Annotated in this window: 55 protein-coding genes (1 of these 55 running past the window's edge); 18 read left to right on the top strand and 37 right to left on the bottom strand. The window is 42.3% G+C overall.

Going from position 1 to position 57,671, the window contains the following annotated elements:
* Positions 1–222 precede the first annotated feature (222 nt).
* A complete protein-coding gene (locus tag LEP1GSC192_RS12225; RefSeq protein WP_369750175.1) occupies positions 223–1,734 on the bottom strand; it encodes an aldehyde dehydrogenase family protein in 1,512 nt (503 codons plus the stop codon).
* A 375-nt stretch (positions 1,735–2,109) separates the two neighbouring features.
* Here LEP1GSC192_RS12225 and LEP1GSC192_RS12230 point away from each other — a divergent pair, with 375 nt between their 5' ends.
* The 4 genes from LEP1GSC192_RS12230 to LEP1GSC192_RS12245 all read left to right on the top strand — a co-directional run bounded on the left by LEP1GSC192_RS12230 (position 2,110) and on the right by LEP1GSC192_RS12245 (position 6,901).
* Positions 2,110–3,633: an HDOD domain-containing protein gene (locus tag LEP1GSC192_RS12230; protein WP_020770468.1), complete on the top strand. Its 1,524-nt coding sequence runs from the start codon at positions 2,110–2,112 to the stop codon at positions 3,631–3,633.
* A gap of 146 nt (positions 3,634–3,779) precedes the next feature.
* A complete protein-coding gene (locus LEP1GSC192_RS12235; protein ID WP_020770527.1) occupies positions 3,780–5,072 on the top strand; it encodes an LruC domain-containing protein in 1,293 nt (430 codons plus the stop codon).
* A 108-nt stretch (positions 5,073–5,180) separates the two neighbouring features.
* Positions 5,181–6,230 (top strand): sensor histidine kinase, encoded by a 1,050-nt coding sequence (locus tag LEP1GSC192_RS12240; RefSeq protein ID WP_020770321.1) that lies wholly within the window; start codon positions 5,181–5,183, stop codon positions 6,228–6,230.
* Entirely contained in the window at positions 6,227–6,901 is a 675-nt protein-coding gene (locus LEP1GSC192_RS12245; protein WP_020770534.1) for a response regulator transcription factor, read from the top strand. Before LEP1GSC192_RS12240 ends, LEP1GSC192_RS12245 begins: the two co-directional genes overlap by 4 nt.
* Here the strand turns inward: LEP1GSC192_RS12245 and LEP1GSC192_RS12250 are convergent.
* From LEP1GSC192_RS12250 to LEP1GSC192_RS12265, 4 genes are read right to left on the bottom strand one after another with little or no spacing between them, the layout of a single operon-like run.
* The gene (locus tag LEP1GSC192_RS12250) at positions 6,898–7,494 is read right to left on the bottom strand and encodes a DUF1554 domain-containing protein (protein ID WP_020770339.1); all 597 of its coding nucleotides are present in this window, start codon (positions 7,492–7,494) and stop codon (positions 6,898–6,900) included. The two genes, LEP1GSC192_RS12245 and LEP1GSC192_RS12250, sit on opposite strands and share 4 nt — an antisense overlap.
* Before the next feature lie 3 nt (positions 7,495–7,497).
* Complete coding sequence (locus LEP1GSC192_RS12255) at positions 7,498–8,325, bottom strand: hypothetical protein (protein WP_020770453.1); 828 nt, start codon at positions 8,323–8,325, stop codon at positions 7,498–7,500.
* Positions 8,326–8,334: 9 nt separating this feature from the next.
* Positions 8,335–9,846 carry a FecR family protein gene (locus tag LEP1GSC192_RS12260; RefSeq protein WP_020770328.1) on the bottom strand — a complete coding sequence of 504 codons (1,512 nt, stop codon included), beginning with the start codon at positions 9,844–9,846 and terminating at the stop codon, positions 8,335–8,337.
* A 3-nt stretch (positions 9,847–9,849) separates the two neighbouring features.
* On the bottom strand, positions 9,850–12,183 hold the full coding sequence (locus LEP1GSC192_RS12265) for an adenylate/guanylate cyclase domain-containing protein (protein WP_020770480.1): 2,334 nt from the start codon (positions 12,181–12,183) through the stop codon (positions 9,850–9,852).
* Between the two features lie 152 nt (positions 12,184–12,335).
* On the opposite strand from LEP1GSC192_RS12265, the gene LEP1GSC192_RS12270 reads away from it, so the two are divergent.
* Genes LEP1GSC192_RS12270 through LEP1GSC192_RS12280 form a run of 3 tightly spaced genes read left to right on the top strand, consistent with a single transcriptional unit; the run spans position 12,336 to position 15,109 of the window.
* Positions 12,336–13,355: a mechanosensitive ion channel family protein gene (locus LEP1GSC192_RS12270; RefSeq protein WP_020770504.1), complete on the top strand. Its 1,020-nt coding sequence runs from the start codon at positions 12,336–12,338 to the stop codon at positions 13,353–13,355.
* Between the two features lie 49 nt (positions 13,356–13,404).
* Positions 13,405–14,262 carry an LA_0991 family prenyltransferase-like protein gene (locus LEP1GSC192_RS12275; RefSeq protein ID WP_020770372.1) on the top strand — a complete coding sequence of 286 codons (858 nt, stop codon included), beginning with the start codon at positions 13,405–13,407 and terminating at the stop codon, positions 14,260–14,262.
* Positions 14,263–14,305: 43 nt separating this feature from the next.
* Entirely contained in the window at positions 14,306–15,109 is an 804-nt protein-coding gene (locus LEP1GSC192_RS12280) for an SDR family oxidoreductase (RefSeq protein ID WP_020770342.1), read from the top strand.
* Positions 15,110–15,282: 173 nt separating this feature from the next.
* On the opposite strand, the gene LEP1GSC192_RS12285 is transcribed toward LEP1GSC192_RS12280, so the two are convergent.
* From LEP1GSC192_RS12285 to LEP1GSC192_RS12320, 8 genes are all read right to left on the bottom strand, one after another.
* Positions 15,283–16,233: a class I SAM-dependent methyltransferase gene (locus LEP1GSC192_RS12285; RefSeq protein WP_020770502.1), complete on the bottom strand. Its 951-nt coding sequence runs from the start codon at positions 16,231–16,233 to the stop codon at positions 15,283–15,285.
* Positions 16,230–16,889 carry a D-alanyl-D-alanine dipeptidase gene (gene ddpX / locus LEP1GSC192_RS12290; protein ID WP_020770332.1) on the bottom strand — a complete coding sequence of 220 codons (660 nt, stop codon included), beginning with the start codon at positions 16,887–16,889 and terminating at the stop codon, positions 16,230–16,232. Before ddpX ends, LEP1GSC192_RS12285 begins: the two co-directional genes overlap by 4 nt.
* A 259-nt stretch (positions 16,890–17,148) precedes the next feature.
* On the bottom strand, positions 17,149–17,703 hold the full coding sequence (locus tag LEP1GSC192_RS12295; RefSeq protein ID WP_020770377.1) for a C40 family peptidase: 555 nt from the start codon (positions 17,701–17,703) through the stop codon (positions 17,149–17,151).
* Positions 17,704–17,775: 72 nt separating this feature from the next.
* Positions 17,776–18,720: an alpha/beta fold hydrolase gene (locus tag LEP1GSC192_RS12300; protein ID WP_020770311.1), complete on the bottom strand. Its 945-nt coding sequence runs from the start codon at positions 18,718–18,720 to the stop codon at positions 17,776–17,778.
* Positions 18,721–18,738: 18 nt separating this feature from the next.
* Complete coding sequence (locus tag LEP1GSC192_RS12305; RefSeq protein ID WP_020770532.1) at positions 18,739–19,539, bottom strand: SDR family oxidoreductase; 801 nt, start codon at positions 19,537–19,539, stop codon at positions 18,739–18,741.
* A complete protein-coding gene (locus LEP1GSC192_RS12310) occupies positions 19,536–20,384 on the bottom strand; it encodes a metal-dependent hydrolase (RefSeq protein ID WP_020770455.1) in 849 nt (282 codons plus the stop codon). Before LEP1GSC192_RS12310 ends, LEP1GSC192_RS12305 begins: the two co-directional genes overlap by 4 nt.
* Positions 20,385–20,428: 44 nt before the next feature.
* Positions 20,429–21,388: a M24 family metallopeptidase gene (locus LEP1GSC192_RS12315; protein WP_020770358.1), complete on the bottom strand. Its 960-nt coding sequence runs from the start codon at positions 21,386–21,388 to the stop codon at positions 20,429–20,431.
* 77 nt (positions 21,389–21,465) lie between these two features.
* Complete coding sequence (locus LEP1GSC192_RS12320; protein WP_020770432.1) at positions 21,466–22,560, bottom strand: helix-turn-helix domain-containing protein; 1,095 nt, start codon at positions 22,558–22,560, stop codon at positions 21,466–21,468.
* A 127-nt stretch (positions 22,561–22,687) separates the two neighbouring features.
* On the opposite strand from LEP1GSC192_RS12320, the gene LEP1GSC192_RS12325 reads away from it, so the two are divergent.
* Positions 22,688–23,971, top strand: coding sequence for a citrate/2-methylcitrate synthase (locus LEP1GSC192_RS12325; protein WP_036090046.1), 1,284 nt, complete (start codon positions 22,688–22,690; stop codon positions 23,969–23,971).
* Positions 23,972–24,335: 364 nt separating this feature from the next.
* Here the strand turns inward: LEP1GSC192_RS12325 and LEP1GSC192_RS12330 are convergent, their stop codons facing one another.
* From LEP1GSC192_RS12330 to dusA, 4 genes are all read right to left on the bottom strand, one after another.
* Entirely contained in the window at positions 24,336–25,319 is a 984-nt protein-coding gene (locus tag LEP1GSC192_RS12330; RefSeq protein WP_036090049.1) for a cytochrome-c peroxidase, read from the bottom strand.
* Between the two features lie 109 nt (positions 25,320–25,428).
* Positions 25,429–27,282, bottom strand: coding sequence for a 7TM-DISM domain-containing protein (locus LEP1GSC192_RS12335; RefSeq protein WP_020770521.1), 1,854 nt, complete (start codon positions 27,280–27,282; stop codon positions 25,429–25,431).
* A 116-nt stretch (positions 27,283–27,398) separates the two neighbouring features.
* A complete protein-coding gene (locus tag LEP1GSC192_RS12340; RefSeq protein WP_020770537.1) occupies positions 27,399–28,340 on the bottom strand; it encodes an MBL fold metallo-hydrolase in 942 nt (313 codons plus the stop codon).
* Positions 28,341–28,387: 47 nt separating this feature from the next.
* Positions 28,388–29,437 carry a tRNA dihydrouridine(20/20a) synthase DusA gene (dusA, locus tag LEP1GSC192_RS12345; protein WP_020770374.1) on the bottom strand — a complete coding sequence of 350 codons (1,050 nt, stop codon included), beginning with the start codon at positions 29,435–29,437 and terminating at the stop codon, positions 28,388–28,390.
* 184 nt (positions 29,438–29,621) lie between these two features.
* On the opposite strand from dusA, the gene LEP1GSC192_RS12355 reads away from it, so the two are divergent.
* The 4 genes from LEP1GSC192_RS12355 (at position 29,622) to LEP1GSC192_RS12370 (ending at position 35,203) form a co-directional block, all read left to right on the top strand.
* Positions 29,622–30,527: a hypothetical protein gene (locus LEP1GSC192_RS12355; protein ID WP_020770324.1), complete on the top strand. Its 906-nt coding sequence runs from the start codon at positions 29,622–29,624 to the stop codon at positions 30,525–30,527.
* Positions 30,524–32,464 carry a bifunctional tRNA (5-methylaminomethyl-2-thiouridine)(34)-methyltransferase MnmD/FAD-dependent 5-carboxymethylaminomethyl-2-thiouridine(34) oxidoreductase MnmC gene (gene mnmC, locus LEP1GSC192_RS12360; RefSeq protein ID WP_020770503.1) on the top strand — a complete coding sequence of 647 codons (1,941 nt, stop codon included), beginning with the start codon at positions 30,524–30,526 and terminating at the stop codon, positions 32,462–32,464. Before LEP1GSC192_RS12355 ends, mnmC begins: the two co-directional genes overlap by 4 nt.
* A gap of 15 nt (positions 32,465–32,479) precedes the next feature.
* A complete protein-coding gene (locus LEP1GSC192_RS12365) occupies positions 32,480–34,345 on the top strand; it encodes a RecQ family ATP-dependent DNA helicase (protein ID WP_020770463.1) in 1,866 nt (621 codons plus the stop codon).
* 105 nt (positions 34,346–34,450) lie between these two features.
* Positions 34,451–35,203 (top strand): hypothetical protein, encoded by a 753-nt coding sequence (locus LEP1GSC192_RS12370; protein WP_020770472.1) that lies wholly within the window; start codon positions 34,451–34,453, stop codon positions 35,201–35,203.
* On the opposite strand, the gene dinB is transcribed toward LEP1GSC192_RS12370, so the two are convergent.
* On the bottom strand, positions 35,204–36,307 hold the full coding sequence (dinB, locus tag LEP1GSC192_RS12375; RefSeq protein ID WP_020770428.1) for a DNA polymerase IV: 1,104 nt from the start codon (positions 36,305–36,307) through the stop codon (positions 35,204–35,206).
* A gap of 42 nt (positions 36,308–36,349) precedes the next feature.
* Positions 36,350–36,808: a ComF family protein gene (locus LEP1GSC192_RS20070; protein ID WP_232421018.1), complete on the bottom strand. Its 459-nt coding sequence runs from the start codon at positions 36,806–36,808 to the stop codon at positions 36,350–36,352.
* A 554-nt stretch (positions 36,809–37,362) separates the two neighbouring features.
* Here LEP1GSC192_RS20070 and LEP1GSC192_RS12385 point away from each other — a divergent pair.
* Positions 37,363–38,571: an LA_0442/LA_0875 N-terminal domain-containing protein gene (locus LEP1GSC192_RS12385; RefSeq protein ID WP_036090125.1), complete on the top strand. Its 1,209-nt coding sequence runs from the start codon at positions 37,363–37,365 to the stop codon at positions 38,569–38,571.
* 6 nt (positions 38,572–38,577) lie between these two features.
* Here LEP1GSC192_RS12385 and LEP1GSC192_RS12390 read toward each other — a convergent pair whose 3' ends face one another.
* On the bottom strand, positions 38,578–39,240 hold the full coding sequence (locus LEP1GSC192_RS12390) for a TetR/AcrR family transcriptional regulator (protein WP_020770418.1): 663 nt from the start codon (positions 39,238–39,240) through the stop codon (positions 38,578–38,580).
* Between the two features lie 150 nt (positions 39,241–39,390).
* Here LEP1GSC192_RS12390 and LEP1GSC192_RS12395 point away from each other — a divergent pair, with 150 nt between their 5' ends.
* The 5 genes from LEP1GSC192_RS12395 to LEP1GSC192_RS12415 all read left to right on the top strand — a co-directional run bounded on the left by LEP1GSC192_RS12395 (position 39,391) and on the right by LEP1GSC192_RS12415 (position 47,283).
* Entirely contained in the window at positions 39,391–40,857 is a 1,467-nt protein-coding gene (locus tag LEP1GSC192_RS12395) for an aspartate aminotransferase family protein (protein ID WP_020770501.1), read from the top strand.
* Between the two features lie 28 nt (positions 40,858–40,885).
* Positions 40,886–41,542 carry a class II aldolase/adducin family protein gene (locus LEP1GSC192_RS12400; RefSeq protein WP_008594098.1) on the top strand — a complete coding sequence of 219 codons (657 nt, stop codon included), beginning with the start codon at positions 40,886–40,888 and terminating at the stop codon, positions 41,540–41,542.
* Positions 41,539–42,195: a class II aldolase/adducin family protein gene (locus LEP1GSC192_RS12405; RefSeq protein ID WP_020770354.1), complete on the top strand. Its 657-nt coding sequence runs from the start codon at positions 41,539–41,541 to the stop codon at positions 42,193–42,195. The genes LEP1GSC192_RS12400 and LEP1GSC192_RS12405 overlap by 4 nt, the downstream gene beginning before the upstream one ends.
* An 830-nt stretch (positions 42,196–43,025) precedes the next feature.
* Positions 43,026–45,098 (top strand): glycosyl hydrolase family 5, encoded by a 2,073-nt coding sequence (locus tag LEP1GSC192_RS12410; protein WP_036090059.1) that lies wholly within the window; start codon positions 43,026–43,028, stop codon positions 45,096–45,098.
* A gap of 199 nt (positions 45,099–45,297) precedes the next feature.
* Positions 45,298–47,283: a PP2C family protein-serine/threonine phosphatase gene (locus tag LEP1GSC192_RS12415; protein ID WP_020770467.1), complete on the top strand. Its 1,986-nt coding sequence runs from the start codon at positions 45,298–45,300 to the stop codon at positions 47,281–47,283.
* Between the two features lie 13 nt (positions 47,284–47,296).
* Here LEP1GSC192_RS12415 and LEP1GSC192_RS12420 read toward each other — a convergent pair whose 3' ends face one another.
* From LEP1GSC192_RS12420 to LEP1GSC192_RS19535, 17 genes are all read right to left on the bottom strand, one after another.
* Positions 47,297–49,333: an acyltransferase family protein gene (locus tag LEP1GSC192_RS12420; protein ID WP_232421019.1), complete on the bottom strand. Its 2,037-nt coding sequence runs from the start codon at positions 49,331–49,333 to the stop codon at positions 47,297–47,299.
* Positions 49,334–49,505: 172 nt separating this feature from the next.
* The gene (gene rplQ / locus LEP1GSC192_RS12425) at positions 49,506–50,090 is read right to left on the bottom strand and encodes a 50S ribosomal protein L17 (protein WP_020770402.1); all 585 of its coding nucleotides are present in this window, start codon (positions 50,088–50,090) and stop codon (positions 49,506–49,508) included.
* Between the two features lies 1 nt (position 50,091).
* A complete protein-coding gene (locus tag LEP1GSC192_RS12430; RefSeq protein WP_008593478.1) occupies positions 50,092–51,069 on the bottom strand; it encodes a DNA-directed RNA polymerase subunit alpha in 978 nt (325 codons plus the stop codon).
* Positions 51,070–51,090: 21 nt separating this feature from the next.
* Complete coding sequence (gene rpsD / locus LEP1GSC192_RS12435; protein WP_020770429.1) at positions 51,091–51,714, bottom strand: 30S ribosomal protein S4; 624 nt, start codon at positions 51,712–51,714, stop codon at positions 51,091–51,093.
* A gap of 12 nt (positions 51,715–51,726) precedes the next feature.
* Positions 51,727–52,134, bottom strand: a complete 408-nt coding sequence (rpsK, locus tag LEP1GSC192_RS12440) for a 30S ribosomal protein S11 (protein WP_016547062.1) — start codon at positions 52,132–52,134, stop codon at positions 51,727–51,729.
* Positions 52,135–52,136: 2 nt separating this feature from the next.
* Entirely contained in the window at positions 52,137–52,514 is a 378-nt protein-coding gene (gene rpsM, locus LEP1GSC192_RS12445) for a 30S ribosomal protein S13 (protein WP_008595550.1), read from the bottom strand.
* A gap of 2 nt (positions 52,515–52,516) precedes the next feature.
* A complete protein-coding gene (gene rpmJ / locus LEP1GSC192_RS12450) occupies positions 52,517–52,630 on the bottom strand; it encodes a 50S ribosomal protein L36 (protein WP_008594142.1) in 114 nt (37 codons plus the stop codon).
* Positions 52,631–52,639: 9 nt separating this feature from the next.
* A complete protein-coding gene (gene infA, locus LEP1GSC192_RS12455; protein ID WP_008595303.1) occupies positions 52,640–52,858 on the bottom strand; it encodes a translation initiation factor IF-1 in 219 nt (72 codons plus the stop codon).
* A gap of 1 nt (position 52,859) precedes the next feature.
* Complete coding sequence (locus LEP1GSC192_RS12460) at positions 52,860–53,423, bottom strand: adenylate kinase (RefSeq protein WP_020770309.1); 564 nt, start codon at positions 53,421–53,423, stop codon at positions 52,860–52,862.
* Between the two features lie 4 nt (positions 53,424–53,427).
* Positions 53,428–54,810 carry a preprotein translocase subunit SecY gene (secY, locus tag LEP1GSC192_RS12465; protein ID WP_020770525.1) on the bottom strand — a complete coding sequence of 461 codons (1,383 nt, stop codon included), beginning with the start codon at positions 54,808–54,810 and terminating at the stop codon, positions 53,428–53,430.
* A gap of 127 nt (positions 54,811–54,937) precedes the next feature.
* The gene (rplO, locus tag LEP1GSC192_RS12470) at positions 54,938–55,459 is read right to left on the bottom strand and encodes a 50S ribosomal protein L15 (RefSeq protein WP_020770425.1); all 522 of its coding nucleotides are present in this window, start codon (positions 55,457–55,459) and stop codon (positions 54,938–54,940) included.
* A gap of 13 nt (positions 55,460–55,472) precedes the next feature.
* The gene (rpmD, locus tag LEP1GSC192_RS12475) at positions 55,473–55,652 is read right to left on the bottom strand and encodes a 50S ribosomal protein L30 (RefSeq protein ID WP_008594182.1); all 180 of its coding nucleotides are present in this window, start codon (positions 55,650–55,652) and stop codon (positions 55,473–55,475) included.
* A gap of 5 nt (positions 55,653–55,657) precedes the next feature.
* A complete protein-coding gene (gene rpsE, locus LEP1GSC192_RS12480) occupies positions 55,658–56,173 on the bottom strand; it encodes a 30S ribosomal protein S5 (protein WP_020770439.1) in 516 nt (171 codons plus the stop codon).
* A gap of 2 nt (positions 56,174–56,175) precedes the next feature.
* Complete coding sequence (rplR, locus tag LEP1GSC192_RS12485) at positions 56,176–56,538, bottom strand: 50S ribosomal protein L18 (RefSeq protein WP_020770360.1); 363 nt, start codon at positions 56,536–56,538, stop codon at positions 56,176–56,178.
* Positions 56,539–56,542: 4 nt separating this feature from the next.
* On the bottom strand, positions 56,543–57,082 hold the full coding sequence (gene rplF / locus LEP1GSC192_RS12490) for a 50S ribosomal protein L6 (protein WP_020770319.1): 540 nt from the start codon (positions 57,080–57,082) through the stop codon (positions 56,543–56,545).
* Positions 57,083–57,107: 25 nt separating this feature from the next.
* Positions 57,108–57,506, bottom strand: coding sequence for a 30S ribosomal protein S8 (rpsH, locus tag LEP1GSC192_RS12495; protein WP_020770500.1), 399 nt, complete (start codon positions 57,504–57,506; stop codon positions 57,108–57,110).
* 18 nt (positions 57,507–57,524) lie between these two features.
* Positions 57,525–57,671, bottom strand: partial view of a type Z 30S ribosomal protein S14 gene (locus LEP1GSC192_RS19535; protein WP_010513640.1) — the 3' portion only. The gene runs 39 nt beyond the window's last position; only the last 147 of its 186 coding nucleotides appear in the window; its start codon lies beyond the right edge, outside the window — the gene reads right to left on this strand; its stop codon occupies positions 57,525–57,527.

Consider the following 57,671-nt stretch of genomic DNA (forward strand, 5'->3'; position numbering starts at 1 on the left):
CGAAGCTAAATTTCAAATCAAACAAACTGCACCATAATCGCTCACCGGCTCCCTATGGGTCGCTGCGGCAGGGATACGAAGGGCTTTAGTCCTGGCGAAGCCAGGATGAGCGCGAATGCGCGAACCCGTAGTAGCCCGGTCCGAACGAAGTGAGGAACCGCCCCTAAAAACAAAAAAGCCCTCCGAAGAGGGCTTTCAAATCGAAGAAAGTAGAGGAAGTTCTTAAACGAAGAACTTCTTGGTGAATTGAAGCATTTTATCCACGAAGCCGGTATAAGGTGGATACAACATTTCAATCGAAGAGAATGGGGCTTGTTTAAAGACGGACTTCTCGTGAGAGAATGTTCTGAATCCCCACCAGCCGTGGTAACTACCGTGTCCGGAGTGATTGATCCCTCCGAACGGTAAATTCGGGTTCGCCAAATGTACGATAACGTCATTCACCGCAGCTCCTCCGGAAGATGTTTCCTTGAGGACTTTGTTGATATACTTGTTATTACTTCCGAACACATAGAGTGCAAGCGGCTTCGGTTTGGAAAGAACCTTCTCCACTGCTTCATCCAGGTTTTTGTATGTTAGGATTGGAAGCACCGGTCCAAAGATCTCATCTTCCATGATCCTTGCATTTGCTGGAACATCGGCAATCAGTGTAGGCTCTATATAGTTTTGAGAAGAATCTGTTTCTCCTCCCATTACTACCTTTCCACCTTTTTCAACCGCTTCGTGAATATAACCGGAAACTCTTTGGAAATTCCTTTGGTTCACTAAACGACAGAAATCTTTGTTGTTCTTAATGTCCGCAGAACTTTCTCCATAGAAAGATTTTACAGCGGCCTTCGCTTGTTTTACGAATTCTTCCGTTTGTCCTTCCGGTAGAAGTAGATAGTCAGGCGCCACACAGGTTTGTCCTGCGTTCATGATCTTTCCCCAAACCAGTTTTTGAGCCGCCTTTTTCAGGTTCGCTCCCGGTACGATGATCGCCGGAGATTTTCCTCCCAACTCCAATGTCACTGTAGAAAGATTTTTTGCCGCAGCAGCCATTACGATCTTTCCTACATGTGTACTTCCCGTGAAGAAGATGTGATCGAATGGTAACTCCATTAGAGCTGTCGAAACCGTATGATCTCCTTCGAATACGGCTACTTCTCCCTCTTGAAAGGTTTCTTTTACTAGTTTCGTAAGTAGTTTAGAAGTTTCGGGTGTAAATTCGGAAGGTTTGATGATCGCAGTGTTTCCGGCTGCAAGTGCGGCAGTCAACGGTGCAATCGCAAGATAGAACGGATAGTTCCATGGAGAAATGATCAGCGTTACTCCCTTTGGTTCGTAAGAAATAGAACTTCTCGCACCGAAAAGTGACACTGGGGTTTTTACTCTTTCCGGTTTCATCCAGGTTTTAACATGTCGGATCGCATCTTTTAATTCTGCGATAGAAGGCATGATCTCCGTTAGATCCGTTTCGTGAGGAGCTTTTCTAAAATCCTTTTGTAAAGCCTGTTTGATCTCCGGGGTCAGTCTTTCCACTGCCGCCAGTAATTTTTTCAATAATACGATTCGATCCTTCGCCTTGGAAACTTTCAGAACCTTATGAAAATGACGTTTTTGAGCATCGAATACTCTTTGCATCTCCTTAGGGTTCGGAGCAGGAAAAGAAGCCGTTCCGCTGGAGGCGGAAGAGACTGAGCTCGCCGGTTGTGTAGCTGTGCTGGACATGAGGGGTCTCCTAAGTTCTAACATTCTGCCGGAAATCCGGACTGGTAGAGAACCAAGATTTAATTTCATCAAATTCAGGATTTTGGCGCAACCTTTTTATTGAATGATCATTCCGTAACTTTTTTGGAAAAAGTCTCCTCTCCAGACCAAAGTCGCTTTTTATTCAACCTGTTATGCCAAGAATTTTCCTACTCGATCGAGTGATGGTTTAGTCCAAAAGGACTAATTACCATTGACGTTTTTGGAAATTTATTTCCGACAAGAATGGAAAGATAAATTTTCCGATCGGTATTTTTTTCCAAGTTTAATCCGTATAATTCGCTTAGTAGAATCTTATTTTTCATTTTTAAGTTTCGCTAATTCTTGACAAAGACCACTAACGTTTTTCAGAGTTATGATATGAGCCAAGGGAAAACCCTAGAACTTTTCCATCACAAAGACCACGGTATATTCAGCAATTTGAAAGACCTGGATCATCCCATTTCGGAGAATATCCCGTTTCATTTTAAATTTTTTAATCTTACGGAGAGTGTAGACAGCGTTCTCTCCAAAACCTTGGATCGTTATCTTTTACATTTGGATATCATATTCGTGAGGGACTCTGTTCTTGCTGCCTTAAAAGAAACCATCACGAACACCATCAAAGCAAATATCAAAAGGATCTATTTTAGAGAACTGCAAGCAGATATCCAAAATCCGAGCGTGTATCGTAGTAAGATCACAGGGTTTAAAAAAACTTATCTGGATAATAAGGAGAAATACGAAGATCTTCTCTTTAAAAACAATTACGTTGTTTTAGTTTCCTTCATTCATAATAAGGATACCATCCGCATCCGAGTGATGAATAACGTAAAACTCAGTCCGGAAGAAGTGGATCGTATCAATGAGAGGATCGAAAAAGCAAAAACGTATAACGATCTTGCGGAAGCTTTTTTAGAAAAAGGGGACGAGACGGAAGGAGCAGGTCTCGGGCTCATCATGACCTTAATGATGTTAAAAAACGACGGCTTGGGCGCGAGTTCCTATAAGGTAGAAAGCCAAGGCAATAATACATCCGTAATCATAGATATTCCGATCCAGATCCAAAAAGAGAACGTTCAGATCCAAAAGGCGGAAGAGATCATTAAGGAAGTAGACCAACTTCCTACCTTCCCGAAAGCAATCCAAGACATCCAAGCAGCTATCGATAAACCGAATTCTAGCATCAGTCAGATTGCCGAGATGGTAAAGAAGGACGTGGCTCTTTCTGCAAACATTCTGAAATTATCCAACTCGGCGGCTTTCCGCAGAGGGAACAAAGTTGAGTCCTTGGATAGAGCGATCCAACTGATCGGTTTGAAAGAATTGCAGGTTTTGTTATATTCTCTCGGAACAAAACAGATCCTGGAGAACAAGTTCCCTGCCTTCTTAACGATCTGGGAAAAATCCAATCAATGTGCATATTACTGTAAATTGATCGCCCAAAGATTGAATCTTCCTAAGGAAGCTATGAGTAATTTGATGTCGGCGGCGCTTCTTCATGATATAGGCGAGATCATTCTTCTATCCTTGGAAGAAGAACGGATGGGTAAGATCCAAAATTATTCCGCATCCAAAGAAATCGCATCTTCTCTTTCTATGGAAGAAGCCGCATTCGGTATTACCCATACTAAGATTGGAGCGCTCATCGCGGAAAAATGGAATTTCCCAGAACTATACTCTAAAACGATGGAATATCATCATAGGCCTCAATTGGCGGAAGAACAGTACAAAGAGATCATTTTCCCTATTTATCTGGGAGATATGATGATCAAGATCAACAACGAAGAAGCCAAGTTCTCCGAGATCCCTGATGAAGTATTAAAACATTGTAAATTTTTCTCTTCCGGGGATTTCCATTCTTTCCGGACCAAAGCTTTAGAAAGTTTCCAAGCGACTCTTTAATTCGCCGGAATTCCGGCAATTAGAGATCTCATTCGAACAAAGTACCAAAAATAGTATTAGCCGAAGGTTCCGGAAATCTATACCTTCGGGTGTATTGCGTATTGATGAGAGATAAGCATAATCATGACATCCCTACGGGTGCATATATGACAAAAAAAATCCTAACCTGCTTTTTAGCCTCTCTCAGTATCTCTTTCGTGTCCTGCACGTCTTCCAGCGATCCGAACTACGCTTGGTTGATGAGTCTGGTAGCAGGGGCAACTCCAGTGGAGGCTCCTTCCGGGCCTACCGATTTCGGGATCGATATCAATGACGAGACCGCTCCGGTAGATTTCGTATTCGATACCACTCGCACAATCACCGTTAACGTTCAAGTCATAGATCCTGTGGCTCCTGTGAACGGGTCCATGGTGCAAGTTACAGTGCCTTCCGCCGTTCCCGGTGCTCCTAGTAATAAATCGGTTTTTAAAGCTTATACGAATCCCAGCGGAGAAGTTACGGGTAGTTTTACGGTAGATGGTGATACTAAAACAGTTCATCTAACCGTAGAAGCGTACGGCAAGTTTTACGAAGCAGACATTTCCATCGCGACGGTAAGTAAAGTAGATAGAAGGATCTCTATCAGCTTCACAGCGACCGGCCAACAGATCATCGATTCCGATGGAGACGGTGTCCAAGATTTCGAGGACGTATTTCCGAACGATCCGACAAGAGTGAGTTCGATCCGTGTTCCTGCGGAAGATTATTACACCACATCCTATGAGGACTTATTTCCGAAACAAGGAGATGCGGACTTCAACGACTATGTGATCCGTTCTTATTTCGAAGAAGATCTGAATAAATTCGGCGAGGTAGTACGAGTGAGGGGTTATTTCACTCATGTTGCGAAAGGCGCCGGATACAATCATACTCTCCGTTTCGGTTTACCTGGAGCAAGTGTGGCAAGTTATTCACTTCTCCGCTATGCTGCAGACGGGACTACCTTGGAAGAAAACTTAAGCGGAACTCCGACATCGATTGCTGATCTGGAAATTTTAGGAAATAGCTCTACTACAATTTCCAAGTCGAACGCATCCAGAACGGATACCGTTTTCATAAAAGGAAAAACGGCAAAATTGGAAGTTATTCTGTCCGAACCGATCTCTAAACTGGCGCTTGGACCTGCTCCTTACGATACGTTCATAAGAGTCGTCAATACCGGTAAAGATATACATGCTGCAGGAAGGTACTTCGATGCGGAAGGTAAGGACATCTATAGGGATGCTTCCGGTTTCCCTTGGGTACTTCTTGTACCTGGAAACTTCCAATGGCCTTACGAAGCTACGGATATTCGAAATTCGTATCCTACTTTTAAAACTTGGTATGAATCTCTTGGAACCACTAATTCGGATTGGTTCCGAACTCCGAATACTTCGGATGTGTTTCCGGCTACGCCCTAATTTGGGACTCCTGAAAGAGTAAAAGCAACCTCCCCCTTCCCTCATTCGGCCGAGGGGAGGGGTTTTTTTCTTTTCGATCCATAAGCCGGACTATATCCTGAACTTTAAGTGGCTTCAGGACTTCTCAAACGAAAAGAAACCAAACAATCTGGCTCTTACTCCGGTAAGGAGCAGGCTTCTAAATTCCTTTCCTTGGTAGAGGAGATCTCTCCTATCGTTGCCTTGGATGAAAACAATATTGTCCGATTTGCAAACGCATCCTTTCGAAAAGAATTCAAACTCAGATTCGCAAGCACAGTAGGCAAAAATCTATTCAATCTATTAAAGTTGGATTCAAAGGAAGAAGCCAACCTAAGAGAAAATCTTCACAAGGCTCTCAAAACAAAATTACAGAACCAGGAATTCAGAAAAGGAAAGAAGTCTTACGGATATTCTATCTTCAGATTCAAAGACAGCCTTGGAATGATCTTAAAAGATATCACCGAGAATAAAAAGTTAGAGAAGAAGATCGCCACTCTCCACACACAGGTATTAGCTTCCCAAGAAGAAGAAAGATCCAGACTCGCAAGAGAACTTCATGATGGAGTTGGACAACTTATACTCGCTGCAAAATTACATTTCCAAGCGTATCAAAAATCTGAGAAGGAGCATCCTGAATCTTTCGGCTCCGGTCTAGGACTCATCGATCGAGCTAGCCAAGAACTCCGCGAAATTTACACAAATTTGCAACCTACTTCCTTAAAAGAACTAGGGCTGGAGGCCGCTTTGAAATCTCTAGCGAATCAAATTTTTCCGATACAAAAAATTAAAGTGAAATCAGAGTTCAAGGTTCCCGAAAAAATTCCACAGGAAATACAGAACCAAGTTTTCAGAATTTTACAGGAAATTTGCGCTAATATTCTGAAACATTCCCAAGCGAATAAAGTGGAGTTGAAGATCTTTTCGGAGAATGATACTTTGGTAGTTTCTGCAAAAGATAACGGAAAAGGATTTAAAGAAAAAGAAGCCAGAATAAAATCTACCGGATACGGATTGGAAAATATTCGGAGAAGAACCGAGGACCTAAACGGTACTCTTTTTTTAGAAACGGAGCCCAATAAAGGCACTCAATACGTGCTAAGGATCCCGTTAAAAAAACGTTCCAAGGAGAAAGTATGAACGCCCAACCCTCCGTTTGCAAACTCTATCTTGTAGACGACCACGCGATCTTAAGAGAAGGTCTTAGGCTGATCATTTCCGGACAAAACGATCTGGAGATCATCGGCGAAAACGGGAACGCCGAACAGGCATTAGATGAGATAGGCAAATTAGAGCCTGATATTCTCATCACGGATATCTCCATGCCGGGAGTTAGCGGTATCGACCTCGTTAAGGGAGTCAAAAGATATTATCCCAAAGTCCAGGTCATCATTCTATCCCGACATGATAACGAAGAATACATCCAGAAACTGGTGGACCTTGGCATCAACGGTTATGTCCTAAAAGACGACGCAGGAGAAGATCTACTCAGAGCGATAGATGCGGTCCGCAGAAAGGAAACATATTTAAGCCCAAGGATCGCAACTCGTGTACTTTCCAATATCGGCCGCAAAAAGACCGGAGAACTCCAGGAAGAAGGTCCGTCAGTATTCTCGGTTCTTTCCGACAGAGAAAGACAGATCTTAAAATTGATCTCAGAAGGAAATTCCAACGAGAAAATAGGGAAACTTCTTCATATCTCGCCTGCAACCGTAAAGGTGCATAGGGCAAACATCATGAAGAAGTTGGACTTACACAAAGTGGCGGACCTGGTAGTTTACGCCATCCGGGCAGGGATCGTAGAGAGTTAATTTCTAACGCAAAGTAGGCTTTTAGGCTGATCGCATCCATCCGAGAAGCCTTGGTTGAATCCCCCAATGGTATTGTCTGCGGGGGCTCCGTATTCTCCGAATTGCCCAGCGGTACCATCGCCCCAATTAAGACAGGTATCTCCTACTCCAAAAGTCATACTGATACCCGTCCAATAGTTTCCTGCTCCAGGAATTCCGGTCGCACTATCCATCGGGACCACAGGGATCGCGGAACTGTTCGTATGAAATATGAGAGTCTGTCCAGGATCCATCGCATAATAATTCGTATTTGCAAGTAGAGGCCAGCCCGCTCCTCCCGGTACCCGAGTCGAAGCCGCGATCAATGCAACGTATTCCAAAGCGGAACCGGGTAATTCGGGGACTTCTGAAGTTTTTGCACTTTGACAGATAAGATCCGCACCTCCAACTCCGCCCAAGTTTCCCGTATTGGGGGAAGTCGTAACGAACAGATAACGTGTTTTTCCAAGAATCCCTAAGAGGATGAGTTCATCTCCTCCGGGAAACGGCTTGGAACAAGCGGAGCTAAAAAAACCGGAAAGAAAAATGAGTAAAGTGGTAATTCGAAGAGCCATTGATCAGAAGCTCCTTGTATATTGGACTTCCCATCTGTTCTGAGAGAATCCGGTATTTGCAAAAGTATTTTGATTTCCGCCTCGATCAGGGCTCACCTTGAACTGCACCGAATCTCCTTGTGGAAGTTTATTTTCCAACCAAAGAGAAAGTGCTACGCTTAGGACAGCAACTCCCCCGATAAGGGCCTGATTGTTTTGGTGCATTTCATATTCTTTCTTATCGTTCTCTCTTGCCTGCCAAAGATAAAGAGTAAAGGAAGAAGGTAGATTTAAACTTAAGACCGCAATATTCATCGGATCGTTTAACGGCTTTGAGGCGAGAATATTCCCGGCCTCTCGTTCCGAATTTCCAAGATAGGCAAGAGCCCCGAACCAGGCCCAAATACTGTAGGACTTCCAACGTTCTCCTTTGGAATAATATCCAGTGCCCGGGATCCAAACAAACTTGGAGGTTTTGTTTCCTTTACTAGCCTCTTCTTTTTCCGCCAAAGCGACCGCTTTCGGACGGTCTTGTTCAACTTTAAAATTGGTCCATGGAGTATAAGAAGCAGGCTTTCCGAATCTATTGAGTGCAGCGATCCTGTACTCGTAGGTACCTGCTTCTAAGGAGAATTCTATTTCGTTCTCGGAAACCTTCTTTTCTAAAAATAATTCCTGAGAAGGTTCCGCTTTTCTTACTTCCACCAAATAACCGCGGCTTCCTTTTACTTCTTTCCATTCTATATAATAAACGAAACTTTTTTTCTCGGCAAAAACCCCCGAGGATATGGAAAAGAATATTAGAATAAACTGAAATACAATACCGAAATTTTTTCCGCGGAATAAGAACATGCCTTCTCCTTAAGGGCGAGCGCCACTGGATTTTGTTTCCGGGGCTTCCAATTCTTCCCTAAGTAATATTTTAAAATCCGCTTCCGATCTGAGGTTGGGATCGGAATCCGATTCGATCGTCCAACGAAATGTTCCTACATCCAGTTTTTCCAAATCTTTGAACACCAACCGATCCCCTTTTGTCTTTTTTTCATAGATCAACTCGTCACCTGAGCCTCTCTTATAAAAAAGACGAAATTTCCATTCGCTTTGTTTCTGTTTGGCGGAGAATTTCCATCGGAAAGAGATACTTTCCTTACCGGTCATATCCACCACTGCACCGTTTTTCGGGAAATCTACGGAAAGATCCGCATTTGACTGAGTCTCCGGAATAGCTGCTATCTCTTGTTTTGTTTCTGCAACCTGGAGCACAGGAAGTGAAATGGAAAATTTACGTACTTCCGAAAATGTTTCCGTTCCGGGAAGATTGGTATAAGATTGTACTCTCCAATAATAAGTCCCGGGATCCAAGGTGAGTGAAAAATTCGTACGGAATACTTGGGTCTCGGACAAGGCTCCGAAATTAGGATCGTTAGAGATCTGCAATTTATATCCGCTTGCTATCTTTTGTTTTGCCCAGGAGAATGCCACGGTCCTATCTTCCTGAGAAAGATCTTTTTTAGGATAATGTAATTCTACCGGAAAGTTCGGGAGAACTCTGAACTTTCGGACTTCGGATATTTTTTTGCCGTCCTTAGAGTTGACCCTCCAATAATAGATCCCTTCCGGGAATTTTTGTTTATAATAAGGCTCCTTGGAAGGCCTTTTCGAAATATATACGGTGAAGTCCCGTCTAGGAGAAATTTCTAATATACCATCTTCTCCTCCTTCCCAACGAAACTCAACCGTTTGCTCCAATTCCGCAGGAAAATATCGATAAGAATCTTCGGGGCTAACAAGGCTCCAATTTTGGTTGAGTTTATTTCCATTTAAGGAGCTTTCTCTTTCACCTAATGTTTGTTTGACGTTTCCGTCTTCAGACCATTCTACCTGGCCTCTTTCCACGTCTACTCGAGTGCCGTTCTCGTTTTTGGTGATTTGGAATTTGGAGCCAAGTTCCGCTTCTAAACCTACCGTTCCTGCGATCACGGAGAGTACTTTTTTTCCGCTCTCTACCAATATATTTCCTTCGGTTAGATCCAGGTTCTCCTTATTCTCCTTTAATTGGAGAACCACCATGGACTGAGGATCTAATTCTATCCGAGTGCCTGATTTTAAAAATACTACCGCCTCGGAAGCCTCGTCCGTTCGGATGGAATCCCTATCGTATACGGGCATTCCTTGCTCCAGATCTTCCCATAACATTCTGTCCGGAAATTTTCTTTGTGCGGTTTTATAACGGAAAGAGACAGTTCCCATGATTTCCTTTCCCGTACCACCACTGGACTTGGACTCAAAATATAGAAGGTATAAAGATAAGAAAAGTATAATGAAGCAGCCAATGCCTACCTGCCATTCTCTCTTGTAAATTCTCCAATCCATATCTTAATCCGCAATCGCCTTGGAAGGAGAATCAGGCTCCGGTATCCCGCAAATCTTACGGAGTTCTTCTATATTTTTAGGACAGTCCGGATCTTCCAACCAGCCCAATACGGCATAGAGTCGTTGGGGTTTTTCTTTTCCTCGGATCCAAACCGGAGGAAGTGATTCGAATTTATAGTGATCTTTTACTTTTTCATACGATGTTTCAGAGACTAATATATCCGTCCCGAAATCTTTGGTTAAATATTCTATACGAGAAGCGAGATTGACGGCGTCGCCGATGACCGTGAACTCCAATTTTTTTTCCGAGCCGATCTGCCCTACCACCACCGGCCCCGTATTGATCCCGCATCCGAATCTTGCCTGGGGTCTTCCTATCTCGTTACCGATCCGATTGAACTCCAACAATGCGTTTCTCATCAGAAGTGCCGAGTTTATCGCGTTCCTTGCATCATTCTCATCCGTATACAATGCGCCCCAGTGGGCCATGATCGCGTCCCCGATGAACTTATCTACGATCCCTTCCGTAAGATAGATACATTCCACCATTTCTGTGAAGTATGCGTTTAGGAAGTCGACCACCTCGCTAGGTTTTAATTTTTCGGACATCCCAGTGAAGTTCCTTAAATCGGAGAAAAATACGGTAACATCTTTGGTAACCCCGCCTAAGGGCATATCTCCCGCCAATGCCCTTTCTGCGATTTCCTTATTCACAAATTTTCCGAAAGTGTCTTTGATCTTCTCTCTTTCTTCCAAGCCATGGGCCATCTTGAGGAATGAATTTGTTAGAACTCCGACCTCGTCTCTGGTTACCGGTTTGATCCCAACTTTATAATTTCCTCGTTCAATCTGCCTAGTCGCACTCAGTAGATTGATCAAAGGAACAGTTAGAGTTCGGGAGAATAGAAATACCACTAAGAATGCGAGGCTTAAGACGGAGATCAGAATATAAAAATTCTGCCTTCTGATCTTATACACCGCTTCGAATGCTTTGTCAGCTTCGATGGAAGATACAACTGCGAGGTTACCGTCTTCCAATTGTTGGAAAGATCCTAAGGTTTCCTTTCCTTCGAAGATAGAAGTTTGGGATCCGTTATCCGCGGGACTTCTTAATAAAAATTGAACCAAAGGATTTTTAGAATAATCTTTTGCGGAAACCGTTTCGGATTCTTCCGTATGAGCGACTAATCTTCCTCTGGAGTCCACAACCCAGATCGCAAATAGTTCGGTCTGTAAAGCGGATCTCGCTGATTCCCAAAGATCTTGGGGAGAAATTAAGAAGAAACCATACCCTTTTCCCGAAACGTCTTTTTCGATAAATAGAACCGCAGGGAAACCGAATTTAGAACTGATATTTTCCAACCGAGTGGCCTCGAATTCGGAAGCGAAATATTTCTCCTTATCTTCTTTCGGGATCGAGACCCATAAACCGCGGATCTCATCTTCTTCTTTTCTAAGATCTCGGACGAACCTTGGATTAAAAACAAGCGTAGATTCTCCTTGTTCGTATTTTCCCCAGGCTAGAATTTTAGGATGAGTGGAAAAAAATCCCGAGATGAAAGCAGGCGGAGCGATCTTCTTAGAATCAGATCCCTTGGAAGGACGAATATTCCATTTATCCGTAAACTCGGATGATTTGGCGGAAAGTTCTTTGATCCGAAGACCGACCTGAAGTCCTGTCAATCTCGCCAAACTCAAGTTATACTCTTGAATAAGTGATACGGTATAATTTCGGAACAGAGTGGTAGCGAGTCCGATCATTAATCCCATACTCACCACTACGATCGCGGTAACGATCGCAAGAAGTTTCACTCGAATAGTGATCCTAGATGCCTTAAAATCCTCCCCATGGTTTTTAGGCGGTTCTTGTTTTTCTTTTTGCGGTTTTTCGGAAGTTATATTAGGAGAATATGGTGTATATACTTTGGTAGATTCTTCCTTTTTGCCGGAAAGTATCTCTTGGATCAATTTTACGAATGCATCGGATTCGTTTTCGGAATAACAAACCAGTACGGAGCCCAAATGAGACCTAAGAAAACGATCCAGTTTTCGGGCTGAGTCCGGTGAAGAACGGAACTTTGTCCCATCCATCGTAGAGAGACGGATCTTATCCTCTTGGAGTTTTTTTACAAGATCTCTGAAGACTTGGCTATTTTTCCAAGCGCTCGCCTCCGATTTCGTTCCCCAAAAAACTACCTCTTGGATGCCTTTTGTATGGATCTCGTCCATCCATTCGGAAAGATTTGATCTTTCTTCCGGAAATCGTCTAGCGTAGGCGGACATAGTGCCCGTGAGAGGAACTTCTAAAATTTGATTTTTCGCGATTCCCTCTTGCATGGGGATAGGAGTCTCTGAAATCTCTCTAGTTTGTCATTACAAAATCCGATTTTATCTCCCTCTAGATTTGCCCTCGGTTTGCCACATAATTCGGTACTTCCATTTTTTCTTTTCTATAAAATACTTCCTCTTAATCTGGGAGAATGATTTGGATGGACGCGATTTTAGAAACGAATTGGTTGCTCGGAGTAATTTCGGTTATTTCCGGAATTCTTTTGGGTTATCTTTTCGGCGGATTCATCGTTCCAAGGCTTGCAAAAACTCTTACTAAAGACCAGTTAGACACCGGTCATCCTCTATATACCGCACTTCTTTCACTAGTTCGATTTTCCTTTTTTATTTTTGGATTATATACCGCTCTTCGATTCTTAAAATTAGAATCTTCTACGGATGAAAAAATTTCTCTTTATCTGAAGGTTTTCGGCATCTTAGCATTCACGTTTTCTTTTGCAAGAGTAGGTTCCGGAGCTTTTACTTTATATTCTTCAAAGGCAGAAGGACTTCTCCCCTCGGCATCCATACTGAATAATATTGTTCGGATGCTAATCTTACTCACAGGAGGTTTGGTCGCATTACAAACGCTCGGGATCTCCGTTACTCCTGCTTTAACTGCATTAGGGGTGGGAGGTCTTGCATTTGCGTTAGGTTTGCAGGAAACTCTTTCCAATTTGTTTGCAGGACTTGGGGTTTTACTCGGTAAAAAAGTATCCGTAGGAGATTATATTTCTTTAGAAACCGGAGAAGAAGGCATAGTAGAAGATATCAACTGGAGAACTACTTCTCTCAAAAAAAGGAACGGAAGCAGGATCATTATTCCGAATGCAAAGATGTCCAAGACCACGTACACGAACTATAGCCTTACAAATACAGGACTTTGGACCGAACTAGAGATAGGTATTCCTAAGGAAGGAAATTTGGATAAGTTGGAATCGATTCTTATACAAGCTGCGAACTTTTCATTAGCGCAAATCTATGGGAAAGGAGGTTATAACGAATCCAAAATTTCGTTTCGTTATGTTTCTTTCGGACCGTCTAATATCGATTTGGTGATTTACATTCCGCTAAAGAACGTAGATGACTCCGGGCAAATTAAATCCGTTTTTATAAAATCCTTGCATTCCCAATTTAGATCAGAAGGAATCGATAACATATCCGCGAAAGCAATAAAATAATCCGAAACAGACTAATTGATTCGCGGAAATTTGTCGTAATAGAGATCGTATGCGAAAGGTTTTAGAAAACAAACTTTGGTTTTATGTTCATGTACTTAGTTTGGATATATGTCTTGGCGTTTTGGGTTCCGGCGCCTTAGCCACTGTAGTAACCGGTGCCAAGATGAAAACGGTATGGTGGCTCCTTCTTCCGTTAAGCGTTTGGGTCATCTATACCTTGGACCATTTACTGGATGGAAAGAAGGTGGGAGAAAATTCCATCAACCCGCGTCATAAATTCCACTACGATCATTCTAGAATTTTAACGATACTTTGTGCTATCGCAACAATTATCGCCGCAGTTCTTGCATTTCTGTTATTGAGAGAGATTGTTTTATTAGGTGGAGTCTTATTAGCAACCTTAGCAGTGCTTCATTTAGGAATTGCTCGATGGGGAAAAATACGTTTCGGAAAAGAATTCTCCGTGGCATTGATCTATACCCTAGGAGTTTGGTTCGGTCCCTTATTACTTGTAGGGTTTCGTTCCTGGACCGTTCCCCTACTTCTATTCTTATTCTTCTTAGGTACGACTCTAAATCTAGTCATGAACTCTCTCATGGAAGCGGAGTTGGACGCCAAGGAAGGCCAGGTCTATCTATTGGGAGTTCTTTCTCCCAAACTTGCTAAGGAATGGGTATTACGATTGTCCTTGCTCGGATTTCTGGGCGCCTTAGTATTGGCCGGCGGAATACGGAAATGGGCGCCGGGTACATCGGTTTCGGCCTCTTTAGTGATCGCCCTAATTTGTGCCGTTCCCGGAGGGATCCTGCGTTACGCGGACCAATTCCAAGATTCTCAAAAGTATAGGATTTTAGGAGAAGGGGTTTATATCTTGGGCTTGGTCCCTTGGTTTTTAAATTCCTTTTAGATCCGAACAACCGCCTAAGAAATTTAATATCGGAGATAAAAATATGGGAGACTTTTTCAAAGACAAAGTCGTTTGGATTACAGGAGCTTCTTCCGGAATCGGTGAATCTTTAGTAAAGGAAGCCGCGAGAAGAGGAGCGACTTTGGTTCTTTCTTCCAGAAGAGAAAAAGAATTAAAAAGGGTCCGCAAGGAGAACGGACTAACGAATTCAAACAGCATGATCCTTCCTTTGGACCTGGAGGATTATAAAAAATTAGGAAAGGCCCCGGCTCAAGTCATCAAAACTTTCGGAAAGATTGATGTGCTTATCAACAACGGCGGGATCAGCCAACGTTCCTTGGCTCATGAAACTTCCCTTGAGACTTATGAAACCTTGATGAAGGTTAATTATTTCGGAAATATTGCCCTTACACTTGCGGTACTTCCGCACATGAGAGCGAGAAAACAAGGATGGATTTCCACGATCGCGAGTGTTGCAGGACTCATAGGAGTTCCATTGAGAACCGGATATTCTTCCACCAAATTTGCGTTAACCGGTTTTTACGAGGCTCTTAGAGCCGAAAATACGAAAGAGAATCTGAAAGTTACCTTGGTATATCCGGGCTTCGTGAAGACCAATATTTCGCATAACGCACTCAAAGGAGACGGAACTCCTCAGAAAAAAATGGACAAAGTGATCGAGAATGGGATCGATGCGGACGAATGTGCAAAAAGGATCCTGGATGCGATCGAGAACGAGGACCTACAAGTGATCATTGCTGGTGGAAAAGAGAAATTCGGTCTATTTTTAAGACATTATTTTCCTAAGTTTTTCGCGAAATTTTTGTCTAAGACGGCAGTCACCTGATTTTGTAGGAATTCCTACAGGGGCCAAGGCTCGCCCCCACCCTGCATTTGGGATTGGGGGGAGTGGCTCGTGGGAATCGTTTGCTCTATATCATAAAACTGTAAAATCTTCAATCACAATTTATGGGCAATTTTGTAGGAGTTCCAACAAACCCGAATTCAATTTGCAGTGGCCTACTTTCTCATCTTCCAGACAAACCGGATCTTCTCATTCCGAAAATCTTCCGGATGAGTTTGTTTCGTAATATCCTGAATATCTTCCCAAAGAAGTTCATCCGTATCCAATTTGAATTTTCTAAAATTCGTGGAGAAAAAAAGGATCGCACCAGGTGCGGAAAAATCCCTATAGATAGAATTCAATAAGAAAGAATAATCTCTTTGCACATCGAATATATCCTTCATCTTTTTACTATTAGAGAATGTAGGAGGATCTACCACGATAAGAGCGTATTGAGTTCTTTTAGGATTGGTTCTTTCTCTCTTCAGCCATTCCGTAATATCTTCTCTGATAAACTCATGTTCTTCGGGAGAAAATCCGTTTAGTTCAAAGTTTTCCTTGGACCAATCCAGATATTTTTGGGAGAGATCCACACTTGTGATTTTTTTCGCGCCGCCGTTAGCCGCATAAACGGAGAACGCACCGGTATAAGAATATAAATTTAATATATTCTTCCCGGAGGCCTCTTTTCTGAAAAGATCGCGAGTCGTTCTGTGATCCAAAAAAAGGCCCGTATCCAAATAATCGCTTAAATTGACCTTGAACTTCAATCCGCCTTCATTTACGTGGATGGATTTTTCTTGAGTGTCGAACTTTTCATATTGGAGATTGCCCTTTTTTCGTTCTCTGGTTTTCCAAAACAAATTTTCAGGAGCAAGTTGAAGAATTTCGATTATAAAATTGCGGATGGAATTTCGTTCCGATTCTCTCTCATCTTCTGACATCGGATAGGAATTCAAGTATTCGGAAACTAGGCAGTAATTTTCGTATAAGTCGATTGAGATCGGGACCTGAGGAATATCGCGATCATAGACCCGAAAACAAGTGATCCCCCTTCTCCTCGCCCATTTTTTCCAATGTTTGGACATCCTGGTCAAACGATTGGAGAACATTTCTAAATGTTTCATTTCTCCCAAAGTTTCGGATCCACCTCTACTAAGGGATAAACTTTTGCATCCCCGTCGTTATAATGCCACCATTCGGAACTGATCTGTTTAAATCCATGCTTTGTCAGAATTCCAACAAGAACCTCCAGATTTTTAGAAACAACCGGTTCCAAGTCTTTGCGAAAGGGAGAAGCTTTGTATGTGAATTCGTCGTAAGCGCTTGGCATTTCCAATTCTCTTCCTTCTGAATCGATAAGCGTAAGATCAACTGCTCCACCTCGATTATGAACGGAGCCTCCTTTAGTAGGATTTCCTACGTATCTTGGATTTGGAACTTTCTCCCATAAGATCTTTTGTGCATACGGAGGGCGATAGCCGTCCCAGATCTTAATCCTGTATCCATAACTTTGGAATTCGGAGTTGGCAGCCTTCAATTTTTCTGCAGTCTCTTTTCTAAGTAAACAAGTTTGGAAAGGATAGATAACTGAGCCCGTAAAATTATCCGAAGTAGAATAACGTAGATCGATCTCTATATTCGGATCTATATCTTTTATGTTCACTAATCCTTTTTCGATCCTTAAGGAAGGTTTAACTTCTTCTAAATTTGGGACAGGAGATTTTTGGCAATAGAAGAAGTTAAGCAGAAGTAAGATCGGACCGAAACTGCGGCCTCTCATGCAGGAGTTGATTTCGGTTCTTCTGCTCTGATTGTCAAGGACTTCAGGAGCGAAGCGACTATAGTCCGTTTGAAAAGACAAATTATCGACCAATAACAAAGTCGCGGGCTTCAGGAGCGAAGCGACTATAGTCCGTTTCATAAAGCAAATTATCGACCAATGACAAAGTCACGGGCTTCAGGAGCGAAGCGACTATAATCCGTTTGAAAAGGCAAATTATGGACCAATAATAAAGCCGCGGGCTTCAGGAGCGAAGCGACTATAGTCTTCCGGCAAATACGAATCTAGTTTTGTAATAGTTCTCATCCAAAGAATTGACGGTTACACCCTTGACTACGGATGCATGCACAAACTTTCTATCTTTGAGATAGACTCCAACGTGGCTGATCTTCTCGCCGTATATATTAAAAAATACTAAATCTCCCTCTTGCAGATCGGATTCGGGTATTTTTTTAACCTGTTTGGAAATGCTTTCGGAAGACCCTGTGATCGTTTTGGAATACGCTTTTTGCACCAACTTGGCGGCAAGACTGGAGCAGTCTATCCCGGACTCGTTTTTGCTGTTGTCTTTATGAGGAGTGCCGATCCAACGTTGGGCTTCCTTAAACAATTCCAAATTACTTTTGGGATCGATCTCTAATTTCCAAGTTTCGGAAAAGTAATTTTGGACTTCCTTCTCAGAAAATGATTTTGCCTGGTCTGCGACGAGGACCAAAGCGAAAAAAGGTATGATCAAAAAAGAAAGCGATCCTAAATTTGGAAGAACTTTCTCTTTCCATAAAACTAGAATTTTTTGGACTCCGTTCAAGATCATGCTTATCTGACCCTTTTCGAGCGGATCCGGTTTCTTTTTTTCTAGTTCGAAGCAATTACAATTTTGCGTTTCTCAGCCGATCTCCCACACAAATTCTCTGATTTTTTCACTGACCACATCAGGGATCGTTCTTTGGATCCAGTGATTGCTATCGTACGTATATTCTCGATAGGAATCGCAAATCCTTTCATGAAGTCTATATAACTCCGGTCGGATCGCAAAATCTTTGAGCGGAATTAGAACTTGGACCGGCACCTTGATATGTTTCGGCTCCGGATACGTTTCCCCTCTAAGCAACTCTCTATACAAATTCACATTGGAGACGGTGGTCGCTACAATCTCTTCCTTGGATTTATTTCTAAGGATATCATTCTTAGGAACGCCTCCGGAATTCATCGTATACTTCCAGAAAAATTTACTGAAAGTCCTCCAGATCCATTCAGGAACGAAAGGAATTTGGAAATATAGAATGTACCAAGATCTTTTAAGTTGAGAAAGTGCCTTGTACAAAGAGATCGGATTTCCGGAAAAAGCCATTTGAAAAGCGCTCCTCTTCCCTAATACCGGATGCGGTCCGCCCATAGCAGTATAGGATTTTATCCAAACCGATCTTTGCTCGTCAGCAACAAATGCCCAACTGATCAAAGATCCCCAGTCATGAGCGACAAGATGTACAGGTTTATCGTTTCCGATGAACCGGATCACTGCTTCCAGATCTTCGAATATTCTACGAACATTATATGCTTTTTGTTTTTTAGGCTTATCCGATTTTCCGGAACCTCTGAGATCGAGAGCGGCTACATTATAATCCTCTTTTAAGGATTCCATCTGGTAGGACCAGACCCTATGATCGTCCGGATATCCATGAACGAATAAGACGGTCGGCCTGTTCGGTCTTTCTTTGGCTGTATGATTGTATTTTACATACAAAGAAACATCACCGTTCTGAACGAAGGTTTCCGTCCAAACTTCCGCCTTTTCCTTTTTTACTCCATTTTCCAGTTGGGTAGCCGCCATATTTTCGCCTCTTACTATTTAAGAAAATTTTTGTCCGAGTCTTTCCATTCCTCTTAAAAAACCGGGAGACAGTCTCGTCAAAAAGCGCAGTAACTTCGCGGTAAAACCCGGGAAGACATGCATCTTCTTTTTTTCAATCCCTCTCACTATGGCTCGAACCACCATCTGTGGACTGTCTACGATCAAAGGAGGAACTACTTTAGGTTTATCCGTTCCGAATTGCTGAGAATGTAGTATGTTCGTATTTGCGAAAAAAGGATACACGTTAGTCGTATATATCCCCTGGTGTCTATAACCGGAATCCAACGCTTCACCCAAGGCCCTGATCCCGAATTTGGATACGGAATAATATATCAATTCACCCGGGGCAGTGATCCCGGCACAGGAAGATAGATTTACGATCTGTCCGTATTTTCTTTCCAACATTGCAGGTAAAAATAAACGAGAAAGATAGATTGGAGCGTATAAGTTCACGTCCAAGATCAATTTCCATTTGTCCATGGGAACATCCAGTAATCTTCCGCCGAAAGCCAAACCTGCGTTATTGACTAATATATCTATCTTAGGTTGGATCTTGATCGCTGCTTTATAAGCTTTTTCGCAACCTGATTCGCTGCTTAAATCCGCAGCAAAACTTCCGAGTATTTTACCGGGTACAGGTTTGGAATTTTCCAAATAGAATTCAGGTTTTGTTTCAGGCGCTTTCATATCCGTAAGCACTAGATTGGCGCCTTTCTTTAACAGTTGTTTGGTTAATTCTTTCCCAAAACCACCGCTTGCTCCGGTGATTAAAATGTTTTTCCCGCTTAATCTGCTCATGCAATTTCCTTGTATTTATGCTCTGGGGATTCGAAGATCACTCTACTTAATTCCAGATTATCTTCTTGTTCCGGATGAAACCCGGGACGGAAGTATCTGAAGAATGCACCCGCCGCATGAAAGAAGACCTTTTCGTCTATAAAGATAAAACGGAAAGCATCTTTTCTGGTTTTCCATTTAAAAGTAAGTCCCTCTTGCCAGAGAAGGATTTCCGCACCTATAAATGTTGCCGCCCAGAACACGATAGTCACTCCGAGGAAAGTGATCATTCTTCTGAAATAATTTCCGCTGATATCCAAGAATACATCGTAAGCCGCGGATTTGTGTTCTATCTCTTCCGCTGCATGCCATTCCCAAAGGCGTTTCATTTCGGATTCCGCTTGGTCTAAGGCCTTGATCTGCAAGCCTATTGTCGCTACCAGAGAAGTATAATGTTCTGCCCCGGCTGTTGCCGCCAAACAAGACTTAGCTGACATGATCTTTTCCACGTAATTTACGAAGAAAGAATTCACAAAATCGGTGAATGTTTTGATCTTAAATCCTTGGTCTTCCAGTATTTTCCAGGTCTTTTTATGTTCTCCCGCATGTTGCGCTTCTTGGCCCATAAATGCTTTTGCGTTCCTAAGGACTCTTGGATCCTTAATATTTGGGAGAAATTTTTGTATACTTCTAATAAAAAATCTTTCTCCGTCCGGGAAAAACAATGTCCAGGTATTCAGAATATGGGTTTTATACGCTGAACCGTCCATCCAATGTTTACTGGTCCCGTTTTCGCTAAATTCGAATTTAGGTTTTCTGACTGGATAAAAATGAAAATCCTTATCCTGTAAAATTTCGCTGCTCATAATAAGCCTTCTAATCAAATATTAAAATTATTGAATGTATTTCACTAAGCCGGGACTTTTTGTTTTTGTTTTTTAACTGCAGGCTTAGAAGGGGACTTTGGTTTTTTCTTTTCCTTCCAAAGGCGAACATGAGGAAGATCCTCATCCAGCCAATACGCAGTCGAATCGGTAACCACTAAGATCTCCTCCCATTTTGCTCCGAACGATTCAGACTCTTTTGTGCCGTTATAGATTTTGCCTATATGCGGTTCTACCGCCCAGAGCCCGGGTTCCGCTCTGAAGTCGGAACCTTCTCCCCATAATGGCGAGTGCCCAGAAACTCCTGGGATCAGATCTTTGATCATTTGTGGAAATAAATAGGCGAATGTTTGGAACGGAAATCCGTTCACTCTTCCGCCTGGGAGATTATAAGCCGGGAGTCTTCCCACCTTATGCCCTAAAACTCCCTGGGGATAAATGGAATGGCAGTTAACGTATCCGGAAGCACGGATCCTTGCATCCACTTCCAAATAGATTTCGGATAAGGTTCTTTCTTCCAAGACCCTTCTTAAAATTAATTCTCTGTATTCTTCTAAATTTGCGAGCGCCTTATCGTGTTCCGGATTTTTACCGAAAGAAAATGCGTATCCAACGTCTGCGGCTCTTCCTGCAAACGTAGGAGCTACGTCCAGGATCACAGCCATACCTTCTTCCAATCTGCGGTTGGAAGGTTGGAACTTTCCGCCAAAATGGGGAAGTAAACCTTCTCCATTTCTTAAATAATTCAGAGAGAGTGGACGTTTGAATCCTCTGAATGCGGTCCGATCTCCGAACCATGCAAACCCATAATGGAAGAAGGATGTGCCACCTGCATTTCGGATATAATCGTCTATCTTACGGGCCGCTTCCTTTTCGGTGATCCCCGGATACAATTCCTTGCGTACGGATTCCACCGCTTCGTAAGCCAAGGCTTGCACTTTGCGGTAAGATTCTAGTTCTTCTCTAGGATATGTTTCACGGGACATAGGTCTCTTCTCCTTCCTTGCGGAATCCGACAGGAAGGTTTTATCCTAACCGATATGCGAAAAACAATCGTCCGAACTTATAGTTTGCTACCCTTTTTTCTCCATTCCAAAGGAGTCATTCCGGTGATTTTCAAGAACTGGGCGTTAAATGTGGACTTTGTATTAAAGCCTACATCATAAGCGATAGAGAGAACAGTGCGGTCCAAATCCTCTAATAGCAGTGCTTTAGCCTCTTCTACCCGAAATGAATTCAAGAATTCGTTGAAGTTTTTGCCGTAGGTTTCGTTTAAAATGCGGGAAAGTTGGTGGGGAGAGACCAATAGTTTTTCGGCAAAGTCCTGGATTTTCAGACTTTCTTCTTTGTATATTTTATCGACCTCGACCAATTCCTTGATGCGGGAATGAAGATGGTCCAGATCCAATCCGTTCAGTTGGGTCCTTTCGTATCTTTTCTGTTGGATCTCCGACTTCAAAGAAATGAAAAAATTCGGATACCTTGCGGAGAATAAAAACACAAGAACGATACCGAGAGTTTGGAAGCTAGAACCTGCCGCTAACAGAAATTGGTTCTTCAAAAAATATCCGAACCAACAAAGTTGTATCGTGGTAAACACTACGATCAGGATCGTATAAACCAAAGAAGAAAGCGGAATCTCAGTTTCCTTAGAAGCCTTTCTGAACAATACCCAAAGAAAGATGGAATACACCGTCTGGTGGATGGAACCGAAGATTGTGACCCCAGTCAGAATATCCACCTTGGAACCGAACATCGCATTTCGGATATACTCTTTGATCTCTTCTGCAGGCAGAATGATATAAGCTGTTAACTCGCCTAGCAAGAGTAGAATGGCCGGGATAAAATGTTTTCCGATCCGGATCTCTCTGTCCAAGGCAAATTGGACCATATTTCTTGAGACCAAAAGTAAAGTAGGACCCACGGCCCAGACTGCTGGGAAGAATGCCGGCCAAAACCATATATGATCCGCGGCCCATGGTAGCAAACCTAAGCCCAATCGACTCTCTACCAAGGCAAGAATGATAGCGAGATAGAAGATCCCGCCGGGTATCGCATTTTCCCTTTTTTTAGCGAGTTCCATCGCCGCGAGAAGTAGACAAAGTGCGGTCCCAAATTGGATCCAAAAATGAAGAAAAAAACCGGGCAGATGCTCCAAAACAAAATTCCTTCGAAACTTCGGGTGAGTAAATCTAAGGCGAAAGTTTTGTCCAGCCGAAAGGGAAAATTGCAGTCGGCGCCAAGGAAGGTTTGACTATTGCACCCTTCCCTTGTTTCCTATCGGTATGAGCGATTTCGTAGAGTTGAAATTCGGAGACCAAGTCCACCGCCTTCCTGTAATCACCGGAACGGACGGAAATAAAGGAATCGATATTAGGGATTTGCATACTAAGACGGGACTAACATCTTACGATCCAGGTTTTTTTAATACAGCGTACGCCCAGAGTAAAATTTCCAGAAGAGATCCTCTCACCGGAGATTTACAATACAGAGGCTATGATGTCGCGGAATTAGTGCATTATTCCACTTTTGTAGAGACTAGCTACCTGCTGATTTACGGAGATCTTCCTAACGAAAAGCAGCTGAAAGAATTCTCCATGAAACTTTCCAAACATAGTTTGATCCACGAAGACATGATCAATCTATTCGACGGTTTCCCGGGAAGAGCTCACCCTCTTGCGGTACTTTCCGTAATGGTTTCTTCCTTATCCAGCTATTACCAGGACGAATACGAAGAATATCTGGATAGAGGTATCGACCAAGCAGCCAGACTTTTGGCGAAGATCAGAACGATCTCCGCATTCTCCTACAAAAAAATGATAGGGCAACCTTTCGTTTATCCGTTGGATCGTCATCCGTATTGTACGAATTTCTTATATATGCTTTTTTCCATTCCGTCGGTCAAATATCAACCTTCGGAAGAACATGATAGGATCCTGAACCAGCTTTGGATCTTGTACGCGGATCATGAACAGAATGTTTCCAATACCACCGTCCAGTTGATCGGTTCCACTCAGGCAAATATATTCGCATCCGTTTCCTCGGCGATCAACGCGCTTTGGGGCTCCAGAGAAGGCGGAAGACAAGTAGCAGCGGTAGAGCTTATCGAAGATATTATCAAATCCAAACTTTCCGTTCCGGAATTTTTCGAAAGATTCAAAAAGGGAGAATCCCAACTTCACTCCACCTGCTTCGGTCACGATGCATACAAGGTAAAGAGCAAACGTTCTACCATCGCCCAAAAACTATTCTCCGAATTTTATAAGCAGAAGAAATTGGATCCGATCGCAGAGATCGCTCTACAAGTGGATGATTTCGTAAGTAAAGATCCTTTTTATCTGGAAAAAAATCTGTATCCGAACTTGGAGTTCTATAGTGCGATCCTATTCCATAGTTTAGGAATTCCTAAAGAACTTTTTACAGCAATGCAGGCGATCGGTAAACTTCCGGGTTGGCTGGCTCACTGGAGAGAACAAAGGATCGGCGTGAACTCATCTCATAAGGTACGTCCTCGCCAGATCTTTACCGGAGAAACTCACAGAAAGTACAAACAGATCCTGGAAAGATAATCCTCCTTTTCAAAACCTCAGTCGCAATCGAATTGATCGCATACTAAAACTGCACAAACGATTGCACTTAGGTTTTGCGGATCTCCCGGATCGTTTAATTTTGCGCAAACTGCCAAGTACACCCCCGGGTGAGATCATCCTCTCTCGACTCCTTCTTCATTTTTTGATCGTTGCCCAAATAAGAGCATTGAAAAAGAAGAAGTGCGCAAACCCAGAAACTTCTCATATAACATCCAAAAGGCGATTGATCTTATAGCCGAAATCTCTTTTAACTCTGTGTCTCCAAAAACAAAAAAAAACCGTCTCCTTTCGGAGCCGGTCTGAATAGGTTTCAATTCTGTAAGTTCGTTGATCTAAGATCTAATTAATTAGACCGATTTTTATCCGATAATGCCTTCAGGAAAGATACTATAGAATCCACCTCTTCGGAGGAAAGCTCTTTTCCGAGCTGCAAATATGCCATTTTTTTCACCGCTTCCGGTAGGGTTGCCACCTTTCCATCATGGAAATAAGGAGCGGTTAAGGCAATATTTCTAAGAGACGGAACTTTGAAGAAATACTTTTCAGCATCGTTCTTAGTAATAGCAGATCTTCCGACGTCAGTCGTATTCTCGTACGGGTTCACCTGTCCTAGTTTGCGGAAGCTATTTCCGCCCAACAGAGGACCGTTATGGCATTGGATACATCCGGCGCTTAAGAAAGTCTCTAATCCCTTCTGTTCTTCCGAAGTTAAAGCCCTATGATTTCCAGCCTGGAACTCATCGAAACGGTCTCTGGTAATCAAGGTTCTTTCAAAAGCAGCAATCGCCTCTGCCAAATTGTCATAAGTGATTTTTTTATCCTGATCCGGGAATGCTTTTGCAAACAGGTCCACATATTCAGGAATTTCGGAGAGTTTTTTCTCCACAGCTGCTTCGGAAGGCATAGCCATTTCCACCGGGTTTAAGATCGGGCCTTTTGCTTGCGCCTTTAGGTCTGCCGCTCTTCCGTCCCAAAATTGGACGAAATGAAATCCGGCATTCAGAGAAGTCGGAGAATTCCGATCTCCGTTTTTCCCGAGAGCTCCCGGAGAAGTCGGAAGATTATCCACTCCTGCCGACTTACCCAGAGTTCCATGGCAGGAGCTACAGGATTGTGAATCGTTGATAGAAAGACGTTTTTCGAAATAAAGTTTTTCGCCTAAAGCAATCCTAGCCGGAGTATCCTTTTCCGAACCAGGCATTTTTTCCGGAAGGATCCCGAAGGAGGTCTTCGCGTCTTGCATGAGCTGTTTTGTTTTCTCGGATGGGCCGCATGCCGAGACAAGAGCCAAAATTAGGCCCAAGTACAGTGTTCGTGTTTTCTTCATTTTTCATCACCACAGATTAGAATCATTCTAATCTTGTGTAGGATCTCGCGTAGAGAATTAGAGACAACTCTTTTTCGAAAGAATCCAATCACTTCTCAGAAAAATTCAGTTACGGATGCAATCTAAGCTCGAATTCGAATTTACCAGGCTCACTCAATAGGAAAAATCTTGCTCCTAATTTTTCCGCCCTTACTTTTAGGTCCGCTTCTAAAATGGAAGAAGGTTCTTCTTTGGTTTCCGCAACTCCAGTGGTCTGTACCCTAAGTAATATAGAATCTCCTTCTTTTCCCCAAAAAATTTTAGATTCTCCGGACCTTCTCGCCCCTATCTTTACGGCATCGGAGAAGATCCTCTGGACCTGAAGGCATTCGTCTATCCTCAAAAACTGAGACACTTTTTGGATCTCTGAATGAGAGAATAACGGGTTTTTCTGAACGAACTTTCTCATCTCTTCTTCCACTAATTCCTCTTTTCCACCCTGGTGGTGCATTAGGTCCAAAATATCCCGGACCCCGGAAAGAGTTTGGTTTAGTTCGTTTTTGAGTTTAGAAAGGGATTTATCCGAACTTTCTTTGGACTCCAATTGATCGATCAGAGAATGAAATCCTTTGTCCACGGATTGGTCCACCAAGGCGGCATACTTTGCCTTTTCCTCGGCGTTCAATCTGAGTTGTTCGTTATATTTGGATTGTAATTCCGCGAATGTCTCCGCCTTCTCCAGATCTTTAGTAAATCTTAATGATATAATATAAGAATTGAATGCTATAAATCCGACGAGTGCAGCCGGGAAACTATAAGGGATGAGAAAGTAAACTTCGTACAATCCCCAGATGACATCGTTCACCATAGAAATTGCTAGTATCATACCCGAAAGAAACACGGTCCTCGCTCTATCTTCCTTCTGCCACCAAGCATATCCTAATGCGGCTAACAGCACCAAAGTATAAAATGGAGGCACATGCATGAAGAAGGAATATAGATAAATAAGTTCTTCTTCTCCTAATACGAACACGGATAGGACGAAAATGAGCATGGTACTCATTAATATCGCCATCCATCTGGCTCCGAACTGTTTCGGATACATCGTTTTCAGGATCAAATACACGGAAGGCACCAGACTCGCTTCGCAGAAATATTCCATTCTGATCCGAAGATCCAAACTCAACTCAGGTGTAAGAAAATATTGAAGTCCGGAAGTCACGAAGGAATAGAATGCGACTAAAAAGCAGAATAACGCGAAAAATAGCGGCACCAAGTCCTTTCTATATGAAGCGAAGAAAATGAGATGATACAAACCTACTGAAAAAATAATGGCGACTAAAAGTGTCTCCCAGATAAAATCCTGTACCACTTTTGACTTCAGATTATCCAGATCTCCGATCAGAAACGGATTGCGGATCCCGCCTTTTAGGAAATTTCCCCTATAATTCGAAACGTTTACGATTAGTTCCGTATCCAGGGAATCTAATGGATAGATCTGAGTATTCGGATGAACCAAAAACTCCGTATCCGCCCGGCCGGTCCCATTAATCCCATTGGCAAAGATCAATCGTTTTCCGAAATATACGGAATAGACTCCCGGGATCCTAGGAACATAAATCCCTAAATTTTTTTCTTCCGGAGATTTATGGATCTTTAATCTATAGGAACCATGTCCTTGCCAGGTAAATTCTGACGAATAATCCCTCCAAATCCCCGGGACCGGAAAGTATTGGCCGCTCTCCACATAACCCGTATTAGGTGAGTAAAGATTTCCCCAACTGAATTCCCAATCTCCTTTGAGGGGATAAATTTCTCCCCAAGGACTGACTGTACTCATATCTATACTTCCTTTGTACAGTAAAGGAACCTTTTCGGAAGTTTTGGGAGAGCAAGCGGTTAAAAGAAAGAAGGCACAAAGAAGGATTACTAAGTTTCTTTTTTTTTCGAATTCATCCGAAGTTAAGCCCACAAGTATATTCAAAAAACCCGGAACGGGGAAATCAAATGAAAAACTTCACCTAAGAGATACTAGACTATTTTGGAGCTTCATTACTGAAATTTAGAAGAATTACAAATAGATACTTAAGGGATGGGAATTTATTTTTTATTCTTTCGAGATCTTTCTATTTTAAATGCAATCCCTTGCGCATTGATCTGAGAATCAAATCCGATAAATCTTTCTTCTTTCTCACCAAAGGGTAGGTGTCGGATACGGATTTGGTCTTCTAAATAAGAACGAACTCTACCCTCGCAGAATGCAACCAAGGATTCTCCCTCCAAACTTGTCTTTTCCGCGGAGAGTAAGATGTTTTTCATAACGTTAAGACCTTCTTTCATTTGAGAAGCGCCCAAAGAGATATCTTCCCAGACTCCGAAGTGAGTGAGGTAAGCCTTATCCGCACCCGTTGCGAGGATCTTGTCTATGGAAAGAATCGCTTCTTCCGGATCAAAGTCTGTCGGAGTTGTGGATGGGAATAACAAAGAATCCCGTCCTTTTCTAAATAATGTATAGCCTATTCCGAAAGTATCTCCTGTAAAAATCCCGTTCGTTAAAGGATCATAAATACAGAAATGATGGTTTGCATGTCCTCTTGTATGCAAAAATCTGAATGTTCTTTTTTGCCAGGCCAGTTCCTCTCCGTCACTCATAGTACGTACACGATCACTAGGCACGGGAAGTATTTCCCCGTACAACTTGAAATAATTCTCTTCTCCGTATACCTGAATGGAACTTTTGATCAAACGAGTCGGATCTATTATATGGGGCGCCGCTTTCGGATGGGCCAGTACCGTCGCATTGGGACAAAGCGAAACAAGTTTTCCCGTTCCTCCCGCATGATCCAAGTGAACATGGGTGATGATAATATAATCCACGGACTCAGGAGTAAGCCCTTCTTCTTTTAAAGCTTCCAATAAAAGTGGGACCGCGTAATTCGTATTATTTTCTACGAATGTAGCCCTGTCTCCATCGACGATCAGATAAGCGCAGGCGAGTCCCGCTTCTACATATCCGCAATCTATGGTTCGAATCGTGTCCAAAAGTTTCTCCGCAAATATTCTGCAGTTTTTAGACGAGTGTTCTCCGATTAAACCACCGGTTGAACTGCCTCTCTAACCTCGATTTTCGGATTTCCTAATTTACGATCAAGATATTCGGCGGAGATGGACTCCAAAGCTTCTAAAAGTAATTTAGGTCCCGGGTTGGAATGCATTTTTTCCGTGAGGATCCTACGATAGGAGCGAGCGCCTCTGATCTCATGAAAAGCACCAAGTAAATGTCTTAAGATACGGCTCGGTTTTTCACCTTCTGCAGTTTGCGAAGAAACATATTCCTGCATGGACTCGAAGATCTCTCTGCGACTTACGTGTAAAGTTTCCACCCCGAAAAATTCGCAATCCACGTCGGAAAATAAAAAAGGATTTTCGTATGCAGCCCTTCCGATCATAACTCCGTCCACTTTGTCCAAATGAGAGCGTATCTCCGGAATGGATCTGACACCTCCGTTCAATTCTATGACAAGATCCGGAAAATTTTTTTTAATAGAATATACGTCCTCGTAACGTAACGGAGGAACAGTTCTGTTTTGAGCGGGACTTAGGCCCTCCAATATTGCGATTCTTGCATGTATTGTGATCCGTCTTGCGCCTGCTGCGCTTACTGTTTTCACGAATTCATGCAAATCTTCTAATGTTTCTTTTCCTCGAACACCGATACGACATTTGACTGTGACAGGGATAGAGGTTTTAGAATCCATTTCCGAGATACAATCAGCTACACGATCCGGGTCCTTCATTAAACAGGCTCCGAAATTTCCTTCTTGTACTTTATCGCTCGGACAACCAACGTTCAGATTGATCTCGGAGTATCCGTATTCTTCCCCAATTCTCGCACATTCCGCGAGTTGAGAAGGGTTGTCTCCGCCTAATTGCAAAGAAAGTGGGGATTCTTCAGGAGAAAAACGTAAAAATCTGTGTTTATCTCCTCTCAGAATGGCACCGGTGGTCACCATTTCAGTATAGAATAGGGAATGTTTAGTGATCAGTCTTAAGAAAAAACGAAAATGCCTGTCCGTCCAGTCCATCATCGGGGCTACGGAAACAGGATAAAGGATCGGCTGTTTTTTTTCGAAAGACATATACTTCGACTAATACGATCCTCGGTTTTCGACGTGAGCAGTCAAGCCCCATGAAATGGACTTGGTTTGATTTCCGACCAATTCATTTTGGTTCTGGACGATGGATTCTAAGAGACTAAATCCGGTTTTGAAGCCCAAGATCATAATCTTCTGCCTATTTCTAATTCTATCATCCTGTAAAAGTATGAGTGGGATTTTAGACTCGATCATTATTAATGCGGGTGCTGAATATACTGCCTTGGATTTTTTTACCCACCCCGCAAGTGTACAAGGGATCCCGGTTAGTAAGTTTACTGCTCCGGGTTCAGACACGGATTCAAGCGTGGTCAGTCGGGATTCCACTACGACTCGTGCTTTCTATTCTATCGGCTCCGTGCCGAGCAGGATCCCAGGTACAAGGGATATCAAAGGATTTTTTTCCCTTTTAAGCGGGCTTGCCTGGTCCTTCAACCTAACTTCCCCCAGAACGTATAGAGGAAACCTGATCAATTATCCGGACGATGGAAGACATTACCTGGCATTCGACGAATATGTTTCCAACCAACTATTCCCCCTTCCCCCTCAGTTAGGAAGAAATATGGAATACACCTACGAAGATTATCAGATGTATTTCACACTTTATCTAGGTTATTATGAAGGGAAGAATGTAAACTTCGGTCTTGGCCCCATATACGGCCTTGCTGTCTATCGAATGGATATTATAGAAAGAGAACAAAGGATTTCCAGTGTCAAAAATCAACTTCAAGAATTAAAAGGTCTTCGTTTATTATTTGAATATAATATAGGACAATATTTTCCGGATACGATCCTATATAACGCCTACGTGTTTTTGGAGATCACAAGTTTTGGTGATTTGGACGGGAAAGGACTCAATATCAGAAACCAGGTGGCAACTGCGAACGGATTGCCTGCGCCATCTCTTTATATGAACATGACTACCTACAGGATGGGAGTCAGAAAAGAAATACAACTATCCAAAGAACCTCATAAAAAAGAAGAAGGACCGGCCTACCCTCCTTTACGAAATCTACCTTCAGCAGGTCTTCCCCCTAAAGAAGATACTAAAACGGATACGGAAAATCCCGGATGATAGACTGGAAAGAAAACGGCACTCCCGTTTCCAGAGAATTCGACGATATATATTTTTCTCCGGAAAACGGGTTGGAAGAAACCAAACATGTTTTCTTGAAAGGTAACAGATTAGAGGAAAGATTTTCTTCTTCTCAGACACATCACGCTTTTTCCATTTTAGAATTAGGATATGGAACAGGTTTAAATTTTTTCGCAGCCTGGCAGCTCTGGAGAAATTGCAAAAATAAATCCAACTGCCGAGTTCTAAGATTTACTTCATTCGAAAAATATCCGTTAGAGTCGGATGATATCCGCAGAGCAATCTCCGCCTTTCCCGAACTTTCGGATCTGCTGGAATTATTTTTACGAAAATATAAAGTACTAATACCGGGCTGTAATACTTTTCTATTCGAAACGGAAAATCTGATATTGGACTTATGGATAGGAGATGCAGTCCAATATCTTCCGGAGGTTTCCGGAAAGTTCGACGCATTTTTCCTAGACGGATTTGCACCTTCTAAAAATCCGGAACTCTGGGGAGAAAATATCGCCCTTCAGATCAAAAAACTTTCCAATAAAAACGCAAGTTTAGCAACATTCACAGTGGCGAGACCCGTTAAAGATAGTTTAAGTAAAGCAGGCTTCACTCTTTCTAAGATCCCAGGTTATGGCAGAAAAAGAGAAATGCTGATCGGAGTTTACCGATCTGATCCGGAACCCGACCTAAATCCGCTCCCATTTTTCGGAAGAAATTATTCTTCTTATAAAATCCCACAAAAAGTATCCGTGCTTGGCGGCGGACTCGCAGGAGCGAGCATTGCGAGAGCGCTTGCCTGGAGAGGAATTCAAGTAGAAGTCTGGGACGACCACAATGCGTTACGCGCATCTTCCGTCCCGATGGCAGTCTCACATCCTCATATCACCAAAGGGGAAACTCCTACAAGTTTATGGACTTTACGTTGTCTCGGAAATTCCATTCGTCGTTATTCCGATCTGCTTCCTAACGGTTCCTACCGAATCTCAGGCACGGTACAACTTTCCGGAGAAGATCTTCCTTGGGACAGATTGGAAGAAGGAGTAAGATCACATTCCTTATCTAAAGAATTGGCGGATCTAAGACCGGAATTGGATAAAGATTATCCCGAAAATACAAAAGGTATCTTTTATCCTTCCGGCTTCTGGACGGATACTCCTCTTCTCAACGAAAAACTTTTAGGCCATCCGAATATTGTTCTAAAACGAGGAAAAGTAAGTTCGATCTCTTACGAAAACGAAGAATGGAGTTTATTCTCCGAGAATAAAAAGATCTTAAATAAAACGGAGGTTTTAATCTTAGCAAATTCTTTCGGGATAGAAAGTGTATTACAAAGTTTATGGGGAGAATCTCCCTTCTCCATTAGTTCCGTACGAGGACAATTGGAAATATTAGAAGATTCGAATATAGAATCCGAAAATGATCCGATCCGAGTGGGAGATAAGTATCTCACACCTTCTAAAAACGGGATCCGGGTCAATGGCTCCACATTTAATGAATTCGATTTAGATCCGGATCCAAGAAGTAAGGACGCGGAAGAAATTTTAGGATACTCCCAAAAGACATTCTTAGGGTTAGATTGGGATCATATCAAGGTTCGCTCCGAATTCGTAGGGATCCGATCCCAAACACCGGACCGATTTCCGATCTTGGGCCCGGTCCATTCGCCGGAACTTTTTCGAAAAACATACTCAGGTATAGGGTTGCCTAAAAATCGAAAGAAAGAATTCCCTTTTTTAGAACCGCAAAAAAACCTGTATGTGTTCGGCGGTTTGGGATCCAGGGGAGTTCTATCTTCCCTATTGGGAGGGGAAATTTTGGCGGAGATTCTTTTAAACGAACCGTTATCCATCGAAAATAGCTTGTACTCCGCGCTACATCCCTCAAGATTTCTATACCGTAAGATCCGAAATCAAGAATAAGGAAGAAGTTTCAACTTGTCCGCAAATACTGGAACAGTCTCCTCTTCGATAGAGGATTGGAAAAAGATCCTACATACCCATTTCGGATTTTCCCAATTCAGGCAAGGCCAATGGGAGGCAGTCCAAGCATTATTGGAAAAAAAGGATGTGCTCGCCATTCTTCCTACAGGCGCCGGAAAATCACTCATCTATCAATTACCTTCCTTCGCAGAGTCAGACTCCCTTACCGTAGTAATTTCTCCGTTGATCGCCCTTATGAAAGATCAAGTGGACGGTTTAAAAGCGAGAGGTATACAAGCAGCCTATTGTAATTCCACTCAAGACGATCTGGAACAAGTCAGGGTTTTATCTTCCGCAGCAACCGGAAAAATTAGAATATTATATATTTCTCCCGAACGAGCTGTCTCTCGCTCTTTCTTAAATCTGCTGCCGAAACTTCCGGTAAGTTTAATGGCGGTGGATGAGGCGCATTGTGTTTCCCAATGGGGACATGATTTTCGTCCAGAATACAGAAAACTGCATACATTACGTTCCTATTTGCAAGGAGCAACTCCATGGGTGGCACTGACCGCGACCGCAACAGACCGGGTTAAAAAAGATATCTCGGACAGTTTAGGATTAAAAGACCCATTACATGTGCAAGGCACCTATGCCAGAGAAAATCTAAAATTTTCGGTAGTATATCCCGACTCGGAAAGAGAAAAGGAGAATCTACTTTTAGAAATATTAGAAAAAGGGAATTTTCATAAATCGACTTCAGGTAAGGTGATAATCTATTGTTCCACTCGTGCTAAGGTGGATGAAATTTTTGAACTTCTCCGCAAATCCGGATACAAAGTGGGAAAGTACCACGCAGGAAGGACCGACTCCAGCAGAGAAAAAGCCCAAGAAGGTTATTCATCCGGAAAAACGAATATACTCGTAGCTACAAACGCTTTCGGAATGGGATTGGATAGTCCGAATGTAAGACTGGTCCTACACTACCAGGTACCTTCTTCTTTGGAGAGTTATTACCAAGAAGCGGGAAGAGCTGGACGAGACGGTAAAAATTCGGATTGTGTATTATTTTTTCTCCCAGGCGACTTGAGCGTCCAAAGTTTTCTTTTATCCAAAGAAGCAAACTACAAGGGAGGAGAAACCTTACTCTCTCATGTTAAATCTTACGTAAGTTCACCCGATTGCAGACAAAAGATCTTATGCGAATATTTCGGAGAAAAAATCTCCAACTGCGGGTCCTGCGACACCTGCGCGGACTCTACAACTTCTCATACCGCTAGACTAGCTTATACGGAAAGAGAAAGATTAAAAGCGGAAAAGAAGAAGGAAAAAGAATCCCATATCTTCGATCCAGACGAGATCGAATCGGTAGAAGGACTCTTGTCGGAATATCCCGCAAAGTTCGGAAAAAAGATCATCGCAGGCACCTTAAGAGGAGCGAAATCCAAGGATATACTTCGCAGAAGATTGGATAAGTCCAAATATTATTCTTCTTTAAAGCACGTGCCGGAAGAATCCATTCTCAAACTTTTAGAAGATTGGCAGAGGACCAAAAAACTTTCGGTTAAGGGAGATAAATATCCTAAAATTTACCTGACTGCATTCGGAAAACCTAAAATATCAAACGAAGATCCGGAAAAACCCCGTAAAAAAGCCCAACTTACGGGCGACAAACTCATTCTAAACGAACTAAAAAATTTCCGAGACCGGATTGCAAGGCGCAATAAATGGAAAAAGTTTATGGTTCTCCAAAATCCTGTACTTGCCAGGATCGCCTCCCAAAAACCCGAAAATATGGACGATCTAATGGCGATCAAAGGAATGGGGGAAGCGAAAGTTAGACAATATGGAAGAGAAATTTTAGCTATTTTAGAGAAGTTTTGATCTTCATATCTCTTTTTATTCTAAAAATCGCCTTGCATACAACGTAACGATTTTCTAATCTGTCCAGCCAATCCGGTCCTTCTGATTTTATAACAGGAAAACATTATGTTTCTCATCCGTCTTATCTTTCCGTATTTTAAGGTTTCTAAAACCAAGGCCTTGAACGAAATTAATACTTGGCTCCAAAGTAAAGAGATAAAGGACTCACTTCCGGCTACCGATTATATTCCTTTCATGGATAATCTAGCTTTCCAACAATACAAAGATAGGATCTCAAAAAAAATGGGAGTTCCTGAATCCGAATTGGAAGTTTACAGATCTACTGAAAGGACGAAACTTATTTACAGACCTTTTTTTATCCTCTTCTTCATAGGGATGTTCTATCTTGGCATCAACTTATTTCTAGAGATCCGGCCTTATCTAGGAAAATCCAGATTGGAAAAACCGTTTATAGAGAACCTCCTTCCCTCCGGAAAAATGGAATTAGTGGAGATGGAAGGATCCTTCTGTAGATACATGATCAATACCTCATCCGAAATTTCGGAGGATTATTTGTATATAGGTTGGTATCTGTTCAGCATAGGTTCTATCTGTACTTTTTTGGGGTCTATTATGGATTCCAAACATCACGGGATCTTGAAAATCGCCTTACCTTTTGTGGGATTGTTCATTTTAAGTATAGCTTGGAAAATATTCGATAATTCTAAATTAGCTAGTCTCGCCGCAGGAAGATCAATGTTACATTACAACGAGGAAAAAGATTCCGACAAAAAATGTAGGCAAGAATGGGCGAATCTAAGACAGGGAATCGCAAATTTGGTACCGTCCGGGATAGAATCAGGAGATGGTCCTAAATAATCAGAAAAGAGAAGGAAATAGGTCCTCTTCCTCCTCGGACTTGATCCGGGAATGGTTAGAATTATTTTCCGGATGAGAGAGACTTAACCCTAAAAGACGGATCGGAAAAACCGCTTTACCGGATCCTAATATAAATTCTTCCAAAAGTTTGGATCCGATGCGATACAATTCGTTTTTATCGAGATAGGAATAATCCTCCGTAATACTTCGGGTCTTTTGCGTGAAGTCAGAAAATTTCACTTTGAGGGTGATCGTTTTTCCTGGAAAAGGTTTTTGAAGAAGTCTTCTTTCCAATTCTTCCGCTATGTCCGCAAGTTCTCTGAATATTTCCGGACTATTTTCCAAGTCTTTTGGAAATGTGGATTCCGCGCCTAAGGATTTTCTTTCTCGATAAGGTTGTACCGGCCTATCATCCAAACCTCTACAGACCGCATAGAACCAGCGCCCCGATTTCCCGAAATTTCGGTCCAACGTCTCCAGACTTTTTTCTTTCAGGTCCTTACCATTTTTGATCCCAAGTGCATGCATTTTTCTTAATGTAACTTTTCCGATACCGGGAAATACGGATACATCCAACGATTCTATGAATTTTTCCGCTTGTTCCGGACGAACGATCGTCATACCGTTAGGTTTGTTTTGATCGGTAGCGATCTTGGCTAAAAACTTATTGATGGAAACTCCTGCTGAAGCGGTTAACTGAGTCTCTTCAAAAATCCTTTCTCTGATCTCTTTTGCAACCTGACTTGCATAGGGTATATTTTTCTTATTTTCGGTGACGTCCAAGAATGCCTCGTCCAAGGACAGCATTTCCACTAGGTCGGTGAATTCTAAGAAGATCTCTTTAATCTTAGAGGATACTCTACGATATGCCTCGAAACGAGGAGTCACAAAGATACCCGAGGGACAAAGTCTAGCCGCTTGGGAGCAAGGCATAGCGGACTTAACTCCGAATTTTCTAGCCTCGTAACTTGCGGCACAGACAACTCCTCTCGAATCGGGAGGACCTCCCACAATGATAGGCTTGCCCCGATAATCCGGATTGTCCCTTTGTTCTACGGAAGCATAAAATGCATCCATATCCACATGCAGAATTTTACGAACCATCTCTTGTTATCTATACTAAACGGATATATAGATTAGTCAAGTTTAATCCGACGTCCTAAGATACGTTAAAACATAGACCGACTTCGTACCATTCTTCCTTAGTATCCTGCTCGCTTCGTTCACGCTCGCTCCGGTAGTAAAAACATCGTCCAATAAGAGAATTTTAGAAGGACAACGATCCTTCCAATCCGATTTGATTTCCCAGGCGGAATACGCATGAAAGAATCTTTCCGAAAAAGTTTTACCCGCCTGTCTTTCCGGGCTTTTCTTCAACAATGGTTCTATTAAAGGGATTTTTAATATTCTTTTTGCCTCTTCATACAATCTGGCGCTAGGTAAGAATGGCCTAAGGGACGGATTGAAAATTTTGTTACCTGAATAGCTGGGAAGAAGTATGCAGGCATCCAAGTCTAATGCCCTAAGTCCTCTTAAAACCTTTCGTATTCCTAAAGAAAGAAAAATAGAAACTGGATATTCGTTGTTTGCCTTAAGTTTATTCAATATTTCCGCCAAAAGATCGTTTCTATCACGGAGGCTGAACGCCTTAGCAAAGAATATATTTCTGGAATCGCAGAAACCGCAGATTTCGGATGAATTAGTCAAAGGACAAGAGCATACATTACATCTGAAAGAGGGTTTAGAATTCCGAGAAGTCCGAACACAACTTTTGCAAATACCGATCCGCAAAGAGAAAAAATCTTCTCTGTCGCAAACCCCACAATGCAAGGGGAAAAAGAAATCCAAGAGCCGAAAAAAGATTAAATATCCCATAAAATGAACGGGTTTATAATCCGTATTTTGGCGCGTACATTTTTCCCTATTTGTGGTAATCTCCAAGACCGAACAGTTCCCTTATTTCCCCCACCCCCATTCAATAATAATCGAAGAATTAGCGCATCTTTTATCTCTAACCATTTAATAAGTTATTGCTCACCCAACTAAGATTTGCTCTAATAGCCAGCGTTATGGGAAGCTCTAACATAAGAATTTACTTATTCATCCTTTTATTAGCTTTGCCCATGGCCGCACTGCTTGCAGAACATCAGACTATCTATATGAGAAACGGTCAAATCTTGCGAGGAGACGTGATCCAACAAACCGCCACCACGATGCAGATCAAAATGGAAGACGGAAAGATCAAACAACTCAACAAGAAAGATATCCAAAGAGTTAGTTACAAAGAGCCAACCGTCCAAGAAAAGAAAGAGTCGGAAGAAAAATTAAAACAACAAACTACAGTTGTGGAAGAACCTCCTCCCCCAGCCCCTGAACCGAGCAAAAAACCGGAAATAGACAAAACAACTAGCCCTTATACGATCGATCAAGCAGACAGAAAGGATCTAGAGATCTACTTCGGAGCAGGGATGGGTTCTTATCGTCCTCCTACTGAAAATTATACGGGTCGTATGAGTGCAAAGATCAACACCCTAAACGGCATTCCTACTCAAGTAGACGATTCCGCCTATGAACGTGGCCTTGCTTATAGTATGGGGGCGATCTATTATTGGAAAAAATTCGGATTCGGATTAACTGCAAATCACTTCGGCGGGAAAACGTCGGAAAGAATTACTGTATATGGAGGAAATTCCTTCCTTCAGGAAAATAAAGGAACGTTTCCTGAAAAACAAAATTCTTTAAAGTTAGACATTTCTTACTTAGCCTTCAGCAATCAAAAATTTGATATAAGACCTAGTTTTGGATATTCGCAGTTTTGGGGTAAAACTGAGGATAATAACAGTACCTCTAGCGATTATTTTGCGAACTTGTTACTTTCTGTGACCAAATTTAATTATAATTTTCTGGAGATCTTGAAAGGACCTTCGATAGGGGTAAAAACAACAATTCGTTTGGGGGAGAAATGGGAGGATAGGATCGAACTTCATTATTTATCTCTGACCGGTATTCAGTACGCGGCCGCAGTTGGAACGGCAAGCTCTATAGATGGTTCTTTTTTTGATTATTACCGATCCGATCTGATTACGACTTGGACTGCAAAAGGATTCAATTTTTCGAATAAGCTATTCTATCGCTGGACTCCTACAATTTCTTTCTGGGTAGGGATCCAATTATTCGAATGGAAGTATACGGTAAATTCAATGGAACAAAGATTTCAAGGACTAGGAGATGCGACATCTCCACCTCCAATAGACATAGTCTTCCTCAGTAATTTTTTGATAGATGCAACCGCAAAATCCACACCGGCTACTAATAGAGCGTCTTCTTTGGAGTTCGGAGTGATGTATAGAATGAATTTCGCACGATAGCTAAGATTACTTCTTTTCCAACGCCCTTCGAATAAAAGACATCATTCCTTTTACGACCTTCTCATCGTTATCGAAATCTTTTCCCAAATATACTTTCATTCTTTCGCGATAATACTCGGTTGCATAAGAAAATTGGAGTATCATAAAAAGATTATCAATGCAAAAGGCGAAAATTTTCTCGTCTACCTCTTTCCCGATAGATCCGGACTTTTTCGCATCCGCCAATAAAGAAGTATAAACTTTAGCGGAAACACTTTCCATATCCGAGGAAAGTCCTCGGATCAATTCGGAATTCCCTTCGGCAGTGATCTCATTGTATAAACGAATGATATCTCTATTCTCTCTGGAATGTTTTTGGATAATTCTTAATATTCTTTCTATCTTACCGAAAAGGTCGCTATCTTCGCTAAGGACTTCTTCCAAGGTTTTTTCCAGCTGATGTATCCCGTAACCTACAGCTGTAAGAAAAAAATCCTCTTTTGTATCGAAGTATTTGTACAAAGAGCCAACGGAGATACCGGCCTTCTTTGCGATAATATTCGTGTTCGCATTATTGAACCCTCGGTTCGCAAATTCTGCAATCGCTACGGAAAGTATCCTGGTCCTTTTTTCTTCCGGGATCTTATCAAAAGTATCCCTATTGTATTTTGATGAGATAAATTCGGTCACTGTACTTCCCTATATTTACTACCTAAGCGGTTCTTAAGCTCCGGAATACGGAAAAAATCCTCGAAAGCTTCTTTTCTGTATTTTCTAGTTGACAGTGAGTGAGTATTCACTCACTGTCAACCTATATTCCGCAAAAAAAGGAAAAAGGATATGTCTACCGGCTTCGCAATTTCTCAATACCCAGACGTAAAGGGGGTTTATAAACAACTTCATGACCTGATTCGCCAGCCAATTCGCTCCATTAAGAAGAATGAAATGGAGAAATACCTTCAGGAATATTTCGAAAAAAAATGCTCAAAGTCCAAGACCATGATCGCGGAAGCGTCGGAGTATATCCCCGGCGGCGTGCAGCATAATCTTGCTTTCAACTACCCCTTCCCTCTTGTTTTTACTAAAGCTTCCGGAGCACATTTATACGACTTGGACGGGAACAAATACATAGACTTCCTACAAGCCGGCGGTCCTACCGTGTTAGGAAGTAATCCAACGAATATTCGCAAAAAAGTGGTACAACTTCTAGAAACCACAGGACCTGTGACCGGCTTATTCCATGAATACGAGTTAAGACTTGCGGAGAAGATCGTGGAGCACATGCCTTCTGTGCAGATGTTCCGTATGTTAGGATCTGGAACGGAGGCTTGTATGGCATCTATCCGTGTCGCTAGACTTGCCACTAAAAAGAAAAATATCGTGAAGATGGGAGGCGCGTATCACGGTTGGAGTGATCAGCTTGCTTACGGACTCCGTCTTCCGGGTACCAGACATTTTGAATCGCACGGAATTCCGAAACATGTTTTCAAATATACCCAAGAATTCTATCCGAACGACCTAAACGCATTGGAAAGAACCTTAAAAAGAAACCGCTGGAGAGGTGGTACTGCTGCAGTTATCCTGGAGCCGATCGGACCGGAAAGTGGAACTCGCCCTATAGATATGGACTTCAATAAAGGAGTCAGGGAACTTTGCGACAAATATGGAGCATTACTAATTTTTGATGAAGTTGTTACCGCATTCCGTATCGGTCTAAGCGGGGCGCAAGGTTACTACGGAGTTACTCCCGATCTAACCGTATTCGGTAAAGTGGTAGCCGGTGGTTATCCTTCCGCAGGAGGATTAGGTGGGAAGAAGGAATACATGAAGTATCTTTCTGCAGGACTCCAAACCGGTGTCAAAAAGGCTTTGATCGGCGGAACTATGGCAGCGAACCCTCTCAGCTCTGCTGCAGGTTATTATACTCTTTTAGAAATCGAAAAACAAAAGGCCTGTGAAAAAGCAGGAAGAGCGGGAGATAGGATCACTGCAGGTTTACAAAAACTAATTAAGAAGTATAATCTACCTTTCGTAGCATTCAATCAAGGTTCTATCTGCCACTTGGAAACCGTCGGAACCATGCTTTTAGAGATCGATATCAAAAAATTCTGGAAGATCAAATCCACGATCAAAGAAGCTCACACTCGCAAAAAAGCGATGGAAGAAATGGGAGCGGCTTACATGGCGGAAGGTATCGTTACTTTAGCAGGAAGCCGATTGTATACGAGCGCAGCCGACACGGACGCGGTCATCGACGACGCTTTAAAAAGATTCGAAAGAGTTTTCCAAAAAGTCGAAGGTGTATAACCCTAGGTCCGCTGAATAGGAGAAGAACATGGAAATAGATAAGGCCAAAAAAATCGTTCGAGATACCGGGATCCGACTTCTTAAGTCGGGTCTGATCGCAAGGACTTGGGGAAATATCAGCCAACGTATCGATGAAAATTATTTTGCGATCACTCCAACCGGCAGAACTTATGAAGATCTAACTCCTGAGGAGATCGTACAGGTAAACATCGACGACCTAACTCATATCGGAAAGATCAAACCTTCCTATGAAAAAGGACTCCACTCCGCAGCTTACAAACTCCGTTCGAACATTGGTGCAGTTATCCACACTCACCAGCTACAGGCAGCGGTGGTTGCAGCCGCTAGAAAGGATGTCCCTGTGTTAAATCCGCAGATGAAAAAGATCATCGGAGGTCCGGTGCTTTGTACCGACTATTCTCTTCCTGGAACCAAAAAATTGATCAAGATGGCAATCCATGCATTGGATAAATCCGGAAGTAAAGCGGTACTATTAGCAAACCACGGAACCCTTTGTGTTGGAAAAGACATGGAAGATGCATTCCAAGTCGCACTCGAATTAGAACGAGTCTGCCAGCTATTTATAGAGAAAGAATTCTTAAAAGTTTCCGGTTACAAAAAAGGAGACAGGGATTCCATTCGTTCTTGGTATCTCAAAAACTACGGATTGGTAAAAACAGCATGAAAGCGCCTGATAGCCCGATGGATCTTCAAAAATTTCTGCCTCAATTAGTGAAGGAAGGAATTTTAGCGAAGAACGGATGCGCCAGTGTTAAGATCGGAAAAAGTATCTGGATCACTCCAAAAAAATCGGATCTAAATACGATCGGCAAAAAAGCGAAGAATGCGCTTCTGGAAATTCCTTTGGAAGAAAATCAGATCTTTCCGAAAGATATCCCGGACGAAGCTCCACAACATCTTTCTCTCTATTTAGCAAGACCTGAATTCAACGTTATCGTTCATTCCACTCAGGAAAACGTGATGACATGTTCGATGGCGGGAGAGACCGTTCGCCCTTTCTTGGACGATATGGCTCAAATTGTAGGGCCAAACGCAAAAGTTGTGCCTAACGCAAACGATGAAAAAGGGCTAAAAAAGATCATCTCCGCTATAGGAAGAAGGAACGCAGTGTATCTCCAAAACGCCGGAGCTCTATGCGCCCATAAAAGTTTGGATGATGTGCATGCTGTATGTATGGTTCTGGAAAAAGCAAGTAAAGCTTTCGTAGAATCTCGTATTTTAGGGGGTGGAAAACCTGTGCCTTGGTTGGAAGCGGAAGCAATCCGATTTGTATATCAAAGAAAATACTCGAAACAAGCGGAGAAAAACCGAGGATAGAAAGCTCTTTTGTGGACTCGCGCTAAGAGCAATCTACAGTAGGTTTGGTTTAGCTTGCGGGCGGCCCCGCCCTATTTGGGTGGGGGCCGGAGCGTAGCGGTGGAGAAATTTACACTCCGCATCTCCCCTATCATAAAACTCGATCTTCCGCAACTAAAATTTGCCATTCTAAGTTTGTTGGAATTCCAACAAACGAAACCAAAAATTATTCTTTTCAAGCAGATCCAATTCTTCTGCAAACTCGTTCTTTAAAAATCCGTTCGTCTTAATAGAGTCTTTAACCGCTTGTTTACCTCTTCCAAAATTGTATTCTTCATTGCATAGTGACCGATTAAAAATTTAGATAATACCTAAAGAATACCTAGCAGAAAGGATTCTTTACAAATTCTTCTTTCCGTTATTTTTCATTTAGTATTCACAACATGCAACACGGGATCTATCGACTATCTTGAATTTGTAACCGCCTCAAAGAGGAAATTTTCGCATACGATCTCAGTCGATTAATCATTCGGAGAGACTTTTTCTAAGTGTATATTTTTTTCTACACTTGGCGCATGACCCTTCAGATCAAACAATCCGAATGTCGGTCTTAAAATCATTATTCTGATACATGAAGGTTGACTAATCTAACGAATTTTCACTCGTATTTTCTTTTTATTCTTATTAAGTGAAATATAAGTATCCGCAGATTTCCTTAATTATAAAACAATTTCAAAAAACTTAATTTTAACATAGTTATTTAGTAAGAGGAAAAATATGCAAAGTCTATAAATTTCCATATTATCAAATATGACTTGGAGATCTGGAAGGCATTACTATCTTGTTTGCTCATGAAGAGAATACGAAAATACATAATTTGCCTCGGTGCTATCAGCATTTTTGCCTGCACTCCGGAAAAAAACATCTCTCCGGAGTTACTCGGATTACTTGGGAATCAACCTAATCCGAATTCCGGATCCGAATATTCCGTTTTGGAATCAAATACGAACGTTTTCGCTAACCATAATCTGGACTATATAAACAACGAATTAGAGCGGAAGATCTTAGTTGGAGATAAAACTTATAATGGAACCGTTGATAAAATTTTCCTAGACGGTTTCGGAAGAGAAGTATCCTTCCGAGGATTTAATATTTCTGGAAATGTAAAACTTGCTCAACACGGATTTAAACCGTTTGCTAACGATTCGGATGCGGAAACTGCTTTTAACCGATTAGGCAAGACAACCGGGGCCAATATGATCCGTTTCACGATCGCGTGGGAAGGAACACATCCTTCCGTAAATACGATCAATTATCCATATTTGGACTCAATCATTTCTCAAATGAGAAAAGCGATCTCTAAAAGGATGTATATTCTTTTGGATTACCACCAAGATCTTTACTCAAGACACCTTTTTAATAAAAATTCATGGCATACCGGAAACGGAGCACCTTCCTGGATTATTTCCGGAAGTTCTTATCCTTCCGAATATTGCGGCATTATATGCGCTAACTGGAGCCAGAATAATCTTACAAACGAGGCAGTCCGTAGAGGTTTCCGTAACTTCTGGAATAATGCATCCATTTCAACTTCTTCCGGTACAAGATACGTTCAAACCGAGTATCTCTGGCAAATAGGAAAGACGGCGGCCTATATTAAAGAGAAATTGAGTCCCGAAGAATTCGATTATATAGTCGGATTAGATCCGTTTAATGAGCCTGTCGACGGAGGAATGGAGGGTTTAAGTCCAGCTCAATGGGATAATCAAAAACTCTGGCCTTTTTATAGAAAGGTAAGGGAAACACTTACCCAAAATGGATGGCAGAATAAACTGGTATTCGCAGAACCTTTGGTATTTTGGAACACCAACGTAGGCATAGTAGCTCCGGCAACCGGAGGTGGACATTTAACAACCCTTCCAGGAGAAGGATTCGCATTTAACTCTCACTTTTACGATGCAGGAAGAATGGGAACGGATCTGACCGGGATAGACAATGCCACGTATTTCAAATACCTGGATGAGATCCGAAAAGAAGCTAGATTCTTGAATATTCCATCTTTCTTAAGTGAATTCGGAATGTGGTTAAAAGGTGTAGGTGCAAAAGACACTCCTAGAATGATCAATGCAGTCTACCAAGCGATGGAAATTTCCGACAAAGCCCAAAATACTAAAACTAGATTCGCGGACTTCTACAATCCGATCGTATCAGGAACCCAATGGCATTGGGATTATTATTACGATAAACATCATGAGTATATGAACGGAAACAGTTCTAAATTGATCACCACTAAAGACGCTTGGAATAACGAAGACTTCTCCGTGGTCGGAAATTATGGAACAACTTTCAATATGGATTACCATGTGGTCCAAAGAGCTTATGTAAGAAAACTCCAAGGTAGAGTGATAAGCTCTCATTATAATGCCATCGGCTACGATACATGGAATAATGTATTCGCCTGGGCCGCGATCAAAACCGTCCAAAACGGAACAAAATATTTCGGAGATAAAAGGTTCATCTTAGTCGTTTGGAAAGGAAGGAATTCCGATGCTCCTACGGAAATTTATCTGCCTCCGCATTTTAATAAAAACGACGTCGTTCTAATAACGGAAAAACGAATCTACAACAAGCAGATCCCGGGAGCCCTAGTACAAGAATCGAACGAAGCGATCTTAACGGACGACAGAAGTAGAGAAAACGGATCCGGAAATCTAGCATTAGTTTGGGATGATGTCGATCCGGAAGAAGATCCTAACGAGACCATACATTATGCACTTTTGGTGGATGGATTAGGCTCTACGTTCAATATCCAGACGTTGCAAACTCTGCAAGCAGGCCTGAATATTCGACTCCAAAACGAAAAGAAAAGTCCTATCTACTTTACGGGCAAAATGACTTACGGCGGTTATCCTGCCGAACAGTAAAAGAAAGTTTTAAATTGCGAGTTTGTTTTTAAAGGAGCCACTTACTTTTCTCTTATTTTTTTCGTCTTACGTATTTGGAAGCAGGATTATATTTTTACAAGTATTCTACATTCTATAAAAAATTTGTAGATGATACCTTCTAAAATATATTCACTAATCCAAATACAAGAGGCGATTTCCAAAAAGAGGCCGATTAGGGATGGAAGAAAAAAAGGAACTCATTACGGAGAGGATTATAGCCTCCGGTCCACTTACAATCAATCGGATCCGATTTGGACTAGCTGGACTTTTCCTGCTTTCCCTCGCTGCCGCTTGGACCCAAAGCTCCATGGTCCAAAATATCGTGTATCTGATCGGGATTGGGTCCATGCTCGGATATGCTGTCTATAACCATTATTGTTATAAAAAGTTCGGTAAGATACCTTCTATGGTCGGTAAGGTTTGTGTGCTCGCCGATATCACCATCTTATCCATAGTCATGTTCGTAGCTTCCTGGACTGATAGGAATATGGCATCCGGAGTGATCCGTCAGATCATTCTATATGCGATCAACATGATCTTCATAGTATATTCAGTACTATTATTATCACCAACAGTCGCAAAACTCTCAGGGATCTTCAGCGTAGTCGGACAAGGACTCGTGATCTTAAATACGATCTTCAGAGGAGTAGAATTCACCGAGGATGAACTCAAAGTTATTTCTCCAGGTTATGCTTCCATTTCGGAACAGTCCTTAAAGTTAGTATTTTTAGCGGTGGTATCCTATATCACCAGAAGTGTGATCCTGATCTTTCGTAGGATCGGCGCGGTAGAAGAGGAATATGCGAACACTTTAGAACAAAAGGTGGATGAAAGAACAACGGAAGTCACAAGAAGAATGGAGGAGATCCAGGCTCTAAAAGTCCAACAAGACGGAGATTATTATCTCACCTCTCTCTTGAGTAAACCTCTCATGACAAATTGGAATACCTCTCAAGATGTCAGCACTATCTTCTATATAGAACAAAAGAAAAAGTTCACTTTTAAGAATAGGGAATCCGAGCTGGGAGGAGATATTTGTATCAGCGGCAATCTTCTGTTCGGAGCTGAAAAAGAAAAATGGACCTTCTTCTTAAATGGAGATGCAATGGGGAAATCTCTCCAAGGTGCGGGAGGAGCGATCGTACTTGGGACTGCTGTGAATAATATTCTTACCCGTTCCGCAAGCCATGGAAAGACCATAGATATCAATCCTGAAGCTTGGATGCTACAAACTCATAGAGAGCTGGACGAAATATTTAGGACATTCGACGGAACTATGATGGCTTCCGCAATTTTCGGATTGATCCATGACAAAACGGGAAGGCTGTTAATACTGAATGCAGAACATCCTTGGCCGGTATTATTCAGAGATGATAGATCCTCTTTCATCGCTCCGGAACTTTCCGCATGGAAATTAGGATCTCCGTTCGGAGGGAATATTAAAATTCATGAATCTAATCTACAACCTGGAGATGTTCTATTTCTAGGATCTGACGGAAGGGATGATATCAATATCAGTTCAGACGGTGTCAACTGGAAGATGAACGAGGACGAAAACCTATTTGTCCGTATCGTAGAAGATTCCAAAGGAGATCTGGACACGATCGCAGGAAAATTACACGGAGTGGGAGCGATTGCGGACGACCTTTCTCTCATTCGTATCGGCTATAAGGAACTGATAGATCCGGAACATCCTAAGTATAACGACGCCGTAGCAAAGTACAACCAAGCGAAACAACATTTGGCGAAAAAAGAAGTACCGATCGCTCTCGAACTCCTAGAATTATCTTGGAACTTAGCTCCAAATTTTAAAGAATCCGCAAGATTGATCGGACAGATCTATTACGACAAAAAGGAATTTTCAAAAGCTTCTAAATGGCTCGAACGTTATTTGAACTTAGATCCTGATTCTCATAATATCTGGTTCCTATTATCCTTATGTTATAAACATATGAAGGAATTCCAACGTGCAGCGGACGCAGCGGAGAAGGTCCGACAAACTCAACCTCATCGATTAGCAAACCTGATCAATCTTTCGGACAATTATAGACTTCTGAATAAATTCGAAGACGCAAGATCCGTTCTGGAAAAAGCGAAAGAGTTAGATGGGGAAAGCGCACTCGTGGGCAAACTAGACGAGTTTCTGAAATCGAAAGGGTATTGAAAAATTTTCAGTCTCAATCGAAATGGTATTTTTCAGCCAGCCAATAAGAGCCTTTCAAAGAGATATGATTACTATCTCTATAAAGGAGAGTCTCTCCTGAAAAAGCACTACACCATTGATCATCGCAGAAATACTTCCAAGGCTCCCATAATTTAACACTTGGAAATTCTCTTAAAACATCCTTCACCAATTCATGATATTCACTATTGCGCTTGTCGAAGTCTTTTCTTGGTATTCTACATAGCGGTTTTTCATCATCTATATGCAGATTAAAAGGGCGTAATGGAACACATTTTTTTGGATTAAAACCGATTTCCGGAACGTCGGTAATAAAAACTACTTCTTTGCCGGACGAAGTCAACCTTCGTAAAGTATCTCGCATCGCCTCGCGAAATGCTTCCTTCGGATCAGCAATATCGGGTCTATGAGAATATTTGATATGTCCTTTAGCATTCTTTTCCTCCGTTCCGTATCCTGTTCCGTATAAGTATCTTGGCCCACGGCTATTAAGTAATATTTTCTTAACTTTAGGATTTTTCTCAAATTTAATTATTGCCGATGACAGATCTCCGCAAGGTCTTTCAGAATCGACTTCTGCACCAATAAAAGGAGGGCAAAGCGACCATCCTATTTGTAAGAAATTATGTTCACTTGCTGAGAATCGTCGCATCAATCCGTGAGCGAGCGCATTTGCGTGACTGTCTCCGATCAAAACAATATCCGGGTCCTTCGTACTATCACGGATCAAACAAAACATTACGTCCTTCCCTGAATCCGGCTTATATTTTGCCTGGCAAAAAGGATCCGACTCTATCCAATATTCAAACGTCTTTGCATTTTCTTCATATTCGAGAACTCTTTCTTTAAATCCTTTATTTATCCTAATAATATATCCAGCGGCAGCAACAAATAGCAGAGTTACCAAAAGCCCAGCTGTAACTCCCCGATGTTCACGGAAACGAATATTCTTTTCTACGAAGTGCCAGGTCAAAACCGAAAACATAAAAGATAAAAGAATAGCAAAGATCCGTATCCATACAGGAGAATCACCTCCTTCTAAAATCGCCGCAAACGAAAGTAATGGCCAATGCCATAAATATAAAGGAAAACTAATATTTCCGATGAAGATTAAAAATTTACTGCTCAAAACCTTTTGATTCCAAAAAGCGTTAGGGCCTGAGTAAATCATCAACGCCGAACCAATAACTGGACCCAATGCGAAATACCCTGGGAAAGGGGTATCTTTATCGAAAAAAAAGACCGATAGAATGATAAAAATAAGACCAAGAGTCGATAGTATATTTAGAACAGATTCTTTCCGAATTTTATCTTCAAAAATCCTATAGACTTCCGAATTCAAATTTCTTAGAAAAGAGGCTATCTTATCGTTCTCTCCGAAATATGGGGAATCAAACCATGCAATAGTAGAACCAAACAATAATTCCCAAAATCTAGTCTGAGGCCAATAAAATGTATAAAGCGGATTCAATCGAAATTCATATATATTCGCACAAAAAGAAAAGAACGCAGCAAGAAGAATGATCCCCAATAGTCTAAATCGAAATTTATAGGCAAAAAAAAGGAGAAGCGGCCATACTATATAAAATTGCTCTTCAATTCCCAATGACCATAAGTGCAATAGAGGTTTGAGTTCCGAATTGGTATCAAAATAGTCAGTAAACTCTCTCAATAGCGAAAAATTTGATACGAATAATGCACCTGAATAAACATGCTTACCTAATAATTCGTATTCCTTAGCCAAAAGTGTGAAGTAGCCGAATGCAATGCAGAAGATTAAGACAACAAGCAAGGCGGGTAATATTCTGCGAATTCTTCTCGAATAAAAATCCGTAAAAGTAAAAGTACCATTCTTTAAATTTTTCAGGATTATCCCAGATATTAGATAACCGGAAATTACAAAAAAGACATCCACCCCAACAAACCCTCCAGTAATCACGGAAGGAAAAGTATGAAAAATAACGACAGCCAAAATAGCAATGGCACGCAAGCCATCTATATCAGGTCGGTAAGATAAGGTTTGTTTATGCACTATTATCAACTAAGAGCGAAAAGCTGCTAATCCAGGAAACTATATCCACTATACTCGGGCGCCTTGCAAATTCAATCCATTAGATTGCGATAGCCTGGATAAGAAAAAACCCCGATGTCGTTTCCAACACCGGGGCCCACATATCTCCCATCTCTTCGGGGATTAATATATATTATTTTTTCTTCTTAGGAGCGGCTTTCTTAACCGCTTTTTTTGGAGCTGCTGGTTTTTTAACCGGTTTAGCTTTAGGAGCAGCTACCTTCTTAGGAGCTTTTTCCTTTTTAGCCGGAGCAGGAGCTGCCGCTTTCTCTTTTTTAGCCTCGGAAATAGCCTCTCTCTTATCTTTGATCTCTTTGATGAGGGAGGAACGATCCTTTCTATTAGTGAGTTCCAAAATCCCTACTTCAGAATTGTCGGAAGCTCTGTTGATCTTTTTTAGGATCCTGGTGTATCCACCGTTAGTGCTTGCATAACGAACCGCGATATCTTCAAAAAGTTTCGTAACGATATTACGATCTTTCACTCTTTTCAGGACTTCACGTTTATTGTGAAGTGCAACCGCCGGAGCGATATCAGTCGCAAGGTTTCTTTTCGCTCTAGTGATGATCTTTTCCGCGTGAGAACGAACCACTTTCAATTTTGCTTGAGTGGATTCGATTCTCTCGTATTTGAAAAGACTAGTGATCATGTTATTGATCAGCGCATCTCTATGACCTTTTTCGCGGTTGAGATGTTTTACTTTATTTCTTTTGTTCATATTAGAAATCTCTCATTCCGAACGAAAGTCCCAAACCTGCGAGTTTAGACTTCAGTTCCGCGAGACCTTGCTCGCTATAATGTTTGGATTTGGACATCTCTTCTTCGGATCTTTTCACCAGATCTCCAACGAAGTCGATTTCCAGACTGCGAAGAACGTTCAGGGAACGTACGGAAAGTTCGAGTTCTTCCACATGTTTGGAAAGGGAAGCTTTCAACTTCTCGTCCGCTTCGTCTAACTCGTCTTCTTCTTCCTCTAATTCTTCTTCGAAGTTGATGAATACCGTAAGGTGTTCTTTTAGGATTTTAGCCGCTTGCGCAACTGCATCCTCAGGAGAAATGGATCCGTCGGTCCAAACTTCCAGAGTCAGTTTTTCGTAATCGGATCTCTGAGCCACACGGGTCTCGGAAATTTCGAAAATTACTTTTTGAACTGGAGAGAAGATAGAATCGATTGGGATCGTTCCAAGAACTTCAATATCCTTCTTTTTATCTTCTGCCGGAACGTATCCTCTTCCTCTTTGGATTTCGAGATCCAATACAAGGTTCGCGTCTTCGTTTAAAGTCGCGATATGAAGATCCGGGTTCATAATCTCGATGGAGGAATCCACAGCCAGGTCTCCGGCTCTGAAATATCCAGCACCTTTCAATTCCAAATGGATAACTTTGCTTTGATCCTTGTCCTCAGGCTCGTACTTGATACGAACTTGTTTGAGGTTTAGGATGATACGAGTAACGTCTTCAGCGACTCCTTCGATATAAGAGAACTCATGGTTCACCCCTTCGATACGAAGAGCGGAAATTGCCGCTCCTTCGATAGAAGACATGAGAGTTCTACGAAGAGAATTTCCGATCGTGGTCGCAAAACCGCGCTCGAAAGGTTCCGCTACGAATTTTCCGTAGTTCGGAGTGTTCGCTTCCGTAGTAAATTCGATCTTTTTGGGACGTTTAAATCCTTTGAGTAAACTTTTTAGAGACACTTGGAAACCCTTCCCAATAAATTACTTGGAGTACAACTCCACGATCACCTGTTCTTTCACTGGAATGTCGACATGATGACGTTCCGGTAAAGACAGAATTTCTCCCGAGAACTGAATGAAATCGGAAGACACCCAAGAAGGAATATTATTCAGAGACTGAGCCAGTTGGATATTTTGGGTAATAAAACCGGAAGTTCTGAATTTAGGTTTGATCTCGATCTTATCGCCTACTTTCAAACGGAAAGACGGAATATCAACTTTCTCGCCGTTCACCAGAATATGGTTGTGAGCGATAAAGTTTCTCGCCTGACGTCTAGTCACTGCGAAACCTAAACGATATACAACGTTATCCAATCTTCTTTCCAAAAGTTGGAGAAGAATTTCACCGGTTACGCCGTGAGCATGAGATGCCTCTTCATAAAGGCTACGGAATTGCTTTTCTAAAAGTCCGTAAGCTCTTTTCAACTTCTGCTTTTCACGAAGCTGAGAACCGTACTCGGAAACTTTCGGTTTCCTTTTTGGTTGCATACCAGGAGGTCCCTTTTTATGGAACTTATCTCTATTGAAAGTAAAACTGGATTTGAGGTAGAGGTTCACTCCCTCTCTCCTCATTAGTTTAACGACAGGTCCTCTATATCTTGCCATATTATTCCTACCTTAAACCCTTCTTCTCTTACGGGGACGACAGCCGTTATGCGGTAAAGGTGTAACGTCCTTGATCATTTTAATGGAAAGTCCTCTAGCAACCAAGGATCGGATTGCGGATTCGCGTCCGATACCTGGACCGGAAACCAGAACATCTACTTCGGCTAAACCGGTAGAGTCGATCGCCTTCTCGGCAGCATTCCCCGCTGCGATCTGAGCCGCATACGGAGTGGATTTTTTGGATCCACGGAAACCCATAGCACCGGCAGTAGACCAAGCCAGGGTATTTCCTGCCAAGTCGGTGATGGTGATGATGGTATTGTTAAAAGAAGCGGTGATATAGACCTTTCCGCGAGGAACGACCTTCTTCTCCTTCTTCTTAACCTTTTTCTCTTTTTTGCCTTTTTTATCTTCAGCCATGATTACTTAGTCACCTTCTTCTTATTGGCAACGGTCTTTTTGACACCCTTACGAGTACGGGCGTTCGTTCTGGTTCTTTGACCACGAACCGGAAGACCTCTTCTATGACGCAGGCCTCTGTAACATCCGATATCCATCAACCTTTTGATATTGAGTTGGTTTTCGGAGCGAAGATCCCCTTCTACCTTGATACTTTCTTCGATTGCCTTTCTTAGAGCGGCTTCTTGAGCGTCGGAAAGATCCTTCACTCTGATAGCCTCATCTACTCCCGCTTTCGCGAGAAGTTTGCGAGAAGTGGATCGGCCGATTCCGTAAATATACGTTAGACCAACAACGATTCTTTTTTCTCTTGGAAGATCAATACCTGCGATACGAGCCATGATTATGCTTGCCTTTGCTTGTGTTTCGGGTTGGTGCAGATCACTCGGATCACACCTTTTCTTCTGATAACTTTGCAGCTAGTGCAGATTTTTTTTACGGAAGTTCTTACTTTCATAACGTGTTCCTATTTTTTGCGGTAGGTAATCCTACCCTTGGTCAAATCGTAAGGAGAAAGTTCCACGGTGACTTTGTCGCCTGGAAGGATCCTGATATAATGCATTCTCATTTTACCGGAAATATGAGCCAAAACCTTATGACCATTTTCCAGCTCAACGCGGAACATTGCGTTTGGGAGAGGTTCCAAAACGGTACCGTCCACGGTGATTGCATCTTCTTTCGCCAAGTTAAGCTAACTCCTTCTCGATGAGTTTTGTGACTGTATCCAAGTTTCCCACTCCGTTTACACGGGAGAGATTTCCTTTTGCAGCATAGTAGTCCAATAACGGAAGAGTCTTTTTGTTATAAGTTTCCAATCGACTCTTGATCGTTGTCTCGTTGTCGTCGGAACGACCTTCGATTTCAGCACGTTTTAATAAACGTTGTAGAAGTTCCTCATCAGGAACTTCCAAATTGATCGCTCTCTTGATCTTTAAACCTTCCGAGTTTAGGATCTTATCCAAAGCTTCCGCTTGTTCGACGGTTCTTGGAAATCCATCCAGTAAGAATCCGTTTTTACAATCGGGCTCTACGAGACGATCTTTGATAATACCGATAACCACTGAATCCGGGACTAAATCTCCGGCATCCATGTATTTCTTAGCTTCCAATCCCATTTGGGTCCCGTTTTTAACGGCAGCTCTCAGAATATCTCCTGTAGAGATCTGAGGAATTCCCAAAGTATCACAAAGGATCTTCGCCTGGGTGCCTTTACCTGCACCCGGTGGGCCCATGAAAATGATAGAATTCATTTTCTTAAGACCTTCCCTTGATCTTAGTTTTTTTCAAAAAACCGTCGTAGTTTCTCATCAGCAATTGGGACTCTAATTGTTTCAGAGTTTCCAATGCCACCCCTACCATGATCAGTAGTGAGGTTCCGCCGAAAGTGTATACCAAGGATCCACCGCCGGAGTTAGTCCCTAAATTTAAGAAACGAATAATGATATAAGGAGCTAATGCAAGTCCAGCTAAGAAAACAGCGCCTGGAAGAGTGATCCTATTTAGGACCTTTTCAATGTATTCTTTAGTATGAGAACCTGGACGAATCCCAGGAATAAATCCGTTATACTTACGAAGATTCTCCGCAAGTTCTCCCGGATTGAATTGGATTGCAGTGTAGAAATATGCAAAGAAGACGATAAGCGCAATATACACAAAGAAATAAAACGCAGCGTGATACCAAGTCTGCGAGAATGGATTCAGATAATCCAATAATAAAACCCAGCCCGCCCAATTAGGAAGCTCGGAGATCTGCTGAATGATTGTTTGCGGAAAAAGTAATAAAGAAGAAGCGAATATGATCGGCATAACACTCGCGCCATTCACTTTAAAAGGAATGCTCTGAGATTTAGCCTGGACCATCTTTCTTCCCACCATTTGTTTACCGTACTGTAAAGGAACCTTACGTACACCTTGAGTCAGAAGAACGGTTAACGCGATGAGTACAATGAATAGAAGAAGAAGGATGATAATATTCAGTCCGTCTACGAAGTTCTCACGGAATAACTGCGCCACGGAAACGGGAAGACGTCCCACGATACCAGCAAAGATCAAAAGAGAAATTCCGTTGCCGATCCCTCGCTCCGTAATTTGTTCACCGAGCCAGATCAATAGAACGGTTCCGGTAGTGATGGATAATAACGCGATAAAGAAAAACCAAGATTCGACGGAAGAATGGATCAAACCCGGGTGAAGAGCGGGTGCATTATCCGCACCATAAGACCAGCGTTGTGCTAAACGGATCACTGCCAAAGATTGAACTCCGCAAAGCAGAATAGTTCCGTATTTGGTGTATTGTCCGATCTTCTTACGACCTTCTTCTCCTTCTTTTTGGAGTTTTTGTAAAGAAGGAACAAGGACCATCACTAACTGCATAATGATGGAGGAAGAAATATAAGGCATGATCCCCAACGCGAAAATGGAGAAATTCAGCAGAGCTCCTCCCGCGAACATATCGAACATTCCAACAAGTCCTTCGGCTGCATTTGCATCCAAAGCGATTGCGGAAACTACTTTAGGATCGATACCGGGAATAGTAATATGAGTTCCAAGACGAAAAAGTAAAAGCATGCCGAGAGTAAAGAAAACCTTGTTTCTCAACTCCGGAATTTTGAAGATATTTGCGATCGAAGTCAGCATATTACTTTGTTCTCTTTCCTTATTTCCTGGTCATTACCATTTCGGGCAAAAGGGACCCAAGGTTTCCCCGAGTCCCTTCTTAACATTAAAGATTCGTTTTAGACAAACAGTCGAAAACCGACTCGGATCAAGCTTCTTTAGAGCTGTCGGAGCGAAGTTTTACGGAACCGCCTGCTTTCTCTATCTTTGCTTTGGCAGAAGCAGAAAATCCATCCGCCACTATATGAACCGCTTTTGTGATCTCACCGGTTCCCAAAATCTTGAAAAGAGTGCCCTCATTATCAAGAATCTTCGATTCAACCATAATTTTGGCATCTATGTTGCCGGTCAACCCGCTTTTCTCTATGTCTCTCAAGTTGATTGGGAAGAAGTCCTTATGAAATATGGAAGTAAACCCACGCTTAGGAAGTCTTCTGTGGATAGGCATCTGCCCACCTTCGAATCCTCTACGAACCGTGTTACGAGCATACTGTCCTTTAGAACCACGTCCTCCCGTCTTACCGGTTTTGGAACCGATACCACGACCTAAACGTTTTTTGTTTTTAGTAGAACCTGCTGGAACAGGAATGGTGTTCCCCGCCGGCTTATCTCCCTTTTCCGTGCGCTCTTTTCCGAACGCGAGGGCCGCCCTTATTCTTTCTTTACTCATTTCCCTTACCTAATTACGCCTTTTCGACTCGGACCAGGTGTTGAACGTCGTTGATCATTCCTTTCACCTGCGGAGTTAGAGTATGTTTTCTTTGTTGTCCGGTTTTACGGAGTCCCAAAGCGGCCAGAGTTAGCTTCTGGCCTTTCTTAATCCCGATATTACTTTTGATCTGAGTAACGATTACGGTTTCCATATTACTTATCCTACGTCGTTTCCGAAAAGACGAGCCAGGGTGATCCCTCTTTTACGAGCTGCTAGCACTGGAGTCTCCAATTGTTGAAGAGCGTCCAGAGTCGCCTTTACGATGTTTACCGGATTCGAAGAACCCCAGGACTTGCTGAGGATATCTTGGATCCCAACTTTCTCCACTACGGAACGAACGGATCCACCAGCGATAATCCCGGTTCCGGCAGTAGACGGTTTTAGGATCACTCTTGCCGATTTGAATTTTCCGATCACTTCGTGGGGAATTGTATGCCCTCTGAATTGGATCTTCACCAAATTTTTCTTAGCGGATTCGATGGATTTACGGATCGCGTCCGGAACCTCGTTCGCTTTACCGAATCCGATCCCTACTTTCCCCTTAGCGTCTCCGACTACTGTCAGAGCGTTAAAAGAGAAACGACGTCCACCTTTTACAACTTTAGCAACACGATCGATCTTTACGACCTTCTCGTTAAATTCTTTCTGTTCTTGATCTTGTTCGTACGCCATTATTAGAACTCCAACCCGGCTTCTCTAGCCGCATCCGCGAAAGCCGCGATTCTTCCGTGATAGATCATCCCGGAACGATCCAGCATCACTACCTTCACACCTTTAGAAGCGGCTTTCTCTCCGATCGCCTTTCCCAAAGCCTTAGCAGCTTCTTTATCTTTGCGACTTTTTCCCGCAAAACCAGCTTCTAAAGTAGAAGCAGCCACCAAAGTTGTTCCTTGCACATCGTCTATGATCTGGCAGGAAAGATAACGATTGGATTTATTGAATACCAATCTAGGGCGAGAGCTGAATTGTCTCAGTTTGAATCTGGAACGCTCTGCTCTTCTGCGTTTGGCTGCGATTTTTTTCAGTTTATTAATCATGGCCTTACTTCTTACCGGTTTTTCCGGCCTTTCTCTTGATAAATTCGTCGTTGTACTTGATCCCTTTACCTTTGTAAGGCTCAGGAGGTCTCTTAGAACGGATATCTGCCGCAACTTGTCCGACTAGTTGTTTGTCGATCCCGGAAATTTTGATCTTCACTTGTTCAATGACTTCGATCTTAATTCCTTTAGGAGCCTTGTAAACAACCTCATGGGAATAACCGAGGTTCATCACCAGATCTTCACCGCGCTTCGCAGCACGATAACCAACCCCTGTGATCTCCAGGTTTTTTTCCCAACCAGCGGTCACACCTTTCACGCTATTCATAAGAAGAGCGCGGGTCAATCCGTGAAGAGCCACTACGTTTTGCTCTTCGCTGGATCTTTCTAATTTTACGGTTCCACCCTCGTTTTTCAGAGAGATTCCCGCAAAAATAGGAGTTTGTAACTCGCCTAAAGGACCTTTTACTTTAATTACGGTGCTGTCCTGTTTTACTTCCACTTTATCCGGAAGTTTGATTTCTGCTTTTCCAATCCTGGACATAGGTCTTTATAAGTTTCCTTCACTCTTAAGAGAGTTTACAGATAACCTCTCCTCCTACGCGTAATTTCCGGGCTTTTTTACCGGTCATAACTCCTTTGGAAGTGGAGAGAATCATAGTTCCCATATTGTTCTTATACGGGCGGATCTCTTCACTTTTCATGTAAACCCTACGACCAGGTTTGGATACACGAACTAACTCGCGGATCACTGGCTTTTTGGTTACATCGTATTTCAAAGCAACTTTGAAATCTTCGAAACTTCCGTTAGTCACCGGCTCATAGCCGTTGATAAATCCTTCTTCTTTCAATAATTCCAAGATAGAACGTTTGATCTTGCTTCCCGGAATTACACAACTCTCATGTTTCGCACGACCAGCGTTACGAATGCGGGTCAGCATATCACCGATTGGATCAGATAAACTCATATTATATATCCTCCTCCCTTACCAAGATGCCTTAACTACTCCCGGGATCTGCGCTTGGCTAGCAAGCTTCCGGAAGCAAATTCTGCACATGTCAAATCTTCTTAGGTAACCGCGAGGGCGTCCGCAGAGAGGGCAACGGTTGTGAACCCGTACTTTGAATTTCTT

The sequence above is a fragment of the Leptospira sp. B5-022 genome (assembly GCF_000347035.1).
Classification (GTDB): domain Bacteria; phylum Spirochaetota; class Leptospiria; order Leptospirales; family Leptospiraceae; genus Leptospira_B; species Leptospira_B cinconiae.

Bases quoted from the DNA above. Each gene is read 5' to 3' on its own strand.
- LEP1GSC192_RS12400 (WP_008594098.1), top strand. From the start codon at position 40,886: ATGGAAATAGATAAGGCCAAAAAAATCGTTCGAGATACCGGGATCCGA.
- LEP1GSC192_RS12325 (WP_036090046.1), top strand. From the start codon at position 22,688: ATGAGCGATTTCGTAGAGTTGAAATTCGGAGACCAAGTCCACCGCCTT.
- LEP1GSC192_RS12245 (WP_020770534.1), top strand. From the start codon at position 6,227: ATGAACGCCCAACCCTCCGTTTGCAAACTCTATCTTGTAGACGACCAC.
- rpsE (WP_020770439.1), bottom strand. From the start codon at position 56,173: ATGGCGTACGAACAAGATCAAGAACAGAAAGAATTTAACGAGAAGGTC.
- LEP1GSC192_RS12370 (WP_020770472.1), top strand. From the start codon at position 34,451: ATGTTTCTCATCCGTCTTATCTTTCCGTATTTTAAGGTTTCTAAAACC.
- dinB (WP_020770428.1), bottom strand. From the start codon at position 36,307: ATGGTTCGTAAAATTCTGCATGTGGATATGGATGCATTTTATGCTTCC.
- rpmJ (WP_008594142.1), bottom strand. From the start codon at position 52,630: ATGAAAGTAAGAACTTCCGTAAAAAAAATCTGCACTAGCTGCAAAGTT.
- LEP1GSC192_RS12225 (WP_369750175.1), bottom strand. From the start codon at position 1,734: ATGTTAGAACTTAGGAGACCCCTCATGTCCAGCACAGCTACACAACCG.
- LEP1GSC192_RS12280 (WP_020770342.1), top strand. From the start codon at position 14,306: ATGGGAGACTTTTTCAAAGACAAAGTCGTTTGGATTACAGGAGCTTCT.
- rpmD (WP_008594182.1), bottom strand. From the start codon at position 55,652: ATGGAAACCGTAATCGTTACTCAGATCAAAAGTAATATCGGGATTAAG.
- LEP1GSC192_RS12300 (WP_020770311.1), bottom strand. From the start codon at position 18,720: ATGGCGGCTACCCAACTGGAAAATGGAGTAAAAAAGGAAAAGGCGGAA.
- LEP1GSC192_RS12230 (WP_020770468.1), top strand. From the start codon at position 2,110: ATGAGCCAAGGGAAAACCCTAGAACTTTTCCATCACAAAGACCACGGT.
- secY (WP_020770525.1), bottom strand. From the start codon at position 54,810: ATGCTGACTTCGATCGCAAATATCTTCAAAATTCCGGAGTTGAGAAAC.
- LEP1GSC192_RS12395 (WP_020770501.1), top strand. From the start codon at position 39,391: ATGTCTACCGGCTTCGCAATTTCTCAATACCCAGACGTAAAGGGGGTT.
- rpsK (WP_016547062.1), bottom strand. From the start codon at position 52,134: ATGGCTGAAGATAAAAAAGGCAAAAAAGAGAAAAAGGTTAAGAAGAAG.
- LEP1GSC192_RS12355 (WP_020770324.1), top strand. From the start codon at position 29,622: ATGAGTGGGATTTTAGACTCGATCATTATTAATGCGGGTGCTGAATAT.
- mnmC (WP_020770503.1), top strand. From the start codon at position 30,524: ATGATAGACTGGAAAGAAAACGGCACTCCCGTTTCCAGAGAATTCGAC.
- rplF (WP_020770319.1), bottom strand. From the start codon at position 57,082: ATGTCCAGGATTGGAAAAGCAGAAATCAAACTTCCGGATAAAGTGGAA.
- rpsH (WP_020770500.1), bottom strand. From the start codon at position 57,506: ATGAGTTTATCTGATCCAATCGGTGATATGCTGACCCGCATTCGTAAC.
- LEP1GSC192_RS12330 (WP_036090049.1), bottom strand. From the start codon at position 25,319: ATGAAGAAAACACGAACACTGTACTTGGGCCTAATTTTGGCTCTTGTC.
- LEP1GSC192_RS12260 (WP_020770328.1), bottom strand. From the start codon at position 9,846: ATGGATTGGAGAATTTACAAGAGAGAATGGCAGGTAGGCATTGGCTGC.
- rplQ (WP_020770402.1), bottom strand. From the start codon at position 50,090: ATGAACAAAAGAAATAAAGTAAAACATCTCAACCGCGAAAAAGGTCAT.
- LEP1GSC192_RS12255 (WP_020770453.1), bottom strand. From the start codon at position 8,325: ATGTTCTTATTCCGCGGAAAAAATTTCGGTATTGTATTTCAGTTTATT.
- LEP1GSC192_RS12385 (WP_036090125.1), top strand. From the start codon at position 37,363: ATGAGAAACGGTCAAATCTTGCGAGGAGACGTGATCCAACAAACCGCC.
- LEP1GSC192_RS12410 (WP_036090059.1), top strand. From the start codon at position 43,026: ATGAAGAGAATACGAAAATACATAATTTGCCTCGGTGCTATCAGCATT.
- LEP1GSC192_RS12285 (WP_020770502.1), bottom strand. From the start codon at position 16,233: ATGAAACATTTAGAAATGTTCTCCAATCGTTTGACCAGGATGTCCAAA.
- LEP1GSC192_RS12295 (WP_020770377.1), bottom strand. From the start codon at position 17,703: ATGATCTTGAACGGAGTCCAAAAAATTCTAGTTTTATGGAAAGAGAAA.
- LEP1GSC192_RS12460 (WP_020770309.1), bottom strand. From the start codon at position 53,423: ATGAATTCTATCATTTTCATGGGCCCACCGGGTGCAGGTAAAGGCACC.
- LEP1GSC192_RS12275 (WP_020770372.1), top strand. From the start codon at position 13,405: ATGCGAAAGGTTTTAGAAAACAAACTTTGGTTTTATGTTCATGTACTT.
- LEP1GSC192_RS12235 (WP_020770527.1), top strand. From the start codon at position 3,780: ATGACAAAAAAAATCCTAACCTGCTTTTTAGCCTCTCTCAGTATCTCT.
- LEP1GSC192_RS12315 (WP_020770358.1), bottom strand. From the start codon at position 21,388: ATGTCCCGTGAAACATATCCTAGAGAAGAACTAGAATCTTACCGCAAA.
- LEP1GSC192_RS12270 (WP_020770504.1), top strand. From the start codon at position 12,336: ATGGACGCGATTTTAGAAACGAATTGGTTGCTCGGAGTAATTTCGGTT.
- rpsD (WP_020770429.1), bottom strand. From the start codon at position 51,714: ATGGCAAGATATAGAGGACCTGTCGTTAAACTAATGAGGAGAGAGGGA.
- rpsM (WP_008595550.1), bottom strand. From the start codon at position 52,514: ATGGCTCGTATCGCAGGTATTGATCTTCCAAGAGAAAAAAGAATCGTT.
- dusA (WP_020770374.1), bottom strand. From the start codon at position 29,437: ATGTCTTTCGAAAAAAAACAGCCGATCCTTTATCCTGTTTCCGTAGCC.
- rplR (WP_020770360.1), bottom strand. From the start codon at position 56,538: ATGATTAATAAACTGAAAAAAATCGCAGCCAAACGCAGAAGAGCAGAG.
- LEP1GSC192_RS12415 (WP_020770467.1), top strand. From the start codon at position 45,298: ATGGAAGAAAAAAAGGAACTCATTACGGAGAGGATTATAGCCTCCGGT.
- LEP1GSC192_RS12250 (WP_020770339.1), bottom strand. From the start codon at position 7,494: ATGGCTCTTCGAATTACCACTTTACTCATTTTTCTTTCCGGTTTTTTT.
- ddpX (WP_020770332.1), bottom strand. From the start codon at position 16,889: ATGAGAGGCCGCAGTTTCGGTCCGATCTTACTTCTGCTTAACTTCTTC.
- rplO (WP_020770425.1), bottom strand. From the start codon at position 55,459: ATGAGTAAAGAAAGAATAAGGGCGGCCCTCGCGTTCGGAAAAGAGCGC.
- LEP1GSC192_RS12405 (WP_020770354.1), top strand. From the start codon at position 41,539: ATGAAAGCGCCTGATAGCCCGATGGATCTTCAAAAATTTCTGCCTCAA.
- LEP1GSC192_RS12310 (WP_020770455.1), bottom strand. From the start codon at position 20,384: ATGAGCAGCGAAATTTTACAGGATAAGGATTTTCATTTTTATCCAGTC.
- LEP1GSC192_RS12265 (WP_020770480.1), bottom strand. From the start codon at position 12,183: ATGCAAGAGGGAATCGCGAAAAATCAAATTTTAGAAGTTCCTCTCACG.
- LEP1GSC192_RS12305 (WP_020770532.1), bottom strand. From the start codon at position 19,539: ATGAGCAGATTAAGCGGGAAAAACATTTTAATCACCGGAGCAAGCGGT.